Origin of the sequence: Streptomyces sp. NBRC 109706 (assembly GCF_000974485.1) — a bacterium.
Taxonomy (GTDB): Bacteria; Actinomycetota; Actinomycetes; order Streptomycetales; family Streptomycetaceae; genus Streptomyces.
Window position 1 is genome coordinate 1 of sequence record NZ_BBOM01000015.1, and the last position, 57,671, is coordinate 57,671.

The window sequence follows — 57,671 nt, forward strand, 5'->3', positions numbered from 1 at the left end:
ACCCCATCAACTCACCCAACACGAACCCCGCCAACGCCACCGGAGTCGGATAGTCAAACACCAACGTCGCCGGCAACCGCAACCCCACCAACTCACCCAACCGATTACGCAACTCCAACGCCAACAACGAATCAAACCCCAAATCCTTAAACGCCCGCTCCCCACCAATCACCTCACCCGACACATGCCCCAACACACCAGCCACCGCACCACGCACCACCTCCAACACCACACCCAACCGCTCACCCTCCCCCACACCAACCAACCGACCAACCAACCCAGAACCACCCACAGAACCCCCACCCACCACACGCCGCGACCCCACCGACACCAACCCACGCAACACCGAAGACAACCCACCACCACGCGCCACACCCCGCACCACACCCCAATCAAAACGCACCCCAACCACCAACCCACCCAACCCCACACCCACATCAAACGCAGCCAACCCCTCACCCACCGACAACCCCACCACCACACCACCAGCAACACCCACACCACGACCCAACACACCACCCGTCAACCCCGACTCCACACCCCACAAACCCCACGCCAACGAAACACCCGACAACCCCAACCCACGCCGATACGCAACCAACCCATCAACAAACGCATTCCCCGCCGCATAACTCGCCTGACCCGCATTACCAAGAATCCCGGCGAATGACGAGTACACCGCGAAGAGCCGGATATCCATGTCCAGCGTCAGTTCATGCAGGTTGATCGCCGCATCGATCTTGGGGCGAAGAACACGCTCGATCCGGTCGGCGTCGAGATTCCGTACCAGCCCGTCGTCGAGTACGCCGGCCGCGTGCACCACACCGCGCAACGGGAACTCCGCCGGCACCAACGACAACGCCCGCGCCAGATCCTCCCGATCCGCCGCATCACACGCCACCACCTCAACCAACGCCCCCGCACCCCGCAACTCCTCAACCAACTCAACCGCACCCTCTGCCGCCAACCCACGACGACTCGTCAACACCAAAGAACGCACCCCATAACGCGACACCAAATGCCGCGCCAACAACCCACCCAACGTCCCCGTACCACCCGTAACCAACACCGTCCCCAACCCATCAACACCAACCAACCCATCACCCTCATCCACACCGGACACCCCCGCCCGCACCAGACGCGGCACCACCAACCCACCACCACGCACCGCCACCTGCGGCTCATCCAACGCCAACACCGAACCCAACACCGAACCCACACCCTCAGCCTCAACACCCGGATCAAGATCCACCAACACCAACCGACCAGGGTTCTCCGACTGCGCCGACCGCACCAAACCCCACACCCCAGCAGACACCAGATCCGTCACAGCCCCATCCACACCAACCCCCACCGCACCCCGCGTCACCACAACCAACCGACCATCCACAAACCGCTCATCCGCCAACCAGGCGCAGATCCGCTCCCATACCCGCAGCACCGAGGCACGGGCGGCCGAGGCCAGATCGGCGTCCTCGGCTCCGGCCGCGCAGAGCACGACCACGGGCGGGACGGATCCGCCGTCCGTCTCCTCAAGGTCGGTCATGGTCGGCCCGGAGACGCCGAGGGTGTCCTCGCCCCAGACCACCCATTCGGCGGCGGGAACGGTCGCCGGCGCGGGCACGGCTGGCCAGTCCAGCCGGAACAGCGTGTCGAGCCCGGCCTGGCCGGCCCCGGCGAGCTGGTCCTCCGCGACGGGGCGCAGCGTCACCGCGTCGACAGCGGCGACCGGTGCGCCGGTGCCGTCAGCGATGCGAACCGAGACGGAGTCCTCCCCGAGAACGGCGAGGCGTACCCGCACCGAGGCCGCGCCCGCGCCGAGCAGGGAGACGCCGGACCAGGTGAAGGGCAGACGTAGGCCGTCGCCCGAGTCGAGCAGCATCGGGTGCAGGGCCGCGTCCAGGAGCGCGGGGTGGATGCCGAACGAGGCGGCCGAAGCGTGCTCGTCCTCCGGCAACGTGACCTCGGCGAAGATCTCCTCACCACGCCGCCAGGCCGCCCGCAGCCCCTGGAACACCGGCCCATACCCATAGCCCGCCGAGGCGGTCTCCGCGTAGAAGTCGGAAACATCGACCGGCTCGGCACCGGCCGGCGGCCAAATCGCCAAGTCCACCGAATCCGCAGCCGCGTCAGCCTGCTCGGAAACCAGCACGCCCTCCGCATGGCACGTCCAGGGCAGTTCGGCGTCGGCACCTTCCGGCTGGGAGTAGACGCGTACCTCGCGCTGGCCCGCCCCGTCGGCCGTGCCGACGACCACCTGCACCAGCACGGCCGCACGCTCCGGCAGGGAAAGCGGCGCCTGGAGCGTCAGCTCCCGTACCTGGCCGGATCCGACCTCGTCGCCGGCGCGGATGGCCAGTTCGACAAAACCGGTGCCGGGGAAGAGCACCGTGCCGCCAACGGCGTGGTCGGCCAGCCACGGGTGGCTGCGCAGCGAGAGGCGACCCGTCAACATCACGCCGCCATCGCCGGCCAGTCGCACTGCGGCACCCAGCAGCGGGTGCTCGGCGGCCGCCAGTCCGGCGCCGGTCATATCCGCCGGACCGGCCTCCTCGACCAGCCAGTAGTGATCGCGTTGGAAGGCGTAGGTCGGCAGATCGACGCGCTGCACCGCGCGGCCGGCAAAGAACGCGGTCCAGTCGACCGAGGTGCCGTTGACCCACAACTCGCCGGCCGACGCGATCAGTCGAGCCGCCTCATCCTCATTCCGGCGTAGGGTGCCCACGACCACACCGGCGGCGTCGGCCGTCTCCAGGATCTCCTGCACCGGCACCGTGAGAACGGGGTGCGGGGAGATCTCGACGATCCGGCGGAAGCCCTGACCGACCGCGTGGTTCATCGCATCCGCGAAGCGGACGGGCTGGCGAAGGTTGCGATACCAATACGCCGCATCCATCCCCGCCGTGTCCAACGGCTCCCCGGTCACCGCCGAAATCAACGGAATGCTGCCCGTCCGCGGGCTGATCGGGGCAAGATCCGTCAGAATCCGATCCTCGATCGCCGCCACATGAGCGGAATGCGACGCATAGTCCACCGGAACCCGACGCGCCCGCACCCCCGCCGCCTCAGCAGCCACCATCAACGCCTCAAGCCCGGCCACCTCACCCGCCACCACCGTCGCCGAAGGCCCATTGAACGCGGCGACCGACACACCCTCAACAGAACCGAGAAGTTCAGCGACCCGCTCCGGCCCAGCCGCGACCGACACCATCCCACCCGACCCGGCAAGATCACGGATCGCCGCCGACCGCAACGCCACCACCCGCGCACCATCCTCCAACGACAACCCACCCGCCACCACAGCAGCCGCAATCTCACCCTGCGAATGCCCCACCACAGCAGACGGCCGCACACCAATCGACTCCCACACCGCCGCCAGCGACACCATCACCGCCCACAACACCGGCTGCACCACATCAACCTGCTCCAACCACCCCTCGTCCTCCCCCTCCAACACCCCGACCAACGACCACTCCACAAACGACGCCAACGCCACCTCACACTCACCCAACCGCGCCGCAAACACCGGCGACGACACCAACAACCCACGCCCCATACCAACCCACTGCGCACCCTGACCCGGGAACACAAACACCGCGCCGGGGCCACCACTCGCGTTCACCGCGCCACGGACCAGGTCGCCGGACTCGGCACCCCACCGCACCGCACGGTGCTCCAACACCGCCCGCGAAGACAGCAACGCCCAACCCACATCCACCGGATCAGCGTCGTTCACCACTCCCGCCAACCGCTCCAACTGCCCCGTCAACGCCTCCGCACCACCAGCAGAGACAACCCACGGCAGCGTCGACCCCTCCCACACCGGCCCACGATCCCCCGCCACCACCACCGCACCAGGCACCTCATCCACCGGCGCCTGCTCGACAATCACATGCGCGTTCGTCCCACTGATCCCGAACGAAGACACACCCGCCCGACGCGGACGACCCAGATCAGACCAGTCCTGAGGCTCCGACAACACCGACACCGCACCCGACGACCAGTCCACATGCTCCGAGGGCTCATCAACATGCAGACTGCGCGGCAACACCCCCGCCCGCAACGCCATCACCATCTTGATCACACCGGCCACACCCGAAGCCGCCTGCGTATGACCGATGTTGGACTTCAACGACCCCAACCACAACGGCCGCTCATCCGCCCGACCCTGCCCATATGTCGCCAACAGCGCCTCGGCCTCAATCGGGTCACCCAACGCCGTGCCCGTGCCATGCGCCTCCACCGCATCCACATCCGCCGTCGTCAACCCGGCATTCGCCAACGCCGCGCGGATAACCCGCTGTTGAGACGGACCATTGGGCGCGGTCAAACCATTCGACGCACCATCCTGGTTGATCGCCGACCCCCGCACCACCGCCAACACCTGGTGGCCCTTACGCCGAGCATCCGACAGCCGCTCGACGACCAGGACACCAACGCCCTCCGCCCAACCGGTGCCGTCGGCCGCCGAGGCAAACGGCTTGCACCGACCGTTCGGCGCCAACCCACGCTGCCGCGAGAACTCGACAAACATGCCGGGCGTGGGCATCACGGTGACGCCGCCGGCGAGGGCCATCTCGCACTCGCCATTGCGCAGCGACTGCGCCGCCAAATGCAGGGCGACCAGCGACGACGAGCAGGCGGTGTCCACGGTGACCGCCGGGCCCTCAAGCCCAAGGGTGTAGGCGATGCGGCCCGAGACGACGCTGGCCGTGCCGCCGGTCAGGGCGTAGCCCTCCACGTTCTGGGATGCCTCGTGCAGCCGGGAGCCGTACTCCTGGGCGATGGCGCCGGCGAAGACGCCGGTTCCGCTGCCGCGCAGTGAGGTGGGCGGCAGTCCGGCGCGCTCCAGGGCCTCCCAGGAAGCTTCGAGAAGCAGCCGCTGCTGCGGGTCCATGGCCAACGCCTCACGGGGGCTGATCCCGAACAGCTCCGGATCGAACTCGCCCGCGTCGTAAAGGAATCCGCCCTCACGAGCGTAGGTGGTGCCGGAACGCGCGGGGTCCGGGTCATAGAGGCCGTCGAGGTCCCAGCCCCGGTCGGTCGGGAACGGCCCAATCGCATCCGTGCCCTCCTCGACCAGCCGCCACAGCTCCTCCGGCGAGGACACCCCACCCGGGAACCGGCACGCCATCCCCACGATCGCGATCGGCTCATCGACCGCGACCTTCGCACGCGACGCCTTACCCGATGCCGCGTCGATGTCGTCCGCGCCCTGCCACACCTGGCCCAGCACAAACGCACCCAACGCGGCAGGCGTCGGATAGTCGAACACCACACCCGCCGGCAACCGCACACCCGTCGCCGAGATCAACCGGTTACGCAACTCCACACCGGTCAACGAGTCAAAGCCCAGTTCCTTGAAGGAACGTTCGACGGCGACGGCCTGCGCCGAGCCGTGCCCCAGCACGGACGCCACATGACCGCGCACGACGTCGACGACATAGCGTTCGCGTTCCTCGGCGCTGGGCAGCGCGGCGAGTGCCGAGCCGAGCAGTCCGTCCGGGGCGGCGCCGGCGTCGGCGGTGGTCCGCCGGCCAGCGACCCGCACCATGCCCCGGAGGAGGGACGGCACCGCGGTGCCTCGTTCGGCGCGGCTCCGCAGCCCCGGCAGGTCGAGGCGGGCCGCCATGAGGACGCCTTCGTCCGCGCCGCGGGCGGCGTCGAACAGGCGCAGTCCTTCGGCCGGTTCCATGGCGACCAGGCCGGAGCGCCCGAGGCGTGCGACGTCGGCCTCGTCCAGCTCGCCGCCCATGCCACCGACGCCACCCCACAGGCCCCACGCCACGGAGACTGCGGTGAGCCCGAGGGCGCGGCGGTGGGCGGCGAGCGCGTCGAGGAAGGTGTTGGCGGCCGCGTAGTTGGCCTGTCCCGCGTTGCCGAGGAGCCCGGCGCAGGACGAGTAGGTGAGGAAGAGCCGCAGGCCGGCATCGCGGGTCAGCTGGTGCAGGTTCCACGCGGCCTGGACCTTCGGCCGCATGACGCGCCGCACCTGTTCGGCCGTCAGCGAGGTCACCGTTCCGTCGTCCACCACGCCGGCGGCGTGGACGACACCGGTCAGGGGGTGCTCGGCGGGGATGGCGGCGAGGACGGCGGCCAGCTGGTCGCGGTCGGCCGCGTCACAGCCGACGACCTCGACCCGAGCCCCCGACTCGGCGAGTTCTGCGGCGAGTTCGGTGACTCCAGGCGCGTTCAGCCCGGCGCGGCTGGTCAGCACCAGCGAGGTCACGCCGTGTTCGGTGACCAGATGGCGGGCCAGCAGCGAACCGAGGGTGCCGGTGCCGCCGGTGATCAGCACCGTGCCGTTCGGTTCCAGACCGGCCGGGACGGTCAGCACGATCTTCCCGATGTGCCGGGCCTGACTCATGAAGCGGAACGCCTCGGGCGCCCGCCGCACATCCCAGGACCGCACCGGCAGTGGGCGGAGCACGCCCGCTTCGAAGAGCCGGACGATCTCGACGAGGAGTTCCTGCGTGCGTTCCGGCCCGGCCTCGGCCACATCGAACGCCTGGTAGGTGACGCCGGGGTGGTCCTGGGCGACCTGCTGGGGGTCACGGATATCGGTCTTGCCCATCTCGACGAACCGGCCGCCGCGCGGCAACAGTTCGAGGGACGCGTCGACGAACTCCCGGGCCAGGGAGTCAAGAACGACATCAACGCCCGCACCGTCGGTCGCCGCCAGGAACGCGTCCCGGAAGTCCAGATCACGCGAGGACGCGATCCGCTCCCCCGCGACCCCCAACTCCCGTACCACCGGCTGCTTGGTCTCACTGGCGGTGGCGAACACCGTCGCGCCCAGATGGTGCGCCACCTGGACGGCGGCCATGCCCACGCCGCCGGCGGCGGCATGGATCAGCACCGACTCCCCGGACCGCAGACCGGCCAGGTCGACCAGCCCGTAGAAGGCGGTCAGGAAGACCACGGGCACGGACGCGGCCTGCTCGAACGACCAGCCCTCCGGCATCCGCGCGACCAGCCGCGCGTCGACCACGGCCGAGGTGCCGAAGCCGCGCGGGATCAGCCCGAACACCGCATCGCCGACGGCCACATGCTCGACGTCGGAGGCCACCTCGACGACCACGCCGGCGGCCTCGCTGCCGAGCAGCACCTCACCCGGATACATCCCCAGGCCCATCAACACATCACGGAAGTTCAGCCCGGCGGCACGAACCGCCACCCGCACCTCACCAGCGGCCAGGCCATGGGACACCTCGGGAGCGGGCACCAGCGCCAACGACTCCAACGTGCCGCCACCCGTCACATCCAACCGCCACCCGGACTCACCCACCGGCGGCACCAACCCACCACCCACAGCCGACACCCGCACCAACCGAGGCGCCAACAACACCCCACCCCGCACCGCCAATTGCGACTCCGAACCGGAAAGCGCGGCGGCGAGCGCCGAGGCGACGGACGATCCGGGCGCCTCGGGTTCGAGGTCGATCAGGACGATCCGGCCGGGGTGCTCCGTCTGCGCCGAGCGCAGCAGGCCCCAGACGGGGGCGGTCGGCAGGTCGGTCAGCTCGCCGTCGTCGCCGGTGGTGACCGCACCGCGCGTCGCGACGACCAGCCGTGTCTCGGCATAGCGCTCGTCCGCCAGCCAGGCGGTCACGGTGTCCAGCACATCGAGGACGGTGTCCGTCGCGGCCCCGGCGATGTCGTCATCCGGCCCGTCCACCGCGAGGACCGGGAGCAGCACCGTCGGGGGAACGGTTCCGTCGCCGGTGAGCTGGTCGAGGTCGGTGCCGGTCCTGAGGACGTCCAGGCCGAGGGTGTCGGTACCGAGGACGGCCCAACCCTGCGGCGACAGCGGCTCGTTGACGGCGTCGGCCGCCACGGGTGTCCAGTCGAGCCGGAACAGGGAGTCGTGTTCGGCCTGCCGCGAGAGCGAGAGCTGAGCGGCCGAGACGGGGCGCAGCACCAGGGAATCGACCGCCGCGACGGGCTGGCCGGTGGCGTCGGCGACGGTGATCGCATAGCTGTCGCCACCGCCGGGGGTGAAGCGGACGCGTAGCTCCGTCGCGCCGGAGGCGGCGAGGGAGACGCCGGACCAGGCGAACGGGAGCCGGAGCCCGCGTCCCTGGTCGAGCAGCAGCCCGTGGAGGGCGGCGTCCAGCAGGGCGGGGTGCAGGCCGAACCCGGACGCGTCGGCCTGGACCGACTCCGGCAGGGCGACCTCGACAAGGACCTCGTCGCCGCGCCGCCAGGCAGCCCGCAGGCCCTGGAACACCGGGCCGTACTGATAGCCGTCGGCCACGGCGGCGGGGTAGAACGCGGAGACGTCAACGGTTTCGGCGCCCGGTGGGGGCCAGGCCACCAGGTCGGTCCCGGACACCGGGGACGTCGCCTGGCCGAGGACGCCGTCCGCGTGGCAGGTCCATGCCTCCTCGGTCTCGGCGTTCTCCGGGCGGGAGTAGATCCGCACCGCCCGGTGCCCCACCTCGTCGGCGACGCCGACGACCACCTGCACCTGAACGCCGCCGTGCTCGGGCAGCGCGAGGGGGGCCTGGAGGGTCAGCTCCCGCACCTGTCCGCACTCGACCTCGTCGCCGGCGCGGACGGCCAGTTCGACAAAGCCGGTGCCGGGGAAGAGGACCGTGCCCGCGATGGTGTGGTCGGCGAGCCAGGGGTGGGTGCTGAGGGAGAGGCGGCCGGTCAGCATCACTCCGCCGTCGACGGCCAGGTTGACGCTGGCGCCCAACAGCGGGTGCCCGGCGGCGCGTTGACCGAGACCGGTCGGGTCGCCGCCGGTCTCGTGCTCCAGCCAGTAGCGGCGGCGCTGGAAGGCGTAGGTCGGCAGCTCCACTTGCCGGACGGCCCGCCCGGCGAACGCGGCCCGCCAGTCGACGGATGTTCCGCGCGCCCAGACCCGGGAGAGGGCGGCGGTGAACGTCGCCACCTCGTCATGCTCGCGGCGGGTGGTGGGAACGAACGCGGCCGTCGTGTCGTCCTCGGCCAGGCACTCAGCGCCCATCGCGGTGAGCGTGGCGTCCGGGCCCAGTTCGAGGAAGGTGGCTGTTCCGGCGGCGCGCAGCGTGGTGATGCCATCGGCGAACCGGACGGTGGCGCGGACATGAGCCACCCAGTAGTCGGCGGTGGCGATCTCGATGCCGGCCTCCTCGCCGGTGACATTGGAGATCACGGGGACGGCGGGGGCGCGGTAGGTCAGCGATTCGGCGACCCGCTGGAACTCGCCCAGCATCGGCTCCATCAACCGGGAGTGGAACGCATGCGAAACGGTCAACCGCCGGGTCTTGACACCCGCTTCGGCAAACTCGGCGCGCAGCGTCTCAACCTCGGCGTCAGCACCGGCGACCACCACGGAGAGCGGACCATTGACGGCCGCGATATCCAGCTCGGTGAGATCGCGAACCGTCTCCTCCGACGCCTGAACGGACAGCATCGCGCCACCGGACGGCAACGCCTGCATCAACGACCCACGCGCGGCGACCAGTCGGCAGGCATCAGCAAGATCAAAGACCCCCGCGACATGAGCGGCCGCGATCTCACCAATGGAGTGCCCGGCCACAAAATCGGGCCGCACCCCGAACGACTCCACCAACCGCCACAACGCCACCTCAACAGCGAACAACCCCGCCTGAGTGAACACCGTCCGATCCAGATCGCTGCTCGACTCGTCCGCAAGCACCTCGCCCAACGGACGCGGCAACAACCCATCGAACCCCGCACACACTTCACTCAAAGCATCCGCGAACACCGGGAACGCGGCGGCCAGTTCGGCACCCATCCGCGCCCGCTGCGCACCCTGGCCCGTGAACAACACCGCCAACCGGCCGTCCACCGCGCCCTCGACGGCCAACGCCCGCAGCCCGGCGACCAGTTCATCGGCGTCCCGACCCCACACCACCGCACGCGACGACAACTCAGCACGCCCCGAAACCAACGACCAACCCACATCCACCGCATCCAACTCACCCACCACACCCGCAAGTCGCGCCCCCTGCGCCACCACCGCATCCACACCCCGCGCCGAAAGCACCCACGGCACCACCGGCAACGCATCACCCGCCACCACCACGGCGCCCGGTTCGGCGTCCTCCGGCGCCTGCTCGACGATCACATGTGCATTGGTCCCGCTGATGCCGAACGAGGACACCCCCGCCCGACGCGGACGGCCGTCCTCCGCCGTCCACTCCTGCTGGTCGGAGAGCAGCGACACCGCGCCCGCCGACCAGTCCACATGCTCGGAGGGGGCGTCGATGTGCAGGCTGCGGGGCAGCACGCCCGCCCGCATCGCCATGACCATCTTGATCACGCCCGCCACACCGGCGGCGGCCTGGGTGTGGCCGATATTCGACTTCAGCGAGCCCAGCCACAGCGGCCGGTCCTCGGCACGGCCCTGGCCATAGGTGGCGAGCAGCGCCTGCGCCTCGATCGGGTCCCCGAGCCGGGTGCCGGTGCCATGCGCCTCGACGGCGTCCACATCCCCGGTGGCGAGGCCGGCGTTGGCCAACGCGGCCCGGATCACGCGCTGTTGGGAAGGACCGTTGGGCGCGGTCAGTCCGTTGGAGGCACCGTCCTGGTTGATGGCCGAGCCCTTCACCACGGCCAGTACCTGGTGCCCGTTGCGCCGGGCGTCCGACAGCCGTTCCAGGACGAGGACTCCGACGCCCTCGCTCCAGCCGGTGCCGTCGGCCGCCGAGGCGAACGGCTTGCAGCGGCCGTCGGCCGCCAGGCCGCGCTGCCGGCTGAACTCGACAAACATGCCGGGCGTTGGCATCACGGTGACGCCGCCGGCGAGGGCCAGCTCGCATTCGCCGTTACGCAGCGCCTGGGCCGCCAGATGCAGCGCGACCAGCGACGACGAGCAGGCGGTGTCGACCGTCACCGCCGGGCCCTCAAGGCCGAAGGAGTAGGAGACCCGGCCGGAGACGACGCTCGCGGCGCCGCCGGTCAGGGCGTAGCCCTCGACGCGTTCGGACGCCTCGTGGAGTCGGGTGCCGTAGTCCATGGACATGGCGCCGGCGAAGACCCCGGTACGGCTGCCGCGCAGCGAGGTGGGGGCGAGTCCCGCCCGTTCCAACGCCTCCCAGGAGGTTTCCAGGAGCAACCGCTGCTGGGGGTCCATGGCGAGGGCTTCGCGCGGGTTGACGCCGAAGAACTCGGCGTCGAAGTCCGGGGCGTCATGCAGGAAACCGCCCTCGCGGGCATAGGACGTTCCCGATTGTGAAGGGTCGGCGGCGTAGAGGCTGTCGAGGTCCCAGCCTCGGTCGGTCGGGAAGGGGGTGAGGACGTCGCGGCCCTCGGTGACCACGCGCCACAGGTCGTCGGGGGAGGTGATGCCGCCGGGGAGTCGGCAGGCCATGCCGACGATGGCGATCGGTTCGTCGGACACGGCCGGTCCGGTGACCTGGATCGCGGTGTCCTCGTGCAGGTCGAGGAGGGCGGCGCGGAGGTGGGAGGCGAGCGCTTCGGGGGTGGGGTAGTCGAAGAGCAGGCCGGAGGGGAGGGTGAGTTCGGTGGCGGCGGCGAGGCGGTTGCGCAGTTCGACGGCGGTGAGGGAGTCGAAGCCGATGTCCTTGAAGAGCCGGCCGGTGTCGATGGTGTCGCCGGCGCCGTGGCCGAGGACGATGGCGATTTCGGCCGTTACTCGGTTGAGGACGGCGCGGCTCTGTTCGGATGCGGTCAGTCCGGCGAGGCGTTGGCCCCAGGCGGTGACGGGCTCCGGTTGCGCGTCGAGGGTGTCCTCGTCGCTGTCCGGGGCGGTGGCCGCCGCCGCGTCCGCCGTGGCCTGGGCGGCGGCGATGGCGCCGGCGTTCTCGGGCCGCACCCAGTAGCGCTTGCGTTGGAAGGCGTAGGTCGGCAGGTCGACGCGCCGCACGGCGCGGCCCGCGTAGAGCGTGGTCCAGTCGACGGGGGTGCCATGCGCCCACAACTCGGCTGCGGATGCGATGAGTTGAGTGGTCTCGTGTTCGTTGCGGCGCAGGGTGCCGACCACCACACCAGTGGTTTCCGCTGTTTCCAGGATCTCCTGCACCGGCACCGTGAGCACCGGATGCGGGGAGACCTCGACGATCCGGCGGAAGCCCTGACCGACCGCGTGGTTCATCGCATCGGCGAAGCGGACCGGCTGGCGAAGGTTGCGATACCAGTACGCCGCGTCCATCCCGGACGTGTCCAACGGCTCCCCGGTCACCGCCGAGATCAACGGGACATCCGACGAACGCGGGCTGATCGGAGCAAGATCCGCCAGAATCCGATCCTCGATCGCCGCCACATGAGCAGAGTGCGACGCATAGTCCACCGGAACCCGACGCGCCCGCACCCCCGCCGCCTCAGCCACAACCATCAGAACCTCAAGCCCGGCCACCTCACCGGCCACCACCGTCGCCGAAGGCCCATTGAACGCCGCAACCGACACACCCTCGATGGACCCCAGCAGCTCGGCAACCCGCTCCGGCCCAGCCGCGACCGACACCATCCCACCCGACCCCGCAAGATCACGGATCGCCGCCGACCGCAACGCCACCACCCGCGCACCATCCTCCAACGACAACCCACCCGCCACCACAGCAGCCGCGATCTCACCCTGCGAATGCCCCACCACAGCAGACGGAGCAACCCCGATCGACTCCCACACAGCCGCCAGCGACACCATCACCGCCCACAACACCGGCTGCACCACATCAACCCGCTCCAACCAACCCTCATCCTCCCCCTCCAACACCCCGACCAACGACCACTCCACAAACGACGCCAACGCCACCTCACACTCACCCAACCGCGCCGCAAACACCGGCGACGACACCAACAACCCACGCCCCATACCAACCCACTGCGCACCCTGACCCGGGAACACAAACACCGACCCCGAACCAGCATCCGCACCCACCACACCCCGCACCGCGTGGGCCGTGGCGTCGCCGGTGCCCACCGCGCGCATGCCGGCGAGCAGTTCGTCGGCCGTCTCACCCCACACCACCGCGCGGTGTTCCAGCTCCGAACGCGAGGACAGCAGCGACCAGCCGACATCCACGGGATCGCGGTCGGTGACCGCCGGGGCCAGCTGCCTGGCCTGCCGTTCGAGGGCCTGGGAGCCGCGTGCCGAGACCAGCCAGGGGAGGGCCGGGAGGCCGGTGAGGGCGGGTTCGCCGGCGACGACCTGGGGGCGGGCGGCGGCGGCCTCGGGTGGGGCCTCGGCGAGCACGAGATGGCAGTTGGTGCCGCCCATGCCGAAGGCGGAGACGCCGGCGATGAGCGGCTGGTCGGCTCGGGGCCACTCGGTGTGGTCGGTCTGCACCCGCAGGCGCAGCTCGTCGAGGGGAATCTCCGGGTTGGGGCTCTGGTAGTTGAGGCTGGCGGGCAGCTCCCGGTGGTGCAGGGAGAGCGCGACCTTGAGCAGTCCGGCGATGCCGGCGGCGCCTTCCAGGTGACCGATGTTGGTCTTGACGGAGCCGACGGTGAGGGGGTTGTCGGCGTCGCGTTCGGCGCCCAGGGCGGCGCCGAGGGCGGCGGCCTCGACGGGGTCGCCGCGCCGGGTGCCGGTGCCGTGCAGTTCGACGTACTGGACCTGGCGGGGGTCGACGCCGGCCTGGGCGTAGGCGTCGCGGAGCACCTGCTCCTGGCCTTCGGTGGTGGGGACGGTAAGGCCCTCGCCGCCGCCGTCGTTGTTCATGGCGCTGCCGAGGACGACGGCGTAGACGGTGTCGCCGTCGGCGATGGCGTGCTCAAGGGGTTTGAGCACGACAAGCCCCGCGCCCTCGCCCCGCACATAGCCGTTGGCGCGGGAGTCGAAGGTGTAGCAGCGGCCGTCCGGGGAGAGGGCGCCGAACTTGGCGGTGCCGACGGTGCTTTCGGGGATCAGATTGAGGTTCACGCCGCCGGCGACGGCGATGTCGCAGGCGCCGCTGCGAAGGTTCTCGCAGGCCAGGTGGATGGCGACGAGGGAGGACGACTGGCCGGTGTCGACGGTCATGCTGGGGCCGCGCAGCCGCAGGGCGTAGGAGACGCGGTTGGCGATGATGCTGCGGTGCAGGCCGGTGACGGTGTGGGCGTTGATGTCCTGGGCGCCGTGCCGGTAGAGGAGCGTGGCGTAGTCGTCCCAGATGGCGCCGAAGAAGACGCCGGTCCTGGTGGTGCCGAGGGAGGCGGGGACGATGCCGGCGTGTTCCAGGCCCTCCCAGCTCAGTTCGAGCATGAGGCGCTGCTGGGGGTCCATGGCGGCGGCTTCACGCGGTGAGATGCCGAAGAAGGAGGCGTCGAAGCGGTCGACATGGTCGAGGAAGCCGCCCCAGCGGGTGTTCATCTTGCCGCGGCTGGAGAAGTCCTCGTCGAAGTAGGTGTCGGCGTCCCACCGGTCCGCTGGAATGGAGGTGATGGCGCTGGTGCCGGTTTTCAGCAGCTCCCAGAAGGAGTCGGGGTTCGCCGCGCCCGGCAGTCGGGAGGCGAGGCCAACAATGGCGATGCGCCCGTCGTGCCTCTCGTTCTTCCGTCCGGGAATCGCGGTCGTGGCGGGAATGCCCGAATCTGCCACCAGAAGCTCCATAAGATCTCGGAATGCCCGGACGCGGCCTGAGGAAGTAGTGCGTCCTGGAAAGAGGACCGCCACGGCACTGGCCGTTGGGCCGTCTCCTCACGACACGAACAAGATGCTGATTACCGTAGGAGAGCGAGTGAGGGGAGGAGTACCCCTAACCCGGTCGGCGGCGAATGTCGAGGGGTCGTGCCGCTCAAACCTTCCCGGTGGGTGCGGTGGGAGTGATGGCGGCCTGGGACCTGGCGCGTAGGGGCTGTGCGCCTGCTTTAGGGGTTCCCCTCGACGGCCGTCCGCTGTGGGGTGGTTGGAGGGGAAGGCTGGCCGAGGTGTGTCGCCTTCGGCCCCGTTCCGCCGCCGTCGTGTCTTTCCTGGGGGTTCTTCTTGCCTGACGAAGCGACGACCAAGGAAATGGCCCTGGAGCACACTCGCCGGGTCAATGCCGGGAAGTTGGAGGAGCTGCTGAAGTTGTACGCGCCGGCGGTGCGCTTCGAGGATCCCGTGGGGTCGGGGGAGCGTATCGGGCACGGCGCTTTGCGTTCACATGTGAAGAATGCGATTGCCTGTCAGGTGAACGAGGTTCCGTTGGAGCCCGTGGGTTCGCCGAGCGGTAGGTACGCGGCGGTCGAGGTGACCTCGACGATGAATTATCTACCGAATGGTCCGTTGGTTGCCAGGACGGGTGTTTTTGATCCGCCGAGTGATCCGGAGACGGCGCGTATGCGTATTTCGTGCGTCATGGTGATTCGTGTCGGCGTCGACGGGTTGATCGACGATATGCGTTCCTACTGGGGGCCATCGGATGTGGTCCTGTTGGAGGGGCCGGATCAGTGACGACCTGCTGTTCGGGGACGACCCGTGGTTCGGAGGGGTGCCGTCATGGCTGACGACGCGACGCGTAAGGCTCTCGCGCTGGAGTACTGCCGCCTGCTCAACGCGGGTGATCTGGAGGGTGTGCTGGCGCTGTTCGATCCGGCGGTGACGTTCGAGGATCCGGTGGGCACGCCGCCGAGGGTGGGCAAGGAGGCGGTGCGGGAGTATCTGGCCGGGGTGATCGGCGCCGGTATCACCGAGGTGCCGAGCGAGCCTCGGACCTCGATGGAGGGCCAGATGGTGGTGCTGCCGGTAGCCGGGGAGATGGACGCGCCGCCCGAGCTGAACGCGCCGCCCGGCGCGCGGATGCGGTTTCGGATGGTGAGCCTGATCCGGGTGGGCGCGGCCGGTCTGGTCACCGAGGTGCGGGTGCTGGTGGGCAGGACGGACTGCCGGATCGTCGACTCGGCCGGCCAGCCGGTGGGTTGAGCCGCGTGCGGTCGAGCCGCGTGGGTCGAGCCGCGTGGGCTGAGCCGCTGCGGCGGCATGGACGGCGGCCGGCGGTGGCCCGTCGGGGAGGTCTCCTCGTCGGGCCACCACCGGCCGTCGTTGTCAGTCCTGGTCGGTATCAGTCCTGGTCGGCCGAGGCGTTCACCCGGGCCCATTCCTCGTCGGTGAGGGTGGGGGCGTCGGGCGCCGGGGCGGTGCCGCCGCGCAGCGCGCCGAGGACGGCCGGCGACTGGAGGCTGGTGGCGGGGGCGGCGAGGGCGCTGACGCCGGCGACGGCGGCGGCGACGGGCGCGGCGCTGAGCCCGGCGGTGCAGACCAGTTCGGTGAACCGCTCCTGGTTGTTGAGTTCTTCCTCAAGGCGCGGATCGTCGGCCTGGATGCGGCAGTTGGGGTAGAAGATGTCCTGGGCGGTGGCCAGGTTCCAGGGGTCGTCGACGGCGCGGGAGATGCCGCGCAGGGCGGTGGCGGCGAGTTCGGGCTTGCCGAGATTGCGGCGCAGCGCGCGGTCCAGGGCGGCGGCGCTGCGGGCGGCGGCCGACATGCCGTGGCCGTAGACGGGGTTGAAGCCGGCGACGGCGTCGCCGAGCGCGACGAGGTTGTCGGGCCAGACGGTGTTGCGTTCGAAGTAGCGCCGTCGGTTGGCGGTGCTGCGCGAGCCCTGGACGGGGGTGAGCGGGGTGGCCAGGCCGATGAGTTCGCTGATGAGGGGGTGGGCGAGTTCCTTGGCGAAGGTGGTGAACCCGGCGTCGTCGGTGGGGGGTTCGCTGCCCCGGGTGCCGGAGAGGGTGACGATCCACTGGCCGTTCTCGACGGGGAGGATCAGCCCGAACCTGCCGGGCTCCCTGGTGCGGTAGTCGCTGTGGACGCTGACCATGGGGAACGCGTCGGCGGTGCGGCCGGGGGCGCGGTAGACGCGGGTGGCGTAGGTGATGCCGGAGTCGACGACGTCTTCCTGGGGCGCGGGCACGTCGAGGGCGTCGAGCCATTTCCCCAGCCGGGAGCCGCGGCCGGTGGTGTCGACGACGACGTCGGCGGTGAGGTCGGTGGTGGTGTCCTGGTCGAGGTCGCGGATGGTGACGCCGGTGACATGGGTGGCGTCGCCGAGCAGGGCGACGGCCTCGGTCCTGGAGCGGACGGTGATGGTCTGGTCGGCGAGGGCGAGATCGCGGACGGTCCAGTCCAGCAGGGGTCGGCTGGCGGCGAAGAGGAACTGGGTCTCGGGGAACCGCTGTTGCCAGCCGTAGGCGGTGAGGGAGACCATGTCGCGGTAGACGCCGATGCGCCTGGCGCCGGCCGCCTGGAGTCGTTCGGTGGTGCCGGGCAGCAGCGACTCGATGAGCCGGGCGCCGCCGGACCACAGCAGGTGGGCGTGGCGGGCCTGGGGCAGCCCCTTGCGGTGCTGGGGCCCTTCGGGGAGTTCGTCACGTTCGATGACGGTGACCTGGTCGAGATGCCGCCGCAGCACGCGTGCGGTCAGCATCCCGGCCAGTCCCCCTCCGAGCACCAGGCCGTGGGTGGTCCGGGTCACCGACAAGGTCATCACTCCGTTTCTGGCGCGCTTGCGGCGCGGGAACCGCTGGTCGTGGGGCGGATGTCGCGCTCGTCTCGCGCGGGTGCGCGTGGCGGCCGGCCGGGGGCCGATGCCGTCGTGGATCGCGTTCCTTGTCGACATGCTGGCCGGTCGCCGGGGGGTTGGGTAACCCTTGACTTTCCCCCTACACCCCTGTCTTGGGACGGGAGTCGGGACGGCCGGCGGGCTGCGGGGTTGGGGCCGTCGGGCGGGGTTCGTCCCTGGTGGGCCTGGGGAGGCGACCGGTCGGGTACCCCTATGGGTCGCCGGCGGCCCGTCGGCGTTCCCGTTCGGCGCGGTGGCGGCGCCGTTCGGCAGCGATATGGTCCAGCCTGGGCGGCGCGGGGAGGGTGAACTTCGGGCCTGGTGGCGCGCGTTGGCGGCCGGGACGCCGAGGCCGCCGGCCGGCGGGGCGATGTGGGTGCCCAGCCGAGCCCCTGCCTTCACTGTTTTTCCAATTATCGCGAAACTCTGAACGCTGGCATATTGTGGCGCACATGACGACGCAGATCTCAATCTCCTCTCTCGTCAAGACATTTGGGGCGACACGGGCGCTCGACGGCCTTGACCTGAAGGTCGAGGCGGGCGAGGTGCATGGATTCCTGGGGCCCAACGGTGCCGGCAAGACGACCGCCATCAGAGTCCTACTGGGTCTGCTCAGGTCCGACTCGGGCACGGTGAAACTGCTGGGCGGCGACCCCTGGCGGGACGCCGTCGAGCTGCACCGGCGCCTGGCCTATGTTCCCGGCGATGTGACGCTCTGGCCCTCCCTCTCCGGCGGCGAGGTCATCGACCTCCTCGGCCGGCTCAGAGGCAAGGTGAACACCACGCGTCGCGACGAGCTGATCGAACGGTTCGAACTCGACCCGCGGAAGAAGGGCCGCGCCTACTCCAAGGGCAACCGGCAGAAGGTGTCGCTGGTCGCTGCGTTCGCCTCCGACGTGGACCTGCTGATCCTGGACGAGCCGACGTCGGGGCTCGATCCGCTGATGGAGTCGGTCTTCCAGGACTGCGTGGCCGAGGAGCGGGATCGCGGGCGGACCGTGCTGCTCTCCAGCCACATCCTGTCCGAGGTGGAGAAGCTCTGCGACCGGGTGAGCATCATCCGCAGCGGACGCACCGTCGAGACGGGCACCCTCGCCGACCTGCGGCATCTCACCCGTACCTCGATCCAGGCCGAACTCCGGTCGCCGGCCGGCGACCTGTCGGGGCTCGCCGGCCTGCACGATGTGCGGATCGACGGCAACCAGGTGGAGTTCGACGTGGACGCCGACCAGCTCAACGCGGCGATGAGCCACCTCACCTCGCTGGGGCTGCGCGGCCTGGTCAGCCGTCCTCCCACCCTGGAGGACCTGTTCATGCGCCACTACACCACGGCCGGCGACCGGGACGAGGCGGACGCGGAGGGAGTCCGTTGAAGGACTACGCCGGCACGGGCGAACTGCTGAGGCTCGCCCTACGACTCGACCGCATCAGGGCGAGCGTGTGGATCGTCGGCATGGTGATCTTCACCGTGGCGTCCGCGTCCGCCAACAACGACCTGTATGCCACCGCCGACGACCGCGCCACGTTCGCGGAGAGCGTGGAGAGCAACCCGGCGCTGCTGGCCCTCGGCGGCCGGGCGTTCGACCTGACCACCACCGGCGGCATCAACGCCTACCAACTCATCGCGTTCATGGGCACGTTGATCGGCCTGATGAGCATCCTGCTGGTGGTGCGGCACACCCGCCTCGAAGAGGAGAGCGGCCGGGCCGAGTTGGCCGGCTCGGCGGTGCTGGGCCGCAAGGCGTGGCTCGCCAGCGCACTGCTGCTGACCGTCGGCGTCAACATCGTCATCGCGGTGCTGACCGCGCTCGGCCTGATCGGCACGGGGCTGTCGGCGGGCGGTTCGATCGCCTACGCGGTGGGCGTCGCCGGCATCGGCGTCTTCTTCGCGTTTGTCGGCGGACTGACCGCGCAGCTCACCGACTCGTCCCGGAGCGCCACCGGCATCGCGTCCGCCGTGCTCGGCGCCTCGTATCTGCTGCGCGCGGCCGGCGACGCCGCCAGCGGCACCGACGGCGGACCGATGGCCAACCTGACCTGGCTCTCCCCCATCGGCTGGGCCGAGATGGCCCGCCCCTGGGCGGATGAACGCTGGTGGGTGCTGCTGGTGTTCGTCGTCGCCGCCGCCGCGCTGGTCGCCGCGATCGGCACCCTGGTGGACCGCCGCGACATCGGCTCGGGCGTGCTCAAGCCCAAGCTCGGCCCGGTCTCCGCCACCGCCTCGCTGCGCAGCCCGCTCGCCCTGGCCTGGCGGCTGCAACGCGGCTCGCTGCTCGGCTGGGGCCTGGGCTTTCTTGTGGTGGGCGCCGCCTTCGGCGCGCTCGCCGAGGGCACCGTGAGCATCGCCGAGGACAACCCCGACATCGACCAGCTGCTGCGCGACCTCGGCGGCGGCGGCGACATCGTGGACGTCTTCCTGGCCACCATCATCTCGTTGACCGCCGTGATCGTCGGCGCCTTCGCGGTGCAGTCCGCGCTCCGGCTGTCCGCCGAGGAGGCAGGCCACCGCGCCGACCCGGTGCTCACCACCCCCGTGCGGCGCCTCGCCTGGGCCGGCAGCCATCTGACGGTCGCGGCCGTCGGCACCGTGCTGATGCTCGGCCTGGCCGGCGCGGCCGCCGGCCTCACCCACGGGCTGAACAGCGGCGACCTCGGCGAGGTCGGCCGGGTGACGGGCGCCGCGCTGGCGCAGGTCCCCGCCGTGTGGACGCTGATCGGGGTGTGCGCGCTGCTCTTCGGACTGCTCCCCCGCTACACGGCGGTGAGCTGGGCCGTTCTGCTGGTGGCCCTGGTCATCGGCCAGTTCGGCGATCTGCTGAAGCTCGACCAGACGGTGCTGAACCTCTCGCCGTTCTCCCATGTCCCCGACCTCCCCGGGGCCGGCTTCGAGGCGACCCCACTGCTGCTGCTCCTGGCCCTGGCCGCCGCGTTCACCGGCGCCGGCCTGGTCGGACTGCGCCGGCGCGACATGGCGTGACCCCCCGCCCCGCTGCCCGGGGCGACCGCGACGGGCCATGTTCCGGAACCCTGGACCCCTGGACCCCCGGAACATGGCCCCTGTCGCCGACTGTCGCCGCGCCGGCCTGGCGGAAAACAGACGTTTCCTCCTTGACTCTCACACCGATGTCAAGGTGCATAGTGCCTTCATGACCGCCACCCCGTTCAACCCCCGCACGCTGCTCGCCGAGAGCCGCCTGGGCGTCCTCGCCACGATCAAGGCCGACGGCCGCCCCCAGCTCTCCCCCGTCCAGCCGTTCTACGACGAGCAGGCCCAGGTCATCCTCGTCTCGACCAGGGAAGGGCTCGCCAAGACGGCGAACCTGCGCCGCGACGCGCGCGCCACCCTGGAGGTGACCAGCCCGAACGGCCGGGCCTGGGCCACCGCCGAGGGCACCGCGACACTCACCCGTCCCGGCACCGACCCCGAGGGCCCCGAGGTCGAGGCGCTGGTCGACTACTACCGGCGGGCCGCCGGCGAACACCCGGACTGGGCGGAGTACCGGTCGGTGATGGTCGCCGACCGCAGGGTGCTGATCACCATCACCGTCGACCATGTCTACGGTGCCGATCTGGACTGACGCCGGCAACGGGCCACCGCGCGGCCCCGGTTCCGGAACCGTGAGGGCCGGTTTTCGGCCACCCCGACCCGGCAGACTGGGACCACGTTCCTCCCCCGTGGTGGGATGCGTGCACCATGCCGACCGAAGGGGACCGCCGATGCCGGAGCAGCCCGTGACGCAGCCGCGCGAGGCGAGGAAGCCCCCGACCATCTACGAGGTCGCGCGGCTGGCCGGCGTCTCCCACCAGACGGTGTCCCGTTTCCTCCGCAAGGACCCGACGATGCGCCCCGACACCCTCCGCCGGGTGTCCCGGGCCGTCGAGGAGCTGAACTACCGCCCCAACCTCGCGGCCCGCGCCATGCGCACCCGCCGCACCAACCGGATCGCGGTGATCCTGCCCGACTCGACGTCCTTCGTTCCCACCCGGATGCTCAGCGGCGCGGCGGCGGCGGCCCACGAGGCCGGCTATCTGCTGGATGTGGTCGGCCTCGGCGGCGACGCCGAGGCGCGGGCCGCGCGGATCGGCACCCTGCTGCAGCCGGAGAACGTCGACGGCATCCTCGCCTTCACCCCCCTCGCCGACAGCATCGCCGGACCGGCCGGCTCAGCGCCGCGCGTCCCCGTCGTCGTCGACGGCGAGTACGACGACCAGATGCACGCACGTGGCCTCCTCGCCGACGCCACCCCGGCCGCCGAGATCGTCGCCCACCTGGCCGCGCTCGGCCACCGCCGCTTCGTCCACGTCGCCGGGCCCGCCGACTGGTCGTCGGCATGGAACCGCCGCACGATGTACGAGCGGGCGATCACCGAACTCGGCCTGGTCTCCCACGCGGTGGTCGAAGGCGACTGGAGCGTCCGCTCCGGCTGGGACGCCGCCCGCGACATCATCGCCGGCTCCGGCGCCACCGCCGTCGTCGCCGCCAACGACCAGGTCGCGTTCGGCGTGATCCGCGGCCTGCAGAGCGTCGGCCTCGAAGTCCCCCGCGACATCAGCGTGTTCGGCTGGGACGACGACGAGCTGGGCCGGTTCTCCCACCCCACCCTCTCCACCGTCGCCGTCGACCGCGAACGCCAGGGCCGCGCCGCGTGCCAACGTCTGCTCGCCCTCCTCCAGGGCGACCGCCCCGCCGCCCCGCTGGACTCCGCCGTCCTCCACCGACTCGTCCCCCGCGACTCGACCGGCCCGGCACCGGGATCACGCTGATCCGCGCGACCAGACCCGGAGCGACCCCAACGCCCCGAACCCGCCGGCCAGCGCGGGCGCCAGATCGTCCCCCTGTTCATAGCCGACGAGCGCGACCCCGGGGAAGTGGCCCGCCGCCGCGCTGACCGTGGCGGCCCAGACGGCGGCGATGTCCGCGTCATCGACGGCGAAGACATTGGAGACGCCGACCACCCCGGCCGCTTCGTTCAACACGGCACCCCCGACGAGCCCTGCGGCGTCATGGAAGCCGAGCACCCGCACGGACGGATTGTTCAGCAGGGCCGGCCGGAAGACGTCCGGCGGCCCGTTCCCGCCGGCCCACTGCAGGAGTTGGCCGGCCGTGGTCACCAACTCGGTGCGAAACGGTGGCGTTTCGCTCGCGCCCGACGCCCCGGCGGGACGGTGGATCCACTGGGCGTCGAAGAGCACAGCGAACCCCTCCGCCGTGAGATCGAGCGCCGCGAAACTGTCCTTCACCGAACACCCCCGCGACGCCAGATCGACCCCCGCCACCACCTCGGCCACCCCCGCGTCCGCGCGCAGCGTGACCGCGTCCGGATAGTACGGCGGCGTGCGGCGAGGGCTGAACCACACCCTCTCGTCCAAGGTGCTCGGAATGCCATGCGAGGCACAGACCGCCGCACACCACGCGGCGTTGTTCCGCGCCGCAGCAACACGTATCGCCGTCTCATCAGTTGAGGCCACCCCCGAACGTTGCCACCGCCCCGCGCCCGGCCGCACCCCCGTTTCCGCCCCGAGGACGTGCGAGACCACGCCCGCACGCCCATCCGACACCAGGCAACGGCGCACCCCAGCGTGTTACCCCCGCCCCGCCCCCGCCGGCCAGACGACGTCAACGGGAACGCCGGCCGCCCGCGCCTGGTCCACGGTGTCGGCGGTGCCACCCCTGCCGTTCGACGGCCGCCCGTCCCAGACCGCGACCAACCGGTCTGCCCTGCGCAGGAGTTCCTTCCCCGCCGCCTCGTAGGCGTCCCGCCCGGCCCGGTCGAGCGGCACGATATGCACCTCGTCCGCCACGTCGACAAGCCGGTCGAACCGCTCGGCATGGTCCGGCTTGACCTTGCGCTCCCGATAGTCCCGCCCCGGAATCACCACAACCAACCGCCCACCCGCGTCCAGCACCGCCTCCGCGAACAGACTGTCCGCCCCGGCCGCGATACACGAAACCCCCACCAACTCGGCGGCGCCGTACCCCGCCACCAACTCCCGCAACGCGGCACGCACCAACGGCACCGTGCCGCCGCTCAGATCGATATGCCCGGTCACCGCGAGCGTCGTCATGTCGTGCTCTCTTCCACTGAGTTGGTCGGCCCGGCCCTTCGCTGGGGCGGGATCAGCTTCTCAGGTGGTGGAGCAACAGGAGTCCGGCGACCGCGTTGGCCGAACGGACCTGGCCCTCAGCGATCAGGCCGGGAACTTCTTTCAAGGGAACCCAGGCGCGCTTCTCCGATTCGAAGTCGTCCTGCGGGTGTCCCACATACTCCGCTCCCTCAGACCAGTAGACGTGATGGACCGCGTCGCTCAACCCGTTGGACGGCTCCACCGTCACCAGATGCCGCAACGGTCCACTCGGACGCCAACCGGTCTCCTCCTCCATCTCCCTCGCTGCGGCCGCCTCAACACTCTCGCCATCCTCGACCACGCCGGCGGCGATCTCCCATCCCCAGCTGTCCGTGATGAACCGGTGCCGCCACAACAACAGCACCTCGTCGGCATCGTTCACCGCCGTCGCAAGCGCCACCGCCCGCTGCCGCAGAACGTAATGATCCAGATGACGCCCATCCGGCAACTCCACATCGGCCAGATGCACCCGCAACCAGGGATTGCTGTACACCGGCTTCTCACCCAGGTTCTTCCACAACACCATGCACCTCTCAACTGACGGAAACAGGGCCCCATCCCAGCGCACTCGGCCTAGCCGAAGGGGACCAGGAGGGTCTCATCGATCAACTCGACCACATCGCGCGCACCGCTGGCCTCGTAGCGGGACAGCGTGTTGCGCACCGAAACCAATCGCTCTCGCAGGCGTCGAGACTCCATACCTCGCGCCGCATCCAACATTTCCAGAGCAGTGGAGGCCGCACCATCCACCTCGCCAGCGGCTGCCTGGGTTCGGGCAAAGGTTGCCAATCGATGGACTCGCCCTCGGAAGTGGGCCTGTGTCCTAACGGCTTCCAGCGCGTACTCCTGAGCGGGCGCTGTATCCCCGAGGCTCATGAGCGCTTCGGCGAAGTGTGCTTCAACGAGCCCGGGTTGAACGTAACCGGTTTCGGGTGGTTCTTCTGACGGACGGATCTTGCCTACTGCCGCCTCTGACCGCCGCATACAGCGATGCGCCGAAGACTGGTCTCCCATCCTGGCAAAGGCTTTGGCCTGCATGGCATAAAGGTCAGTAGCCAAGGCCGGAGAGATCTGCACCCCCGCAGCGCGTAGGCCGGCCTCCGCGAAAGCGACCGCCAGCCGATAATCACGCCTAAATACGGCCTGGTTCACCATGAGGGCCATGACGTAGGCGCCAAACTGGCGATCACCGGATGCCTTGGCTAGCCGCAGTGCTTGGTGGAAGTACCTCTGCGCGTATCCCTGCGCATCGGAGTCATAGGAGCAGATGCCCGCGACTGCGACAAGTCCCCCAACGGCACGGTACAGCTCCCGTCCTGCACGATCGGAATAGGTGCCACGCAACAGAGGCACGACTTGACCGTAGAGGAACTGGGCGATTCGCCCCCTGGTGGCAATACCACCAGCTTTCCGGTACATCTGCTCATAGTGGGTGCGAGCAGTCCGCAGCAGGGAGATGTCGCGAGGTTCGACGCTCAGTGATCCCTTTCGTGACACATCGAGATCATCCGGCGGATTCTCCCATTCCCAGACAGGAGCGATAGCGTCTGTACCCTCCATGACCCGCAAGGAGATCACTCGGCGCTGATCGTCTGCGCGCCACAGCGCAGCTGCCCGATCAACAAATGCACTCAGCGGCGGCTGAGTCTTCGCCTTGGCCCGCGAATCGGACATTCCGATATCGTCCAGCGAGATTTGGCGTTGAAGCTTGGTTGAAAGGATTTCACAAATCAGGTTCGGCACCTGCCCTCGTGGACGCTGCCCCTTGAGCCAGCGGATCACGGAAGTGTTGTCATATCGGAGCTTCAGACCACGCAGGCTGCCCAGCCGATTGACACGCGTCGCCAGACCGAGGTGCGAGATACCCGCTTCATCTAGCAGGGCATCGAGCAGTGTGTTCGACTCCAAGGGGTCCCCCAAAAGGTTCGAGGCACCCATCCTAGTAAACAACCAATCACACACTGTGTGAAACCAAGGAGGCGCATGAGAGCTTGCACATACTGCCAATAACGGGCATCGCCTACGAGGGTGGTAGCACCGATCCACTTCCCCCTCGGAGACGTCTCATGTCCGATGAAACCGCGTTGCCGCCCGCATCCTGCGTGCACCCTGCGGAGAACCAGCAACCCCATGGAGCCTTCCAGAGGCCTCAGGCAACCACGCCACAAGAGGCCGTCATCTCCCAAACCGACGATCCGGACAGCCTGAAGGACACTCCCGAAGCTGACCCGCACGCGCGGCTGCTTTCGCGACTCCGGGCGCGGAACGCGGCCAGTGAGGTCAACTACCGGGTGAAGAGTGGTGAGTTGCCGTGATGGTTGGGGAGCTCGCCGTGGATGTGGACGCGGGCGCTTCGTTTGTCATGGAGTGTGCCGTGTGTGGGGGGTTCGGGCCGAGGGGGGAGGACGCGGAGGACGGTGCGGAGTGGGCCGTCTCGCACCTCGGTCTGCATCCCGGGCACCGGGTCTATCGGGAGCGTGTCACGCGGGTCTACCGGTTCGAGGCCGGTGAGGCGGCGTGAGCGGCGACGCGATCATCCGGAGTGCCGACTGGGTGCTCACCGACGAGCACGGGGCCGGCGCGCCCGAGGGGATCTTCGGCGTGGAGTGCATGACCTGCGAGGCCCGCTCCCCGCTCTTCGACAACGATCAACAGCCCGTTGCCGTGTGGGCCATCCACCACGTCCAGGAACAGCCCGAGCACGACCTCTTCCTCGCCCGGGCGGAGAAGCACTGGCGGGCGGTGCGACGCCGGCATGAGGACGAGGACCCGCCACACGCGCCCGCCGGGACGGCCGCCGGCTTTCTGGACCGCGCGTTCGGGCCCACCTTCGTCGGGCTGATGTGCCTGATCACGGCACTCTCCGGCTACCTCATGGCCCTCAACTAGACCACGGGGACAGGTCACTTCATGAGCACAACTCTGCCCATTTCCTTCAGCGTGCTGTCCACCACCCTGGACGGGCACCTCCTGATGGTGCAGGGCCGGGACGGCTGGGTCCTACCCTCCGGCACGGTGCCGCCGGGGCGATGCATCGTCCTCACCGCACGCGAGACCTTCCGTGAGGCCACCGGCTACGACCGCCCCGTCAGCGAGGCGTATGCCGTCACCGTCGTCACCGACCACACCGGCACCCCCACCTCCCTCAGCTACGTCCTGGACGGCGGCCAACTGCCCAACCTGCCACGCGACGCCAACAAATACCTCCCACCCGGCGCCGGTTGGCTCCCCCTCGCCGAACTCCACGAACCCACCCCCGTCATCCACCACGCCCTCGTCGCCGCCACCCGACGACACAGACTCCCCATCCTCATCAACGGCTCCCGACCCGACGCCGCCTACATCTGACAAAGAGAGACAACCCCATGACGAACACCCAGGTCCTCGTGCTGGCCACCACCCGCAACGGCTACGTCCTCCTCGCCGACGACCGACTCCCCGGCGCCCCCGTCCCCCACCACGGCGACCTCGCCCTCACCGGACGACTGGCCCTGGCCGGCCAGACCGGACTCCTCGCCGACATCACCCACGCCTGGACCGTCCACCCCACCGGCACCGACAACACCGGCGAACTGTGGATCCTCGACGGCGGAACCCACAACACCGTCCCCGACACCACCGAGGACACCAACCCCAACGCCCGCTGGGCCCCCATCACCACCTTCGCCCAGGACCCGGCCATCCGGGAAGCGCTTGACGCCAGGGACACGGGGACCAGCATCCAGATTCCGACCGTCTGAAAGGTTGGCGCCCTCTCCCCCCTGCGAGAGGGAGAGGACGCCAACTCCAGCAGACCCGGCGGGAATTCATATGCGATGTGGCTTGGGTCCGTCCTGCCAACGGTAGAGGTCACGCAGCAGGGAAATCTCGGCACCGTGATGGATCAACTCCCTGTTGACATGCAGGACGATGCCCTCCATGGGAAACCGCTCGGGACCCACCGCGGGCGGATTCTCCAGGTCGGCGTCCGAAAGCTCACGGACCCCGGTATTCCATTTCCCATACATCTCGTCGAGCTGTTTCAGCGCCTCGTCAGCGGTCCCCGCGTAGGCGAATGTCTGGAAGTCGACTTCCTGGCCGCCGAAGTGCCAGGCGACCCGATAGCCGAGGCAGGAGACGATGATGTGCGCCAGCCGCCAGGCAATCGTGGTCACCGGCGCCGGCACCGGGTCGGGGGACGCGTAGTCCATCGCCCATTCCCCCGTGCCGGCGGACATCGGCGCGGCGGCCGGCGCGCCACGTGGGCGGATGCTCCAACACCCGCGTACCGGCTCCCAGAAGTACTCCTCATCCGCGAGACCGTGCAGCCTCGGCCGCAGGTTCTTGTTCCAGTGCCGGTCCAACTGGTCCGCGATGCGCTCGCCTCGTGTCATCCGCGCAGAGTACAGACAACGGGGCCCCGGCTACGAACCCCCTCAGCGCCCCCCATCGACGGAAGCCCTGTGCCATCCACACCCTCTTGAGCCAGAATTGACAGGCGCGGTCGCCGCGCGGCCTGATCAAGCGACATGGGGGGCGTATGGCGGATGGCGAGGGCGAAGACAAAGGGAAAATCAATGACGACCTGGACGTGATCTGGTGGGTACTGGGAGTGATCGCCGGGATCGTCCTGTTGGCGAGATACATCCAGTCCGCCGAAATCGCCCCCGACGACGAGTTGTCGGTCGCGCAGGGCGTCCTCCTCCTGGTACTGCTTTTCGGTCCGGCGATCTTTTTCGGCTTGATCGCGGATCAGTTCCGTAAGGAAGTGCAACGAGGGAGAATGTCCTGGGAGGTGTACTGGACCCTGCTGTCCGGCGTCGCCGCATCCACCTTCGCCTTTTTGGGCATCACGGGTATTGACGACGTCCTTGAGGCCTGGGAATTCTTCTCCGACATGATAGAGGAGTCGGAAAAAGAACAAGGGTGAGCGTCCTCGTCCGCCGCCGGCAAGTCCCGCAGACCATCAGCCACTTCACAACCGGCCCAGCCCCCACCGAGCCAACCGTTGCCACCCAGCACACCCACGCCAGAGACCAGCCCCCTCCCCCCACATCCCAACCCCCCGCAGCCCCGCGCCAGCGAGAAAAGCAGGTACCCCAACCACCCCCAAACCCGCACACGCCCCCACCACCCCAGCCCCCCACCGGGCGAGGCGCCGCCGCCAAGCGCGCCCGAGCCAGGGACTTGTGTGATCGATCACTCGCCTCCTAGAGTCCCTTCCCGTAAGCGCTTTCTAGACCGAGGAGCCTCCGCATGCCCTCCCCTCCCTCCCGTCTGCGCGCCGCGATCGTCGGCACGGGTGGCATCGTCGTCGGCAGTCATCTGCCGGCGTTGCGTGCGCACAGCGACCGGGTCGAGTTGGTCGCCGCCATGGACGTCGCGCCGGACCGGCTCGACGCCTTTCTCGCGACGACCGGGGAGGCGGGCCTGGCGGTCGCGGGGTACACCGACCTCGACGCGATGCTCGCCGAGGCCCGGCCGGATCTGGTGCTGATCGGCACGCCGCCCTCGTTGCACCGCGAGCAGACCGTGGCGGCGCTGCGGGCCGGGGCCTGGGTGTGGTGCGAGAAGCCGCTGTGTCTCTCCCTCGCGGAGTTCGACGAGATCGCCGAGGCTGAGCGCGCCACCGGCGCACATGCCTCGGTGGTGTTCCAGCACCGCTACGGGTCGGGGTCCGCGCACGCGCGCGAGCTGATCGCCGGCGGTGAACTGGGCGCCCCGCTGGTGGCGCACTGCCAGACCACGTGGCACCGGAACGTCGACTACTACGCCGTGCCGTGGCGCGGCCGGTGGGAGACGGAGGGGGGTGGGCCGACGATGGGGCATGGCATCCACCAGTTCGATCTGCTGTTGCATCTGCTCGGCGACTGGACCGAGGTGCGGGCGATGGCGGCCCGGCTGGTGCACGACGTGGAGAGCGAGGACGTCTCGACCGCGCTGGTGCGGTTCGCCGGCGGGACGTTGGCCACCGTCGTCAACAGTGTGCTGTCCCCGGACGAGGTCAGCCGGATCCGGGTCGACTGCGCCGACGCGACGGTCGAACTCACCCATCTCTACGGGCATTCCAACGACGACTGGGTCTACACCCCGCGTCCGGGTCTGGACGACGAGGCGCGGGTCGCGCGCTGGCGGGCGCCGGCGGCGGATGTGCCCAGCTCGCACAAGGCGCAGCTGGGCGCGTTGCTGGACGCGTACGAGCGGAAGGTCGCGCCGCCCGGGAGTGGTGCGGACGCGCGGCGAACCGTGGAGTTCGCCGCCGCGCTCTACAAGTCGGCGTTCACCGGTCGGCCGGTGTTCGCCGGCGAGATCGGGCCGGGCGATCCCTACTACTCGGCCATGCACGGCGACCACCCGGATTGGAGCCCCGCCCGATGACGATCGAGGTCAGCCACACCCTTGGCGAGCGGATCACGGTCAGCGCCGGGGACGTCGAGCTGTTGGCGTACGTCTACCGTCCGGACGCGGATCCGTTCGAGTCCCGTAAGCCCTATATCCATCCGTTGCGGACCCTCGCCGGTCGGCTGGTCTCCGGTTATCGGCCCAATGACCACCGGTGGCACAAGGGCCTGCAGATGACGGCCAGCCATCTCTCGGAGCAGAACTTCTGGGGTGGCAACTCCTATCTCGGCCCGGACCGGGGCTATCAGCGGGTCGACGAGCGGGTCGGTTCGATGCGGCACGACGGGTTCTCCGAGCTGGCGGCCACCGAGGACACGTTCCGGTTGGCCGAGGATCTGACGTGGGTGGCGAACGACGGTGCCGAGTGGGCGCGGGAGGAGCGCGGCATCACGGTGCACTCGGTGCGTCCCGAGTCCGGTTCCTGGGCGTTGGACTGGTCGATCCGGCTGACCAATGTCCGTGCGGAGCCGTTGCGGTTCGGCTCGCCGACCACGGCGGGGCGGGAGATGGCCGGCTACACCGGGTTGCAGTGGCGTGGGCCGAGGGACTTCACCGGTGGTGAGGTGTTCGGCCCGGAGGAGGGGGTGGATGCCGAGGGGATGATGGGTTCCCGGGGCCCGTGGTTGGCGTTCGGCGCGGCGCATGACGATGTTGACGCGCGTTCCACGCTGGTGTTCGCGCATGCCCCGGAGAATCTGGATCCGGCGCGGGCCGTGCACGAATCGCACTGGTTCGTGCGGTCCACTCCGATTCCGACGGTGGCGTTCTCCTGGGCGTTCTTCGAGGAGTTCGAGCTGCTGCCGGGCGCGACGTTCGCCTACCGCTACCGGGTGGTGGTGGCCGACGGCGACTGGGACCGGGAGCGGGTCGCCGGGCATCTGAGGGGGCTGGGCTGGTGAGTCTGCCGAATCCGCTGCCGGGGGCCGTGGGGCTCTCGCATCTGCGGGCGTACGACTGGGAGGCGGCCGACGGGGTGTGCGGTGGCAGCCCGCATCTGCATCTGGTGTGTACGGAGGCGTATGTGGTCACCGGTGGGCGTGGCGCGGTGCAGACGTTGAGCCCGGACGGTTACCGCGATGTCCCGTTGGAGGCGGGTGCGGTGGCGTGGTTCACGCCGGGCACGGTGCATCGGATGGTGCAGGGGGGTGAGCTGCGGATCACGGTACTGATGCAGAACAGCGGTCTGCCGGAGGCGGGTGACGCGGTGTTCACCTTCCCGGCCGAGGTGTTGGCCGATCCGGAGCGGTATGCCTCGGTGGCGCGGCTGCCCGGGGGGACGGATGGCGAGGTCGCGGCGGCCGCGCGGCGGCGCAGGGATCTGGCGGTGGAGGGCTATCTGCCGCTGCGGGCGGCGCTGCGGGACGGGGACGCGGGGCCGTATCGGGAGTTCCAGCGGGCCGCCGCCGGGCTGGTGCGGGAGCGGGTGTCCGGTTGGCGGGAGCTGTGGCGGGCGGGTGCGCTGGCGACGGCGGAGCGCACCGGGGCGCAGTTGGACGCGTTGGAGGCGGGTGCGCCCGACTATCTGGCGGACGCGACCGCGTCTCATTCGGTGCCCTCGCGGGTCGGGGGCTATGGCATGTGTGGGCGGCGCGACGAGTACGAGGTGCCGGGCACCACGGTGTCGCGGGACGACTGAACGGCCGGCGGACAGGCGGGAACGCCCGGTGCCCCTCGCGGGGTGCCGGGCGTTCTCGTGTGTCGGCCCGTCACCCGTTCGGAGGAGAGTCAACGTCGAGGCGGCGCCCAGGACTTGACAGCGACTCACTTTTGACAGTTACTCTCTAATAACAGTGACTTCCGAATGAGGTGTGTCATGAGTGCCGAACACGACCCGCCCCCCGAGGAGCGGTATGACAACCCACGCCGTTGGTGGGCGCTTGGCGCACTGGTCGCGTCCGCTCTGGTGCTGAGCTTCGACATCACGATCCTGAATGTCGCCCTTCCCACGCTGGCGGCCGATCTTGAGGCGAGCACCACCCAGCAGCAGTGGATCGTCGACGCGTTCCTGGTCGTCTTCGCCGCCGCGATGCTGCCGGCGGGCCTGTTGGGTGACCGGTTCGGGCGCCGCAGAATGCTGATCGTCGGCCTCACCGCGCTGCTGGCCGGCTCGGCCGTCGGCGCGCTGGTGGACAGCGCCGAGCCGCTGATCGCGGCGCGCGCGGTGATGGGTCTCGGCGCGGCGCTGGTCGCCCCGCTGGCCCTGTCCGTGGTGCCCACCCTCTTCGGGCCGGGCGAGCGGGCCAAGGCGGTCGCGGCGCTCGGCGCGGCGCTGGCGGCCGGTATGCCGCTGGGCCCGCTGGTGGGTGGCTGGTTGCTCGACCACTACTGGTGGGGCTCGATCTTCCTGGTCAATGTGCCGATGGCGGCGGCCGGTGTGCTCGCCTGTGTGCTGCTGCTGCCGGAGTCCAAGGACCCGGCGGCGCCCAGGGTGGACGCGATCAGTTCGGTGCTGGCGGTGGCCGGCCTGGCCACGCTGGTCTTCGGCGTCATCGAGGGGCCGAGCCGGGGCTGGGACGATCCGCTGGTCATCGGGACGCTGATCGGATCGGTGCCGATCCTGGCGGGTCTGGTGCTGCGGGAGCGCAAGCGGGACCATCCGATGCTCGATGTGAGCCTGCTGCGGAACCGTGGCTTCGCCTGGAACACCGTCACGGTCGCCCTGGTCACCATGATCATGACGGGGCTGCTCTTTGTCGTCCCGCAGTATCTGCAGGCCGTGCGCGGCGCGGACGCGATGACGACGGGCGTGCAACTGATGCCGATGATGGGCGGGTTGCTGGTCGGCACGCGGATCGTGGTGCCGTTGCAGCGGGCGCTGGGCGCGCGGGCGATGATCGTGGCCGGTCTGGTGGTGCTGGCGGCCGCCGGCATCGTCGGCAGCACCACGGAGGCGGGTTCGGGCTATGGCCTGACGGCGACCTGGCTGACCATCACCGGGGTGGGCGCGGGCCTCGCGCTGGTGCCCGCGATGGACACGGCGCTTGAGCATCTGCCGTCGGACCGGGCCGGCGTCGGCTCGGGCATGTTGATGACCACCCGGCAGCTGGGCAGTGCGATCGGAGTGGCGCTGCTGGGCAGCCTGTTGACGCAGACGTACCAGAACCGGCTGTCGGTCGACGGTCTTCCGGAGGCCGCGGCGGATGTGGTCGGGCACTCGGTGGTGGCGGCGCATCTGGTCGCCGACGAGATCGGCGGCACGGCCGGGGCCGGCCTGGCGGACTCGGCCAACTCGGCCTTTATGGACGGGATGAGCCTGAGCCTGCTGGTGAGCGCCGGTGCCGCGCTGGTCACGGCGCTGCTCGCCGGGCTGCTGCTGCCGTCCCGCCCGCCGGAGCACGCCGATGAGCCGTCGCCGGAGAAGCCGTCGTCGGAGGAGGCGTCATCGGAGGGCGACGGCGCCGGCGCGGACGGTGCGACGGTGAGCGCCCCTCGGGACGGGGAGCCGCGCGCGGCCGAGTCCGTCGGCGGTGCCGGCCTGGCCAGCGGCGACTCCGAGCGCGAAGAATAGCCGCATGAGTGCCACGTCCGTACCGCACACCCCCGCCGCTTCCGCTCCCAGAACGGATCTGCGGGAGCGGAAGAAGCTCCGTACCCGCCAGGCGATCTGGGACGCCGCCTACCGGCTCTTCGCCGAGCGCGGCTATGACGCGACCCGGGTGGATCAGATCGCCCAGGCAGCCGAGGTCTCCGTCAGTACCGTGTTCCGCTACTTCCCGACCAAGGAGGACATCGTGCTCTCCGAGGGTTCGGGGCGGGTGGAGCCCGTGATGGAGGCCGCGATGCTGGCCCGGCCGGCGGAGGAGGCGCCGTTGACGGCGCTGCGGGCGGCGATCCACGAGACGTTGGCGCGGCTTTCGGAGCAGCCGGAGGCGTTCGCCAAGGCGGAGCAGCGGATGCGGCTGATCGCGACGGTGCCGGCGCTCAGGTCCCGGATGCAGGAGAATCTGGCGGCGACCACGGAGTATCTGACCAGGGCTCTGTCGGAACGCACCGGCTATCCCATCGACAGCCTGGAGCTGCGGGTCTTTGTCGGCGCCGTGATCGGCGGGTTCAGGGAGACCTTGATGTACTGGGCCACCCAGGAGCGTCCCGAGGATCTGCGGGTGATCATCGACCGGGCGATCGACGTCCTGGAGACCGATCTCGCCTCCCAGCTCGGGCCCGCCTGACAGGCCCGCACAGACCGGACCCCTGGCCGTGGGCGCCCACGGCCAGGGGTCCACCCCTTTCACCGTTACCTTTCACCGTTACCGTTCGCCGTCCGGCGGGTCAGCAGGTGGCGGCGCCGGCCCGGCGTTCGAACGCGGCGATGCCGGCGGCGACGGTGTCGGCGACCTGGGACCACTGCTCGCTGAGGTAGAAGTGGCCGCCGGGGAAGACCCGCAGATCGAAGGCGGCGGTGGTGTGGCGACCCCAGGGCGCCATCTGTTCCACCGGTGCCCTTTCGTCGTCGACGCCGACCAACGCCGTGATGGGGCAGTCGAGTTCACGCCCCGCTCGGTGGCGGTAGCTCTCCACGGCGCGGTAGTCGGCGCGCAGTGCCGGCAGGATCATCTCCAGCACCTCCTGGTCCTCCAGCAGGCTGGTGGCGGTGCCGCTGAGTTCCCGTAGCGCGTCGATCAGTTCGGCGTCGCCACGCTGGCGCACCGTGTCGGGAACGTGCACGGAGGGCGCGCGGCGGCCGGAGGCGATCAGCCCGAGGAGCGGGATATCGCTCTCGGCCTCCAGGCGGCGCGCCACCTCGTAGGCGATGACGGCCCCCATGCTGTGGCCGAAGAGCACCAGCGGCTGTTCGTCGCCCTGCCGCAGCTCCTCGAAGATCCGGTCGGCCAGCGCCTCGACGCTGGTCAGCGGCGTCTCGTTGAGCCGGTCCTGACGGCCCGGGTACTGCACCGCCCGCACGTCAGCGACGCCGTCGACGCCGCCGAGGCGGGCGGCCAGCGGATAGTAGAACCAGGCGGCGCCGCCGGCGTGCGGGAAACAGAGCAGCCGCAGCCGACCGCTGGAGTACTCCGCTCCGAAGCCGCGTATCCACAGGTCACCGGGGTCGTGGGCGAGTGCCATGGGGTTCTCTTCCTCACTCCTTGGGTCGGCCCCGGACGCCTGACGACGTCCGGGGCCGGTGGGGATGGGGTCAGCCCGCCGCGACGACGGTGTCGGGGAGCCCGGCCAGCGAGGTGTGGAGCCAGTAGCGCTCCCGCTGGAAGGGGTAGGTCGGCAGGTCGACAGCGCCCGCCGGCACGCCGGCGAACACCCGGCGCCACTCCAGCGGAACGCCGGCGGTGTGCAGTCGGGCCAGCGCGGTCAGCAGCGCCCGGTCCGGGTGCGGGCCGGCGACGGGGGCCGCGTGGGCGCCGTCGCCCAGCGGCAGGGGGACGCCGGCGTGCGCCGTGGACGGCGGGGCGATCGGCCCGGTCGCCGACCAGGCCGCGTCCCAGTAGGCGGGTGACCGCAGTTCGGCCGCGTCGACCGGATCGCCGGTGACCGGGTGGGTGACGGGGGCCAGCGGCGCCCGCCAGTCCAGGCCGGCCAGCGTCGACGCGGTGACGCCCCGCCCCTCGGCCAGGGTCAGCAGCAACGTGACCGCGTCCGCCGGGTCGAGCGCCTCGGCGGCCAGCGCGGCGGCGACGGCGCCCGGGCCCCGGCCGCCGACGGAGGCCACCGGCACCTCCCACGCGCGCAGCAGCCGGAAGAGGGCGTACTCAACGGCGAACGAGGCGGCCGGTCCTGCCGGGGAGCCGCTGTCGGGCGCGCCGACGCCAGGGGTGCCGGCGGTGAGCAGCGCGTCGAGCACCGATGACGGCAGCTTCGGGTCGAGTTGGGCGCAGATCGCGTCCAACGCGTCGGCGAACGGCCGGTGTTGGGCGTAGAGGGCGGCGACGGCGGCGGGTTCGGTGCCCGCGCCGGCGCAGAGCACGGCCGCGGCCCGTTCCCCTCGGGGGGCGACGCCGGTCAGCACCGCCGGATGGTCGCCGCCGTCGGCGATGGCGGCGAGCCCGTCGAGGAGTTCCGCCCGGTCGTCGGTGAGCAGCACCGCCCGGTGGGCGAACGGGGTGCGGCCCACCGCCTGGGTCCAGGCGGCGTCGGCCAGCGCGGTGTCCGGCGCGGCCAGCAGCCGGGCCCGCAGCCGGGCGGCCTGCTGCCGCAGCGCCGTCTCGTCCCTGGCCGTCAGCGGCACCGGCAGCAGCCGGCCGTCCTGCTGACGGACCGTCAACTCATCGGTCTCCTCTGGTTGTTCGAGGATGACATGGACCTTGGTGCCGCTGGCGCCGAACGAGGAGACGCCGGCGCGGCGGGGCCGGCCCGTCGCCGGCCAGGGGATGGTCTTGGTGAGCAACCGCACGCCGCCCTCGGACCATTCGACGCGGCTGGAGGGCTCGTCGGAGTGGAGCAGTCGCGGCAGCACCCCATGGTGCATGGAGAGCACCGTCTTGATGACGCCGATGACGCCCGAGGCCGCCTGCGGATGCGCGATATTGGACTTCACGGTGCCCAGCCACAGCGGCCGGTCGGTGTCCCGGCCCGCGCCATAGACCGACATCAGGGCCTGCGCCTCGATGGCGTCGCCCAGTTCGGTGCCGGTGCCATGGCCCTCGACGACGTCGATCTCGTCGGGGCGCAACCCCGCGTTGGCCAGCGCCTGGCGCAACACCCGTTGCTGGGAAGGGCCGTTGGGGGCGCCGAGGCCGTTGCTCGCGCCGTTGTGGTTGATGGCGGTGCCCCGGATCACGGCGAGCACCCGGTGGCCGCGTTCCCGCGCGGTGGAGAGGCGTTCCACCACCAGCACGCCGGCGCCCTCGCCCCAGCCGGTGCCGTCGGCGTCCTCCGCATAGGACTTGCAGCGGCCGTCCTCGGCGGCGCCGACGCCCATGCCGGGGGAGACCGCCGGGTTGGCCAGCACGGACGCGCCGCCGACCAACGCCATCCCGCAGTCGCCCTGCCGCACCGCCTGGCAGGCGAGATGCAGCGCGACCGAGGACGAGGAGCAGCCGGTGTCCAGGGTCAGCACGGGGCCTTCGAGTCCGAGGGTGTAGGCGATGCGGCCGGCGGCCAGCGCCGGGGAGACGCCGCCGTTGAGGTGCGGACGGCTCTCGTCCGGCACCTCCTGGAGGCCGGTCCAGTAGCCCTGCGAGAAGGAGCCGACAAAGACGCCGACGGGCTCGCCGCGCAGCGATCCGGGGGCGACGCCGGCGCGTTCGACGGCCTCCCAGGACATTTCGAGGAGCAGCCGGTGCTGGGGGTCCATGGCCAGCGCCTCGTGGTCGGGGATACCGAAGAACGAGGCGTCGAACGAGGCGGCGTCACGCAGGAATCCGCCCTGCTGCACATAGCGCATGCCGGGCACGTCGACGCCGGCTTCGATCAGCGCGTCGACGTTCCAGCCACGGTCGGTGGGCAGCGCGCCGACGGCGTCGCGTTCGTCGGCGACCAGCTGCCACAGCGCGTCCGGGTCGTCGACGCCGCCGGGCAGCCGGCAGGCCATGCCGACGATGACGACGGGGTCGTCGTCGGGGGCGGCGGCCTGGGCGGGGGCGGCGAGAGCGGGCCGACCGTCGGTGTCGTCGGCGCCTTCGATGCCGTCGAGGACCAGTCCGCGCAGATGGGCGGCGAGGGCCTGGGGCGTGGGGTGGTCGAAGACCAGGGTGGCCGGCAGCTTGAGGCCGGTGTCCACGCCGAGGCGGTTGCGGAGTTCGACGGACGTCAGGGAGTCGAAGCCCAGCTCGCGGAACGGGCGGCCGGCGTCGACGGCCTCCGGGGAGCCATGGCCGAGGACGGCCGCGATCTGCCCGGTGACCAGGTCGAGCACGGCGCGTTCCCGTTCCCCCCTGGGGAGTTGGGCGAGCCGGTCGGCCAGCGCGCCACTTTCGCCGGGGGCGCCGGTGGCGGTGGCGGGCCGCTGTTCGGCGGCGGCCAGCAGCTGGCGGACCTCGGCCAGCTCCCCCAGGTAGGGGCGCGGGCGGCTGTCGACGGTGGGCGCGCCGGCGGCCTGGCCGCCCCATTCGATATGGGCGAGGGCGACGGCGGTCTCGTCGTGGTCGAGGACCTTGCGGAAGGCGCGCAGCGCGGTCTCCGGGTCCATCTCGGCGCCGCCTCGGCGGCGCAGGTGCTCCTCGGCGTCGCCCGAGGCGATGCCGCCACCGGCCCAGTGGCCCCAGGCCACGGAGGTGGCGGGCAGGCCACGGGCGCGCCGGGCGCGGGCCAGCGCGTCGAGATAGGCGTTGCCGGGGGCGTAGTTGCCCTGCCCGGCTACGCCGAAGACGCCGGCGAAGGAGGAGAACAACACAAAGGTGGAGACGTCGAGTTCGGCCGTCAGTTCGTCCAGATGGGCGGCGCCGCGGACCTTGACCCGTTCCACCCGCTCCAGTTGGGCGGGGGTCAGGGAGTCGATGACGCCGTCGTCCAGCACCGCGGCGGTGTGCACCACGGTGCGCAGCGGGAGTTCCGCCGGGATGGCGTCGATGACGGCGGCCAGCGCGTCGCGGTCGGCGATATCGCAGGCGACCAGGGTGACGCGGGAGCCCAACGTGGTCAGTTCGGCGGCCAGTTGGGCGGCGCCGGGCGCGTCGGGGCCTCGGCTGCCGAGCAGCAGCAGATGGGGGGCGCCCTCGCGGGCGAGCCAGCGGGCGACATGGCCGCCGAGCGCTCCGGTGCCGCCGGTGACCAGCGCGGTGCCCTCGGGCCGCCAGGGGCGGGGCGCGCGTCCCTCGCCCCAGGCGCCGCGCACCAGGCGGTGGGCGTAGACGCCGGAGCGGCGGACGGCCAGCTGGTCCTCGTGGTCGAGGCCGGCGAGGACGGCGGCGAGCCGGGCGCGGGAGCGGGGTTCGGGGGTGGCCGGCAGATCGACGAGGCCGCCCCAGCGGTCCTGGCTCTCCTCGGCGGCGACCCGGCCAAGTCCCCAGGTCTGCGCCTGGGTTGGGCTGGTCAGCGGGTCGGAGACGCCGGTGGAGACGGCGCCGCTGGTGGCGCACCACAGGGGTGCTTCGACGCCGGCGTCGGCGAGCGCCTGCAGCAGGGTGAGGGTGGCGGCGAACCCGCGTGCGGTGGACGGGTAGTCGGGGTGCGGGGTCTCGTCCAGCGGCAGCAGCGACAGCACGCCGGTCAGATCGGGGACGGCGGCCGACTCGGCGGCCAGGGTGGTGGCGAGGCTGCCCCGGTCGGCCGTGGGGTCGATGCTGAGACGGGCGACCCGGGCGCCGTGTTCGATCAGCGCGGTCTCGGCCTCGGCCAGCCAGGGCTGCTCGCCGCCGGTGGCGGAGACGGCCAGCAGCCAGGTGCCGGCCAGCGCCGGACGGCCGGGTTCGGTGACGGGTCGCCAGGCGGTCTGGTAGCGCCAGGAGTCGATGACGGAGTCCTCGTCGGCGCGGCGACGCCAGGCGGCCAACGCGGGCAGTACCTCGCGGAGTTGGTCGGGCGCCAGGTCCAGGGTGCCGGCGAGCGCCGTCAGGTCCTCGTTCTCGACGGCGGCCCAGAACCGGGCCTTGGTCTCGTCGGTCTCGCCGCCCGTGGTCCTGGGGGCGGCGGACTCCAGCCAGTAGCGGGTGGCCTGGAACGGGTAGGTGGGCAGTTGGCCGCGCAGCTCGCCGGTGGCCGGGGTGCCGAGCAGCGGCGTCCAGTCGATGCGGACGCCGCCGACGAACGCCTCGGCGAGCGAGGTGACAAAGCGGGCCGCGCCGCCCTCGCCCCGGCGCAGCGAGCCGACGACGGCCTCGGCGCCGGCGTCGGAGACGCCGACGGCGAGCACCGGGTGGGCGCTGCACTCGACAAAGGAGTTGAAGCCCTCCTCGATCAACTCGGTGACGACGGGCGCGAACTGGACGGTCCCGCGGAGGTTGCGCACCCAGTAGTCGGCGTCCAGCCCGGCGGCGTCGATCAGTCCGCCGTCGACGGTGGAGTAGAACGGGATCCGGGCGGAGCGGGGGGCGACCGGGGCCAGGACGCGGAGCAGTTCGTCGCGGACGGACTCCACATGCGGGGAGTGCGAGGCGTAGTCGACGGCGATGCGGCGGACCCGCACCTCCTCGGCCTCATAGGCGGCGATCAGCGCGTCCAGGGCGGCGGGTTCGCCGGAGACCACGGTGGCGGACGGGCCGTTGACGGCGGCGACGGCGAGGAGTTCGGCATGCCCGTCGGCGTCCAGGCGCTGCTGGACGGTGGCGGCCGGCAGCGCGACGGACGCCATGCCGCCGCGCCCGGCGAGCCCTTCGGCGATGACCTTGCTGCGCAGCGCGACGACGCGGGCGCCGTCCTCGATGCCGAGCGCGCCGGCGACCACGGCGGCGGCGATCTCGCCCTGGGAGTGGCCGACGACGGCGGCCGGGGTGACGCCGAAGGACTCCCAGAGCCGGGCCAGCGACACCATCACGGCCCAGGAGGCGGGCTGGACGACATCGACCCGGGCGAGGTCGCCGGCGAGCGCCTGCCGCAGGTCCCAGTCGACAAACGGGGCGAGCGCGGTGCCGCACTCGGTGAGCGCGGCGTCGAACGTCGGGAAGGCGTCGGCCAGTTCGAGGGCCATGCCGGACCACTGGGCGCCCTGTCCCGGGAAGACGAACACCGGTTGGGCGGCGGCCGAGCCCTCGCCGACGACCAGCTGCGGCGCCGGCTCCTCGGCGGCCAACGCGCGCAGCCCGGCGAGGAGTTCGGTGCGGGAGGCGCCGACGACCACGGCCCGCTGGTCCAGCACGGCGCGGTGGCGGTCGAGCGCGGCGGCGATCTCGCGCGGCCCGGGGGTGTCGGCGCTGTCGTCGGCGTTCTCGACGGCGCTGTCGACGAAGGCGGCGAGCTGTTCGGCGACCCGGGCGAGGCCGCCGGGGCCGCGTCCGGAGACGATCCACGGCACCACGTCGGTGGTGGCGGTCGGCGGCACCGGCGCCGGCTCGGCTGCGTCGTGCGCCTCGCCCTGTTCCAGGATGATGTGCGCGTTGGTGCCGCTGACGCCGAAGGACGACACGGCGGCGCGCCTGGCCTCGCCGGTCTCCGGCCAGGGCTCGGCCTCGGTGAGCAGCCGCACCGCGCCGGACTCCCAGTCGACATGCGGCGTCGGCTCGTCCACATGGAGGGTCCTGGGCAGCAGCCCGTGCTGGAGCGCCATCACCATCTTGATGACGCCGACGACTCCCGACGCGGCCTGGGCATGGCCCAGGTTGGACTTGATGGAGCCGAGCCGCAGCGGCCGGTCGGCGGCGGTGCGCCGGCCGTAGGTGGCGAGCAGCGCCTGGGCCTCGATGGGGTCGCCCAGGCGGGTGCCGGTGCCATGGGCCTCGACGGCGTCGACCTGGTCGACGGTCAGCCGCGCGTTGGCCAACGCCTGCCGGATCACGCGCTGTTGGGACGGTCCGTTGGGCGCGGTGAGTCCGTTGGACGCGCCGTCCTGGTTGACGGCGGAGCCGCGCACCACGGCCAGCACCCGGTGCCCGTTGCGCCGCGCGTCGGAGAGGCGTTCGACGAGCAGCACGCCGACGCCCTCGGACCAGCCGGTGCCGTCAGCGGCCGAGGCGAACGCCTTGCAGCGGCCGTCGGGCGAGAGTCCGCGCTGCCGGCTGAACTCCTGGAACACGCCGGGGCTGGACATGATGGTGACGCCGCCGGCCAGGGCCAGCGAGCACTCGCCCTGCCGCAGCGCCTGCACCGCCTGGTGGAGCGCGACCAGCGACGAGGAGCAGGCGGTGTCGACGGTGACGGCCGGGCCCTCAAGGCCGAGGCTGTAGGAGACACGGCCCGAGATGACGCTGGACGCGATGCCGGTGAGGGTGTAGCCCTGCGCCTCCTCGGGGATCTCGGCGAGGTCGGTGCCGTAGCCGGGCGCGCCGGCGCCGATGAAGACGCCGGTCCTGGTGCCCCTGAGGGTGGCGGCGTCGATCCCGGCGCGTTCGATGGCCTCCCAGGCGGCTTCGAGCAGCACCCGCTGCTGCGGTTCCATCGCCAGGGCCTCGCGGGGCGAGATGCGGAAGAACTCGGCGTCGAAGTTGACGGCGCCCTGGACGAAGCCGCCCTCCTGGGTGTAGCTGGTGCCGACGTTCTCCGGGTCGGGGTCGAAGAGCCCTTCGAGGTCCCAGCCCCGGTCGCCGGGGAACGCGGAGATGGCGTCGACCTCGTCCACGACCAGTCGCCACAGGTCCTCGGGGGATCGCACGCCGCCGGGGTAGCGGCAGGCCATGCCGACGATGGCGACGGGTTCGCTGAGCGCGGCGGACAGTTCGTCGTTCTGCTGCCGCAGGTTCTCCACTTCCATCAGCGACGCCCGGAGGGCCTCGACGAGTTGCTCGGGCGATGTGGTCATTGCTGTCTCCGCTCTCGGAACCGCTTCGGGGACTCGTGCTGGTGGAGCGCCGTGGGTACGGCGTGCCGAGCGGGCCCGCGCTCCCCTGCGCGGGCTTCGGCGGGTCGGCGCACCCCGGGCGGGGCCCGGCCGTCGTCGGAACGCGGGCCGGCCGGGCCGGGGCCAGGGCCGTGGCGAGCCGTGGGCTCGTGGGCGGACGAGGCACGCGGGGCAGACATGGCAGCTACTCCGTGGGGTGCGTGAGCGGCACGGAACGAGCGGTGGGGAGCGCGGGAGCGACGGGGGCGGCCCCGGGAGGTGGGCTCAGCTCAGGTCAGCTCAGGGGCGTGATGTCCGTCATGCCCCAGTAGGCGTTCATCTCCTCGATCAGGCCGTCGTCGCCGATCCGGAACGTACAGATGACATTGACGTCGAGCCGGCCGCCCTTGGGGTCGAGCGGGTTGTTGATGGTGGCCTTCAGCGGGATCGCGACGCTGGCGCCGTCCTGCGCGCCGATCGGCTCGCCCGGCACGTCCTTGGTGCCGAACTCGTTGATGACGCGCCGGAAGTAGGCGCGCAGCTCCTCGGTGCCGGTGACGGTGGGCGAGCCCACCGGGTCGGCGACCTTGGCGGACGGGGAGAACATCTTGACCACCTGGTCAACGTCGCCTGCGTTGACCCGCTCGAAGTAGTCGAGCACCACTGCCTTGCGCTGGGCGTCATCGGGCATGTCTTCTCCTGGCCTTCCTGGCGGGTTTCGGATGTCCGTGCGGGCACGGCCCGCGCGGCCACCGGACCCCTGGGCGATCCTGGGTGGCCACAGCAGCGATTCTGGGCGCCGACGGGAGCGCGGCGGCCCGGGGTCCGCCCCAGCCGGGCCCCAGACCTTCCGACCCCGGGGTCGCCCGCGCGTTGCCCGGCGCGGGCGACCCGAACCACCGTCGGCTCAGCCCTTGTTGAGGGCGCGGCTGACGAGGTCGGCCACGTCCATGGTGGCCAGCGAGGCCGCCGCGTCCCGCTTCTCCTCCGCCGGCTTCTCCCCCGCCGCGTCCTCCAGGCCGACGAGGCGGCTGAGGATGCCCAGCACGCCGGCGTCGCGGAACGCGGTCACCGGGGTGGCGGCCAGGGCGGCGCGGAACCGCTCCTCGAACGGGTCGATCGCCTCCCGCTGTTCGGCGGCGTCCTCGGGCGCCATCTCGGTGAGCAGATACTCCGCCAGCTCCACGGGCTTGGGGTAGTCGAAGACGGTGGTGGCGGCGAGCCGCACCCCAGTGGCGGCGGTCAGCCGGTTGCGGAGTTCCACGGCCGTCAGCGAGTCGAAGCCGGCGTCGCGGAACGGCTGGTCGGCACCGATCCCCGCCAGATCGGTGTGGCCCAGCACCAGCGCGGCCTGCTCCCGCACCAGCTTGGTGAGGATGGTGCGCCGCTCGGGTCCTGAGGCGCCGGCCAGCCGGCCGCGCAGCTTCTCCGCGTCGGCGGCCGTGGTGGCCTCGCCGGCGGCCCGGCGGGCGGGGGCCCGCACCAGGTTGCGCAGCATATGCGGCACCCCGCCGGCGGCGGCCAGCGACTTGACGGCGCCGAGGTCCAGTTGGACGGGTGCCACCACCGGCTCGTCGCTGGCGATCGCCGCGTCGAAGAGCGCCAGCGCCTCCTGGGAGGCCATCGGCCGCAGCCCTGCGCGGGCCACCCTGGCCCGGTCGCTCTCGCCCAGATCGGCCGTCATGCCGCTGGCGGCCTCCCACAGGCCCCAGGCCATCGACACGGCGGGCAGGCCGCGCTCGCGGCGGCGCACCGCGATGGAGTCCAGTGTGGTGTTGGCCGCCGCGTAGTTGGCCTGGCCGGCGCCGCCGAGCAGCCCGGAGACGGACGAGTAGAGCACGAACTGCGACAGGTCCATGCCCGATGTCAGCTCGTCGAGATGGGTGGCCGAGTCGACCTTGGCGCGGATGACCCGTTCGACCTGTTCGGTGGTGAGCGAGCCGACGACGCCGTCGTCGACCACGCCGGCGGTGTGCACCACCCCGTTCAGCGGATGCTCGGACGGCACCGAGGCCAGCAGCGCGGCCAGCTCGTCCCGGTCGGAGACATCGCAGGCCACGATGCGCGGCTCGGCGCCCAACTCGGTGAGTTCCGCGATGAGTTCGGCCGCGCCCTCGGCGCGTGGGCCCCGGCGGCTGACGATCAGCGGATGACGCACCCCGTGCCGGACCACCAGATGGCGGGCCACCAGGCGGCCGAGGGTGCCGGTGCCGCCGGTGATCAGCACGGTGCCCTCGGGCTCCCAGCCGCGCGGCACCCGCAGCACCACCTTGCCGATGTGCTTGGCCTGGCTGACGAAGCGGAACGCCTCGGGCGCGTGCCGCACGTCCCAGGAGCGGACGGGCAGCCGTTCCAGCGCGCCGCTCTCCAGCAGCTCCAGCACCTTCCGCAGCCAGCCGCCCATGGCGTCGACCGGCGACTCCATCAGGTCGAACGCCCGGTAGTCGACGCCGGGATGGCCCGCCGTGATGCTGTCGGCGGAGCGGATATCGGTCTTGCCCATCTCCAGGAAACGCCCGCCGCGCGGCATCAGTTCGAGCGAGGCGTCCACGAACTCCCTGGCCAGGGAGTTGAGTACGACATCGACGCCGCGCCCGTCGGTGGCCGCGAGGAAGGCGTCCCTGAACTCCAGCGAGCGGGACGAGGCGATATGGGCGTCGTCCAGGCCGAGTTGGCGCAGCACGTCCCACTTGCCCGGGCTGGCGGTGGCGAATACCTCGGCGCCCAGATGGCGGGCCAGCTGGATGGCGGCCATGCCGACGCCGCCGGCGCCGGCATGCACCAGCACCCGCTCGCCGGGGCGGACGTCGGCGAGTTCGACCAGGCCCATCCAGGCGGTGAGGAACACCACCGGCACGGAGGCGGCCTCCTCGAAGGACCAGTCCTTGGGCACCGGCACCAGCACCCGGTGGTCGGTGGTGGCGACCGTGGCGTTGGCCTGCGGCACGATGCCGAAGACCCGGTCGCCGGGGGCGAGCCCGGTGACCCCGGGGCCGACGTCGAGGACGACGCCGGCACCCTCGCCGCCCAGCGCGGTGACATCGTGCGCCGGGACCATGCCCAACGCGGTCAGCACATCACGGAAGTTGAGCCCGGCGGCGCGCACCGCGACCCTGACCTCGCCCGCGCCGAGCGGACGCGGCGCGGGCAGCGGCGCCAGCTCCAGGTCCTCCAGCGATCCGGAGCCGCCGCGCACCGACAGGCCCCAGGCCCGTTCGGTCGGCGGCTCCAGCGTGTCGGAGGTGGCGACCCGGGCCAGCCGGGGCACCAGGGTGCCGTCGCCGCGCAGCCGCAGCTGGGTCTCGCCGGTGGCCAGGGCCTCGGCGATCCGCCGTTCGGCGGGCGCCTCCGCGTCGGAGTCCACCAGCAGGAACCGGCCCGGGTTCTCGCTCTGCGCGGAGCGGACCAGCCCCCACACCGAGGCGTGCGCCGGCACGTCGTGTCGGGTGACAAACGCCAACTGGGCGTCGTCCCAGTGGGTTTCGGCAAGCCAGGACCTGACCAGCGGCAGCGTGTGGTCGATGGCGCCGCGCACATCGACATCGGCCGGCACCGGGCAGATCACCAGCTCGGGTGTCGTCCCGTCGGCGAGCGCCGCCAGCTCGGCCGCGTTCCGCACGGTCGCGACCCGTGCGGCGGCCCGGCCCGCCGGCTCGCCGGCCGGCACCCAGTCGACACGGAACAGGGCGTAGGAGCCGACGACCGCGTCCCTCGGGGCGTCCTTGGACATGGGGCGCAGCACCAACGAGTCGACGGTGGCGACGAGTTGGCCCGAGCCGTCGGCGACGGTCAGTGCCATGGTGTCGACGCCGCCGCCCTTGGGCGTCATCCGGACCCGCAGCATGGCGGCGCCGGAGGCATGCAGTTCGACGCCGTTGAAGGCGAACGGCAGCCAGGCCCGGTCGTCGGCCTGTGTCGGGTCGGCGACCCGCAGCGCCACCGGGTGGATCGCCGCGTCCAGCAGCGCCGGGTGCAGGCCGAAGCCGCCGGTCGCGGTGCCGTCGGGCAGGGCGACCTCGGCGAAGATCTCCTCGCCGCGTCGCCAGGCGGACCGCAGCCCCTGGAAGAGCGGGCCGTAGACCGTGCCGAACTCGGCCAACCTCAGGTAGAAGTTGACGAGTTCGATCTCCTCGGCGCCGGCCGGCGGCCAGACCGTCAGCTCCTCGACATCCGGCCGGCCGGAGGCGGTGAGGCTGCCGGTGGCGTGGCAGGTCCAGATCTCGTCGTCGCCGAAGTCGGCGGCGTCGTCCTCCCGGCTGTAGACGGAGAAGGTGCGGAAGCCCTGCTCGTCCGGCTCGCCGACGACGACCTGGAGCCGGGCGCCGCCGCGCTCGGGGATGACCAGCGGAGTCTGGAGGGTCAGCTCCTCAAGGCGGCCGCAGCCCACCTCGTCCCCGGCCCGGATCGCCATATCGACAAAGGCCGTCCCGGGCAGCAACACCGCGCCGCCCACCTGGTGTTCGGTGAGCCAGGGCTGCACGGCGGGCGACAGCCGCCCGGTGAGCACCACGCCCCGGCCGTCCGCCATGGTGACGGCGGCGCCCAGGAGTTCATGCCCGGCGGGCCGCAGCCCGACATCGCCCACGGCGCCGGCCCCGGCGGAGCTGCGCCGTACCCAGTAGCGGTCGCGTTGGAAGGGGTAGGTCGGCAGCTCGACGGGACGCCCACCCACACACACAGCGGACCAGTCGACCTCGACACCCGCCACCCAGGCCCGCGCCAACCCCTCCAAAGCGCCCGCGAGTTCAGGACGCTTACGCCGCCCCAGAGCCGAAACGGAAACGGAGGGCGCGCCCTCGTCGCGAACGGTCAGGCATTCGCCGACCATTCCGGACAGCGTGCCGTCCGGACCGATCTCCACCACATGCCGCACGCCCTCCGCGCCCACCAACACGCCGACGGCGTCGGCGAATCGGACGCCCTCCCGGACATGCCGCACCCAGTACTCCGGGGTACCCCACTCCCGGGCACCGATCCGCTCCCCCGTCAACGTGGAAACCACCGTGAAACGTGAGCTGTCACCAAAACTCAGCCCCGCCACCACCTGACCGAACTCCGCCAACATCGGCTCCATCAACGGCGAATGGAACGCATGCGACACATTCAGCCCGCGGGTCCGCACCCCCCGCTCCTCAAACACCCTCCCAATCTCCAAAACAGCGGCCTCCGCACCGGAAACCACCACCGAGGAAGGCCCGTTGACCGCCGCGATCCCGACCACACCCTCGTCAAAGCCCGCCAACACCTCCCGCACCACACCCTCCGACGCACCCACCGCCACCATCGCCCCACCCGAAGGCAACGCCCCCATCAACCGACCACGCGCCACCACCAACCGACACCCATCAGCCACCGACAACACCCCCGACACACACGCCGCAGCAATCTCACCCACCGAATGACCCACCACCACATCCGGCACCACACCCCACGACTCCACCAACCGAAACAACGCCACCTCAAAAGCAAACAACGCCGGCTGCGCCCAATCCGTCCGCCCCAACAACCCCTCATCCCCACCCCACACCACACCACTCACATCACCATCCAACAAACCACCCAACACCCCAACCACCTCATCCCACGCCTCCGCAAACACCGGAAACGCCCCATACAACTCCCCACCCATCCCCAAACGCTGCGCACCCTGACCCGCGAACACCACACCCACCCGACCACCCACACCACGCGCCACACCCGACACCACACCAACACCCTCACCACCACCAGCCACCACACCCACACCCTCAACCAACTCACCCACACCAGCACCCACCACCACAGCCCGATGCTCAAACACCGCACGCGAAACCCCCAACGACCACCCCACATCAACCGCCCCCACACCCGACAACCCACCCAACCGACCCGCCAACGCCCGCAACCCCACACCCGAACGCCCCGAAAACGCCCACGGGACAACCGTCGGAGGCGTGACCTCGGTCATCGGCTCCGGCTTCTCCTCCGCCGGGGCCTGTTCGAGGATCACATGCACATTGGTGCCGCTGAAGCCGAAGGAGGAGACGCCGGCCCGGCGGGGTTCGCCGGTCTCCGGCCAGGGCCTGGCCTCGGTCAGCAGCTCGACGGCGCCGGCGGTCCAGTCGATATGGGTGGACGGCTCATCGACATGCAGCGTCCTGGGCAGCACCCCGTGCTCGATGGCCAGCACCGTCTTGATGACGCCGGCGAGCCCGGCGGCGGCCTGGGAGTGGCCGATATTGGACTTCACCGAGCCCAGCCACAGCGGCCGGTCCGCGTCGCGACCCTGGCCATAGGTCGCCATCAACGCCTGCGCCTCGATCGGATCGCCCAGCGAGGTGCCGGTGCCGTGCGCCTCGACGGCGTCCACCTGTTGGGGCGTCAGCCCGGCGTTGGCCAACGCCTGCCGGATGACCCGCTGTTGGGAGGGGCCGTTGGGCGCGGTCAGCCCGTTGGACGCGCCGTCCTGGTTCATCGCCGAGCCCTTGACGACGGCCAGCACCCGGTGCCCGTTGCGGCGCGCGTCCGACAGCCGCTCGACGAGGACCACGCCGACGCCCTCGGCCCAGGCGGTGCCGTCGGCGTTGTCGGAGAACGCCTTGCAGCGGCCGTCGGGGGCTAGGCCGCGCTGGCGGCTGAACTCCACGAACACATCGACGTCCGGCATGATCACCACGCCGCCGACCAGTGCCATATCGCATTCGCCGTGGCGGAGCGCCTGGGCCGCCTGGTGGAGCACCACCAGCGAGGAGGAGCAGGCGGTGTCGACGGTGACGGCCGGGCCTTCGAGGCCGAGGGTGTAGGCGATCCGGCCGGAGATGACGCTGGAGGCGTTGCCGGTCATCAGGAAGCCCTCGGAGCCCTCGGGCAGATCGCCGTCGGCGTCGACATAGCCTCGGTGTCCGCCGCCGACGAAGACGCCGACGCTCTGGCCCTTGAGGGAGGTCGGGTCGATGCCGGCGCGCTCCAGGGTCTCCCAGGAGGTTTCGAGGAGCAGCCGCTGCTGGGGGTCCATGGTCAGGGCCTCGCGGGGGGAGATCCCGAAGAACCCGGCGTCGAAGAGCGCCGCGTCGTGCAGGAAGCCGCCCTGGCGGACATAGGTCTTGCCGGGGGCCTCGGGGTCGGGGTCGTAGAGTCCGTCGACGTCCCAGCCCCGGTCGGTGGGGAAGTCCGCGACGGCGTCGCCGCCCTCGGCGAGCAGCCGCCACAGGTCCTCGGGGCTCTGCACATCGCCGGGGAAGCGGCAGCCCATGGAGACGATGACGACCGGGTCGTCGTCCACCGGCGCGAGCGCGGCACGCGGCGCTGCCGGGGCCGGGTCGGCCGCGTCGCCGAACAGCTTCCCGCCGAGGAACTTCGCCAGTTCGGCCGGCGTTGGGTGGTCGAAGACGAGCGTCGCCGGCAGCGGGAGGCCGGTGACGCGGCTGATGTTGTTGCGCAGGTTGACGGCGATCAGCGAGTCGACGCCCAGGTCCTTGAAGGGGCGGTTGCCGGAGACGGCCTCGTTGTCGGTGTGGCCGAGCGCCACGGCGGCCTGGGCGCGGACCAGGGAGACCAGTTCGCGGTCCCGGTCGGCGGGGCTGAGCGGGGCGAGCCTGCGGGTCAGCTCGGAGTCGGCGCCGGTGTCCTCGCCGGTCTTGTCGCGGGCGGCGATGGCGCGCCTGGCCTCGGGCACGGTGGAGAGCAGCTGCGAGGGCCGGACGCTGACGGCCGCCGGGGCGGCGCGTTCCCAGTTGACGTCGGCGACGACCAGCAGGCCCTCGTCGTCGGCGAGGGCGCGGGCGAGTCCGGCGACGGCGAGTCGGGGGTCCATCGGGGGGACGCCGTCGTTCCGCAGCCGGTCGCCGAGTTCGCCGTCGGTGAGGCCGCCGCCGCCCCAGGAGCCCCAGAGCACGGAGGTGGCGGGCATGCCTCGGTGGCGGCGGTGCAGGGCCAGGGCGTCCAGGAAGTTGTTGGCGGCCGAGTAGTTGGCCTGGCCGACGTTGGGCAGCAGGCTGGCGAAGGAGGAGAAGAGGACGAAGGCGGCCAGGTCGTGGCCCTCGGTCAGCTCGTGCAGATGGCGTGCGGCCAGGGACTTGCCCTCGGCGACGCCCTGGGCCCGTTCGGGGGTGAGGGTGTCGATGATGGTGTCGTCCAGGGTGCCGGCGGTGTGGAAGACGCCGGTCAGCGGCTGGGCGGCCGGGATGGCCTTCAGCAGGTCGGCGACGGCGGTGCGGTCCGACACATCGCAGGCCCAGATGGTCACCTTGGTGCCCAACTCGTTCAGCTCGCGGGCGAGTTCGGTGGCGCCCGGGGTTTCGGCGCCGCGCCGTCCGGTGAGCAGCAGATGGTCGGCGCCCTCGCGGGCCAGCCAGCGGGCGACATGGGTGCCGATGCCGCCGAGGCCGCCGGTGATCAGCAGGGTGCCCCTGGGCGGTCGCCAGCCGGCGGTCGGCGCGTCGTCGATCCTGGGGACGCGGGTGAGGCGGGCGGCCAGCAGCCCTTCGGCGCGCACCGCGACCTGGTCCTCGTCGAGCGCGCCGCTCAGCGCGGTGGCCAGCCGGTCCCTGGCCGTCTCGTCGGCGGTCTCCGGCAGGTCGACCAGGCCGCCCCAGCGCCCCGGGTACTCGACGGCCGCGGCCCGGCCGAGGCCCCAACTGTCGGCCTGCGCAGGGTGGTTGAGGTCTTCGATGGCGGTGACGGAGACCGCGCCGCTGGTGGCACACCAGAGCGGGGCCGTCAGCTCGCGGTCGCCGAGCGCCTGGAGCAGAGCGAGGTTGCCGAGGGTGCCGGCGGTGAGGGCGGGCGCGCCCGGGGCGGTGCGCTCGTCGAGGGCGAGCAGCGACAGCACGCCGCCGAACTCGGCGTCGGCCAGGGCGGGTCGGAGGAGTTCGGCGAGTTGGGCGCGGTCGGCGGCTTCGGGGACGGTGAGCCGTCGGACGTCGGCGCCGGCCGCGCGCAGCGCCGGCTCGGCCGCCTCGATCCAGGGGTGGTCGACGTCGGCGGGCACGGCGAGCAGCCAACTGCCGTCGAGCCTGGTGCCGGCCTTCCCGGGGGCCTGCTTGGTGACGCGCTGCCAGGTCAGGTGGTAGCGCCAGCCGTCGAGGGCGGCGTGCTCCTGGTTGCGGCGCCGCCAGGATGCCAACGCCGGGAGCAGGGTGGCGAGTTGGTCGGCGTCGTAGTCCAGAGTCTCGGCCAGCGCGGACAGGTCCTCGTTCTCGACGGCCGCCCAGAAGCGGGACTCGACGATATCGGGGGCGCCGACGGCCTGCCGGATATCGTCGTCGACGGCCTCGACCCAGTACCGCTCGTGCTGGAACGGGTAGGTGGGCAGTCCGGTCAGCGTGGGGACGGCCGGGCCGGCGGGCGTCGGCCAGTCGACGTCGACGCCGTGCGCCCACGCCTCGCCGAGGGAGAGCAGGAAACGGTCGGGGCCGCCCTCGCCCCGGCGCAGCGAGCCGACGGTGACGGCCTCGGTGCCGGCGGTCTCGGCCACGGCCAGGGCCAGCACCGGGTGCGGGCTCGACTCGATGAAGATCCGGAAGCCCTCGTCGACCAGCAGCCGGGTGATGTCGGCGAACTCGACGGGCTGGCGGAGGTTGCGCACCCAGTAGGCGGGGTCCAGCGTCGCGGTGTCCAGCGGGGCGCCGTCGACCGTCGAGTAGAACGGCACCTCGCAGGAGGTGGGTTCGATGCCGGCGAGGGTGGCGAGCAGTTCCTCGGCGACCTCGTCGACCTGGGGCGAGTGGGAGGCGTAGTCGACGGGGATGCGGCGGATTCGCACGCCCTGGCTCTCGCAGGCGGCGGTGAGCCCGTCGAGTGCCGCCACCTCGCCGGCGACCACGGTGGAGCCGCTGCCGTTGACGGCGGCGACGGAGAGCCGTCCTGCCCAGTCGGCGAGCAGCCGCGCCACCTCGGCGCGGCCCAGGGCCAGGGACGCCATGCCGCCGCGCCCGGCGAGCCGTTCGCCGATGACGCGGCTGCGTTCGACGACGATCCGGGCGCCGTCGGCCAGGGTGAGGCCGCCGGCGACGACGGCGGCGGCTATCTCGCCCTGGGAGTGGCCGACGACGGCGGCCGGCCGCACGCCGTGCGCGCGCCACAGCCCGGCGAGCGCGACCATCACGACAAAGAGCACGGGCTGCACGACATCGACCCGCTGCAGCGCGGCCTCGTCGTCCGAGCCGCGCAGCACCTCCTCGGCCTTCCAGTCGACCAGGGCTTCGACGGCGGCGGCGGTGCGCCGGAACTCGTCGGCGAACTCCGGTGAGGCGTCGATGAGTTCGACGGCCATGCCGAGCCACTGGGAGCCCTGCCCGGGGAAGACGAAGACGGGCCGGGCGGCGCCATCGTGGACGCTGCCCAGGGCGGTGCCGGCGGCCAGCTCGGGGGCGTCGTCGGCGATCCGGCGCAGCGCCTCGCCGAGCGTGGCGTGGTCGTCGCCGATGACGACGGCGCGGTGGTCGAGGGCGGCCCTGGTGGTGGCCAGGGCGCGGCCGACCCTGGCCGGGTCGAGCTCGGGGTGTTCGTCGGCGAAGTCGGCGAGCCGGCGGGCCTGGTCGCGGAGCGCGCCAGGGGTGCGTCCGGAGACGACCCAGGCGGCCGGTCCGCCGGCGGCGGGTGCCTCGTCCTGTGTCGGCTCGTCGGTGACCTGTTCCAGGATGATGTGCGCGTTGGTGCCGCTCATGCCGAACGAGGAGACGCCGGCGCGGCGCGGCCGGCCCCGGTCGGGCCAGGGGGTGCCCTCGGTGAGCAGCTGGACGGCGCCCGAGTCCCAGTCGACGCGGGGTGTGGGGGTGTCGGCGTGCAGGGTCCTGGGCAGCAGGCCGTGGCGCATGGCCAGCACGGTCTTGATGATGCCGCCGACGCCGGCGGCGGCCTGGGCGTGGCCGATGTTGGACTTGAGGGAGCCAAGCCACAGCGGCTGGTCGGCCGGGCGGCTCCGGCCGTAGGCGGCGAGCAGCGCCTGGGCCTCGATGGGGTCGCCGAGGTTGGTTCCGGTGCCGTGCGCCTCCACCATGTCGACCTGTTCGGGGGCGAGCCTGGCGTTGGCCAACGCGGCCTCGATGACTCGCTGTTGGGCCGGGCCGTTGGGGGCGGTGAGTCCGTTGGACGCGCCGTCCTGGTTGATGGCCGAACCGCGGATCACGGCCAGCACGGGGTGCCCGTTCCTCCTGGCCTCGGAGAGGCGTTCGACGAGCAGCAGCCCGACGCCCTCGCCCAGGCCCATGCCGTCGGCCTCGGCGGAGAACGCGCGGCAGCGCCCGTCCCCGGAGAGGGCGCGCTGCCGGCTGAAGCCGACAAAGGCGGCGGGGTTGGGCATCACGGCGACGCCGCCGGCGATGGCCAGCGAACAGTCGCCCATGCGCAGCGCGTTGACCGCCAGATGGAGGGCGACCAGCGAGGAGGAGCAGGCGGTGTCGATGGTGACGGCGGGCCCGGTGAGGCCGAAGGAGTAGGCGATCCGGCCGGAGACGACGGCGGCCGACGAGCCGGTGACGAGATGGCCCTCGGCGCCCATCGCGGTGTCGGCGACGGCGCTGTGGTAGTCGAGCGGGTTGGCGCCGACAAAGGTGCCGATGTCCCGGCCGTGGGCGGACTGCGGGTCGATCCCGGCGCGTTCGAAGATCTCCCAGGTCAGCTCCAGGGTGAGCCGCTGCTGGGGGTCCATCATCAGGGCCTCGCGCGGCGAGATCCCGAAGAGCGTCGGGTCGAACTCGGCGACGCCGTTCAGGAATCCGCCGGCCTCCACATAGGTCTTGCCCTCGGCGTCCGGGTCGGGGTCATGGAGCGCCCCCAGATCCCAGCCCCGGTCGTCGGGGAAGGAGGAGACCAGGTCGGCGCCTTCGGTGAGCGCCCGCCACAGGTCCTCGGGCGAGTGCACATCGCCCGGGTAGCGGCAGGCCATGCCGACGATGGCGATGGGCTCGCGCTCCCGCTCCTGGAGCGTCTGGAGCTCGGCCTGGGTCCGCTTGAGATCGACGGTGACCCGCCTGAGGTAGTCGAGCAGCTTCTGCTCGTTCTGCTGCGGAACGTTCGACATGGTGTCTTCTCCAGTGGAAGCCGGGATCGTTCTTCTGGGGGCGAGACGACTCAGGGCTGTCCCAGCTCGTCGATCAGGTTGAACAACTCGTCGGCGCTCGCCGAGGCCACGTCCACCTCCGTGGTGGCGTCGCCCTCCTCGGTGGGCGCGTTCGCGGGCGCCCGCTCACCCCAGCTCCACAGCAGGTTCTGGAGGTGTTTGGTGATCTGTTCGTGGGTGTCGCCGTCCGGGGTGAGGCCCGTCAGCGCGCCCTCCAGCTCGGTGAGCCGGCTGAGCACGGGCTGTGCGGCGGAGTCGTTCGGCAGCAGCAGCGTCGCCAGCTGTGCGCCGAGGTGTTTCGGCGTCGGATAGTCGAACACCAGGGTGGCGGGCAGTTTGAGGCCGGTGGCCGCGTTGAGCCGGTTGCGTAGTTCGACGGCGGTGAGGGAGTCGAACCCGACGTGCCGGAACGGCTGTTGGGCGTCGACCGAGCCGGCGGACTCGTGCCCCAGAACGAGGGCGGCGTTGGTGCGGACCAGCTCCGTCAGCTCCCGTTCGCGTTCGGCGACGGTCAGCGACGCCAGCCGGTTGACCAGCGAGGAGCCGCCGCTCCCATCCGACCGCTCGGTGTGGGACGCGGCCTCGGCGGCGTCCAGCGCGCGGCGCGCCTCGGGCACCTCGTCCATCCGGCGGGTGGGGCGTTCGGCGGTGTAGATCAGCGCGTACCGCTCCCAGTCGAGGTCGGCGACGATGGTGCTGGTCTCGTCGTGGTCCAGGATCTGCTGGAGCGCGGCCAGCGCCAGCGCGGGCGGCAGGGTGAACACGCCGTGCCGGCGGCCTCGTTCGGCGACGGCGCCCTGCGCCATGCCGGCGCCGTCCCAGGTGCCCCAGGAGACGGCGGTGGCCGGCAGCCCGGCGGCGCGGCGTTGGGCGGCGAGGGCTTCCAAGAAGGAGTTGCCCGGGGTGTAGGTGGCCAGCCCTGGGGCGCTGAAGGCGGTGGAGAAGCTGGAGAACAGGACGAACGCCGTCAGCTCCCGGTCCTTGGTGAGTTCGTGCAGGTTGAGCGCGCCCTGGGCCTTGGCGTGCAGGGCGCCGGCGACCGCGTCCAGGGTGACGGCGTCGACCGAGCCGTCGTAGAGCGCGGCGGCGGTGTGGATGACGGCGGTCAGGGGACGGTCGGCCGGGATCGCGTCGAGCACGCCGGCCAGCGCCTCCCGGTCGGCGATATCGGCGGCGGCCAGGGTGACCTCGCTGCCCAACTCGCGCAGTTCCTCGGCCAGTTCGGCGGCTCCTGGTGCCTCGGCGCCGGCCCGGCTGAGCAGCAGCAGATGGGGGGCGCCGTTGGCGGCGAGCCAGCGGGCGGTGTGGGCGCCGAGCGCGCCGGTGCCGCCGGTGATCAGCACGGTGCCCAGCGGCCGCCACTCGCGGGCCGGCCTGGTCGCGCCGAGCGTCGCGCGGACGATCCGTCGGCCCGACAACCCGCCCGCGCGCAGGGCGAGTTGGTCCTCGTCGCGGAGGCCGGCGAGGGCGGCTACCAGTCGGCGTCCGGTCCGCTCGTCCGGCTCGGCCGGCAGATCGACCACGCCGCCCCAGCGTTCGGGGGTCTCGATGCCGACGACGGGGCCAAGCCCCCAGAGCAGGCTCTGGTTGGCGCTGGCCACGCCCTCGCCCGCGCCGGCGGCGACGGCGCCCCGGGTGGCGCACCACAGCGGGACGTCGAGCTTGGTGTCGCCCAGCGCCTGGATCAGCGCGAGCGAGGCGGCATAGCCGACGGGAACGCCGGGGTGCTCGGGGTGTGGGCGCTCGTCGAGCGCGAGAAGGGAGAACGCGCCGGCGACGGAGTCGCGGTCGTCGCCGACGGCGGCGGCGATCCGTTCGTTCAGGTCATCGCGGCCGGTGCCGCCGGCCGGCACGGTCACGGTGACGAGGGAGGCGCCGGCCTCGTCCAGGGCGCCGGCGGCGACGTCGGCCCAGGGGCCCGGGGTCTCCTCGGGGACGAACAGCAGCCAGATGCCGGTGAGTTGGGCGCGCTCGGGCTCGGGCAGGGTCCGCCAGGAGACGCGGTAGCGCCAGCCGTCGGTGGTGGCGCGCTCGCGGTGTCGGCGACGCCAGGAGGCCAGCGCCGGCAGCACCCGGCCCAGCTGCGGCTCCTCGGCCTCAAGCGCCAGATCGCCGGTGAGCGCGGCCAGGTCCTCCCGTTCCACGGCGTCCCAGAACCGGGCCTCGACCTCGTCGCGCGGGGCCTGTCCGGCGGGGGCGGCCGCGCCGACCGCCGGGGCCTCAAGCCAGTAGCGGCGGCCCTGGAACGGGTAGGTCGGCAGGTCGACCGTGGTCAGCCCCTCGGGGAACAGGGGACGCCAGTCGACGGGGGCGCCGACGGTCCCGGCCTCGGCGAGCGACTGGAGGAACCGCCGCCGGCCCCCGTCGTCGCGCCGCAGCGAACCGATGGCGGCGACCTCGACGCCGGCGGCCTCGGCGGTCTCCTGGACGCCGACGGTCAGCACGGGATGGGCGCTCATCTCCACGAAGGCGCCGGCTCCTTGGCCCAGCCAACCCCGGATCGCCTCATCGAACCGGACCCGTTCCCGCAGGTTGCGCACCCAGTACTCGGCACCCAGCTCGGTGCCATCCACCATCTCGCCGGTCACGGAGGAGAGCAGCGGGAAACGCGTGGTCTGTGGGGTGATCCCGGCGAGAACCTTCGTCAACTCCTCGCGGACGGACTCCACATGGGCCGAATGCGAGGCATAGTCCACCGCAATCCGCCGCACCCACACGCCTTCGGCCTCAAGCCGCGCCACCAGGCCCGCGACCCCGTCCACATCACCCGAAACCACCGTGGACTCGGGTCCGTTGACGGCGGCCACCGACACACCCTCGGGAAGCTCCAAGGCATCCGCCGGCAGACCGACGGAGGCCATCGCGCCGCCGCCGGCCAGCCGCTCCCCGATCACCCTCGACCGCAACGCCACCACCCGCGCGCCGTCTTCGAGAGACAGCCCACCGGCCACCACAGCAGCCGCGATCTCACCCTGCGAATGCCCCACCACACCCAAAGGCACCACACCAAACGACTCCCACAACCGCGCCAACGACACCATCACCGCCCACGACGCCGGCTGCACCACATCAACCCGCGACAACAACCCCTCATCCCCCAGAGCCACCTCAAGATCCCAGTCGACGAACTCCCCCAACGCCCGACCACACTCGGCCAACGCCTCCCCGAACACCGGGAACGCCGCAGCCAGTTCAAGGCCCATCCCCACCCACTGCGAACCCTGCCCTGGGAAGACCAGGACCACCCGTTCGGTGCCCTCGCCGACCTCGCCGCGCACCACCCGGGGGTCGTCCTCGCCGCGCCCCAGCGCCCGGAGTCCGCCGAGCAGCGCCTCGCGGCCCTCCCCCACCACCACCGCACGGTGGTCGAGAGGGGCGCGCGCGGTGACCAGCG

General features: G+C 71.5%; 27 protein-coding genes and 2 pseudogenes (1 of these 29 running past the window's edge). 17 read left to right on the plus strand and 12 right to left on the minus strand.

Features of this window, described 5'->3' with window-relative positions; translation table 11 throughout:
* On the minus strand, window positions 1-14,494 hold a 14,494-nt coding region (locus AOM46_RS35725), incomplete at its 3' end, for a type I polyketide synthase (protein WP_234314143.1).
* Between the two features lie 384 nt (window positions 14,495-14,878).
* Here AOM46_RS35725 and AOM46_RS30620 point away from each other — a divergent pair.
* The gene (locus AOM46_RS30620; protein WP_158920809.1) at window positions 14,879-15,328 is read left to right on the plus strand and encodes a nuclear transport factor 2 family protein; all 450 of its coding nucleotides are present in this window, start codon (window positions 14,879-14,881) and stop codon (window positions 15,326-15,328) included.
* Between the two features lie 45 nt (window positions 15,329-15,373).
* Window positions 15,374-15,796 (plus strand): nuclear transport factor 2 family protein, encoded by a 423-nt coding sequence (locus tag AOM46_RS30625; RefSeq protein WP_062218013.1) that lies wholly within the window; start codon window positions 15,374-15,376, stop codon window positions 15,794-15,796.
* 139 nt (window positions 15,797-15,935) lie between these two features.
* Here AOM46_RS30625 and AOM46_RS30630 read toward each other — a convergent pair whose 3' ends face one another.
* Window positions 15,936-17,357, minus strand: coding sequence for an NAD(P)/FAD-dependent oxidoreductase (locus AOM46_RS30630; RefSeq protein WP_078857359.1), 1,422 nt, complete (start codon window positions 17,355-17,357; stop codon window positions 15,936-15,938).
* 527 nt (window positions 17,358-17,884) lie between these two features.
* Between AOM46_RS30630 and AOM46_RS30635 the strand changes: the two genes are divergently transcribed.
* The 4 genes from AOM46_RS30635 (at window position 17,885) to AOM46_RS30650 (ending at window position 22,196) form a co-directional block, all read left to right on the plus strand.
* Window positions 17,885-18,805 carry an ABC transporter ATP-binding protein gene (locus AOM46_RS30635; protein WP_062218016.1) on the plus strand — a complete coding sequence of 307 codons (921 nt, stop codon included), beginning with the start codon at window positions 17,885-17,887 and terminating at the stop codon, window positions 18,803-18,805.
* The gene (locus AOM46_RS30640; RefSeq protein WP_062218018.1) at window positions 18,802-20,409 is read left to right on the plus strand and encodes an ABC transporter permease; all 1,608 of its coding nucleotides are present in this window, start codon (window positions 18,802-18,804) and stop codon (window positions 20,407-20,409) included. The genes AOM46_RS30635 and AOM46_RS30640 overlap by 4 nt, the downstream gene beginning before the upstream one ends.
* A gap of 169 nt (window positions 20,410-20,578) precedes the next feature.
* Window positions 20,579-21,010 carry a PPOX class F420-dependent oxidoreductase gene (locus tag AOM46_RS30645; RefSeq protein ID WP_062218020.1) on the plus strand — a complete coding sequence of 144 codons (432 nt, stop codon included), beginning with the start codon at window positions 20,579-20,581 and terminating at the stop codon, window positions 21,008-21,010.
* 139 nt (window positions 21,011-21,149) lie between these two features.
* Window positions 21,150-22,196 (plus strand): LacI family DNA-binding transcriptional regulator, encoded by a 1,047-nt coding sequence (locus tag AOM46_RS30650; protein ID WP_062218023.1) that lies wholly within the window; start codon window positions 21,150-21,152, stop codon window positions 22,194-22,196.
* Here AOM46_RS30650 and AOM46_RS30655 read toward each other — a convergent pair.
* The 4 genes from AOM46_RS30655 to AOM46_RS32680 all read right to left on the minus strand — a co-directional run bounded on the left by AOM46_RS30655 (window position 22,188) and on the right by AOM46_RS32680 (window position 25,466).
* Window positions 22,188-22,802: a hypothetical protein gene (locus AOM46_RS30655; protein WP_234314144.1), complete on the minus strand. Its 615-nt coding sequence runs from the start codon at window positions 22,800-22,802 to the stop codon at window positions 22,188-22,190. The two genes, AOM46_RS30650 and AOM46_RS30655, sit on opposite strands and share 9 nt — an antisense overlap.
* A gap of 213 nt (window positions 22,803-23,015) precedes the next feature.
* A complete protein-coding gene (locus AOM46_RS30660; RefSeq protein WP_062218026.1) occupies window positions 23,016-23,498 on the minus strand; it encodes a hypothetical protein in 483 nt (160 codons plus the stop codon).
* A gap of 52 nt (window positions 23,499-23,550) precedes the next feature.
* Entirely contained in the window at window positions 23,551-24,081 is a 531-nt protein-coding gene (locus AOM46_RS30665) for an NUDIX domain-containing protein (protein ID WP_062218118.1), read from the minus strand.
* A 50-nt stretch (window positions 24,082-24,131) separates the two neighbouring features.
* Complete coding sequence (locus AOM46_RS32680) at window positions 24,132-25,466, minus strand: transcriptional regulator (RefSeq protein ID WP_078857364.1); 1,335 nt, start codon at window positions 25,464-25,466, stop codon at window positions 24,132-24,134.
* 158 nt (window positions 25,467-25,624) lie between these two features.
* On the opposite strand from AOM46_RS32680, the gene AOM46_RS34340 reads away from it, so the two are divergent.
* The 5 genes from AOM46_RS34340 to AOM46_RS30685 are packed head-to-tail and all read left to right on the plus strand — an operon-like array spanning window position 25,625 to window position 27,298.
* A complete protein-coding gene (locus AOM46_RS34340) occupies window positions 25,625-25,873 on the plus strand; it encodes a hypothetical protein (protein ID WP_158920812.1) in 249 nt (82 codons plus the stop codon).
* Entirely contained in the window at window positions 25,870-26,079 is a 210-nt protein-coding gene (locus AOM46_RS30670) for a hypothetical protein (RefSeq protein ID WP_062218029.1), read from the plus strand. Before AOM46_RS34340 ends, AOM46_RS30670 begins: the two co-directional genes overlap by 4 nt.
* Window positions 26,076-26,447: a hypothetical protein gene (locus tag AOM46_RS30675; protein WP_062218031.1), complete on the plus strand. Its 372-nt coding sequence runs from the start codon at window positions 26,076-26,078 to the stop codon at window positions 26,445-26,447. Before AOM46_RS30670 ends, AOM46_RS30675 begins: the two co-directional genes overlap by 4 nt.
* Window positions 26,448-26,468: 21 nt before the next feature.
* Window positions 26,469-26,906, plus strand: coding sequence for a hypothetical protein (locus AOM46_RS30680; RefSeq protein WP_158920815.1), 438 nt, complete (start codon window positions 26,469-26,471; stop codon window positions 26,904-26,906).
* Between the two features lie 17 nt (window positions 26,907-26,923).
* The gene (locus tag AOM46_RS30685; RefSeq protein ID WP_062218037.1) at window positions 26,924-27,298 is read left to right on the plus strand and encodes a hypothetical protein; all 375 of its coding nucleotides are present in this window, start codon (window positions 26,924-26,926) and stop codon (window positions 27,296-27,298) included.
* Window positions 27,299-27,364: 66 nt separating this feature from the next.
* On the opposite strand, the gene AOM46_RS30690 is transcribed toward AOM46_RS30685, so the two are convergent.
* On the minus strand, window positions 27,365-27,931 hold the full coding sequence (locus AOM46_RS30690; RefSeq protein WP_062218040.1) for a DinB family protein: 567 nt from the start codon (window positions 27,929-27,931) through the stop codon (window positions 27,365-27,367).
* A 146-nt stretch (window positions 27,932-28,077) separates the two neighbouring features.
* Here AOM46_RS30690 and AOM46_RS30695 point away from each other — a divergent pair, with 146 nt between their 5' ends.
* The 6 genes and pseudogenes from AOM46_RS30695 to AOM46_RS30720 all read left to right on the plus strand — a co-directional run bounded on the left by AOM46_RS30695 (window position 28,078) and on the right by AOM46_RS30720 (window position 34,108).
* Window positions 28,078-28,467, plus strand: a complete 390-nt coding sequence (locus AOM46_RS30695; RefSeq protein WP_062218043.1) for a hypothetical protein — start codon at window positions 28,078-28,080, stop codon at window positions 28,465-28,467.
* 326 nt (window positions 28,468-28,793) lie between these two features.
* Complete coding sequence (locus AOM46_RS30700; protein WP_062218045.1) at window positions 28,794-29,915, plus strand: Gfo/Idh/MocA family protein; 1,122 nt, start codon at window positions 28,794-28,796, stop codon at window positions 29,913-29,915.
* On the plus strand, window positions 29,912-30,838 hold the full coding sequence (locus AOM46_RS30705) for a PmoA family protein (protein ID WP_062218048.1): 927 nt from the start codon (window positions 29,912-29,914) through the stop codon (window positions 30,836-30,838). The genes AOM46_RS30700 and AOM46_RS30705 overlap by 4 nt, the downstream gene beginning before the upstream one ends.
* Entirely contained in the window at window positions 30,832-31,575 is a 744-nt protein-coding gene (locus AOM46_RS30710) for a cupin (protein ID WP_062218051.1), read from the plus strand. Before AOM46_RS30705 ends, AOM46_RS30710 begins: the two co-directional genes overlap by 7 nt.
* A 162-nt stretch (window positions 31,576-31,737) precedes the next feature.
* Window positions 31,738-33,447 (plus strand): annotated as a pseudogene (locus tag AOM46_RS30715) (DHA2 family efflux MFS transporter permease subunit); the annotation flags it as partial.
* 4 nt (window positions 33,448-33,451) lie between these two features.
* Window positions 33,452-34,108, plus strand: a complete 657-nt coding sequence (locus tag AOM46_RS30720; RefSeq protein ID WP_062218054.1) for a TetR/AcrR family transcriptional regulator — start codon at window positions 33,452-33,454, stop codon at window positions 34,106-34,108.
* 100 nt (window positions 34,109-34,208) lie between these two features.
* On the opposite strand, the gene AOM46_RS30725 is transcribed toward AOM46_RS30720, so the two are convergent.
* The 5 genes and pseudogenes from AOM46_RS30725 to AOM46_RS30745 all read right to left on the minus strand — a co-directional run.
* Window positions 34,209-35,003, minus strand: coding sequence for a thioesterase II family protein (locus AOM46_RS30725; RefSeq protein WP_062218057.1), 795 nt, complete (start codon window positions 35,001-35,003; stop codon window positions 34,209-34,211).
* A 70-nt stretch (window positions 35,004-35,073) separates the two neighbouring features.
* Entirely contained in the window at window positions 35,074-42,219 is a 7,146-nt protein-coding gene (locus tag AOM46_RS30730) for a type I polyketide synthase (protein WP_062218059.1), read from the minus strand.
* Window positions 42,220-42,532: 313 nt separating this feature from the next.
* Window positions 42,533-42,928, minus strand: coding sequence for a nuclear transport factor 2 family protein (locus AOM46_RS30735; RefSeq protein ID WP_062218062.1), 396 nt, complete (start codon window positions 42,926-42,928; stop codon window positions 42,533-42,535).
* A gap of 216 nt (window positions 42,929-43,144) precedes the next feature.
* Entirely contained in the window at window positions 43,145-54,238 is an 11,094-nt protein-coding gene (locus tag AOM46_RS30740; protein ID WP_062218065.1) for a type I polyketide synthase, read from the minus strand.
* A gap of 50 nt (window positions 54,239-54,288) precedes the next feature.
* A pseudogene (locus AOM46_RS30745) lies at window positions 54,289-57,671 on the minus strand (type I polyketide synthase) (its annotated part continues 1,507 nt past the right edge of the window); the annotation flags it as partial.

Coding starts and splice junctions, on each gene's coding strand:
- AOM46_RS30625 (WP_062218013.1), top strand. CDS start 15,374: ATGGCTGACGACGCGACGCGTAAGGCTCTCGCGCTGGAGTACTGCCGC.
- AOM46_RS30630 (WP_078857359.1), bottom strand. CDS start 17,357: ATGACCTTGTCGGTGACCCGGACCACCCACGGCCTGGTGCTCGGAGGG.
- AOM46_RS30635 (WP_062218016.1), top strand. CDS start 17,885: ATGACGACGCAGATCTCAATCTCCTCTCTCGTCAAGACATTTGGGGCG.
- AOM46_RS30645 (WP_062218020.1), top strand. CDS start 20,579: ATGACCGCCACCCCGTTCAACCCCCGCACGCTGCTCGCCGAGAGCCGC.
- AOM46_RS30650 (WP_062218023.1), top strand. CDS start 21,150: ATGCCGGAGCAGCCCGTGACGCAGCCGCGCGAGGCGAGGAAGCCCCCG.
- AOM46_RS30660 (WP_062218026.1), bottom strand. CDS start 23,498: ATGACGACGCTCGCGGTGACCGGGCATATCGATCTGAGCGGCGGCACG.
- AOM46_RS34340 (WP_158920812.1), top strand. CDS start 25,625: ATGTCCGATGAAACCGCGTTGCCGCCCGCATCCTGCGTGCACCCTGCG.
- AOM46_RS30680 (WP_158920815.1), top strand. CDS start 26,469: ATGAGCACAACTCTGCCCATTTCCTTCAGCGTGCTGTCCACCACCCTG.
- AOM46_RS30685 (WP_062218037.1), top strand. CDS start 26,924: ATGACGAACACCCAGGTCCTCGTGCTGGCCACCACCCGCAACGGCTAC.
- AOM46_RS30690 (WP_062218040.1), bottom strand. CDS start 27,931: ATGACACGAGGCGAGCGCATCGCGGACCAGTTGGACCGGCACTGGAAC.
- AOM46_RS30695 (WP_062218043.1), top strand. CDS start 28,078: ATGGCGGATGGCGAGGGCGAAGACAAAGGGAAAATCAATGACGACCTG.
- AOM46_RS30700 (WP_062218045.1), top strand. CDS start 28,794: ATGCCCTCCCCTCCCTCCCGTCTGCGCGCCGCGATCGTCGGCACGGGT.
- AOM46_RS30705 (WP_062218048.1), top strand. CDS start 29,912: ATGACGATCGAGGTCAGCCACACCCTTGGCGAGCGGATCACGGTCAGC.
- AOM46_RS30720 (WP_062218054.1), top strand. CDS start 33,452: ATGAGTGCCACGTCCGTACCGCACACCCCCGCCGCTTCCGCTCCCAGA.
- AOM46_RS30725 (WP_062218057.1), bottom strand. CDS start 35,003: ATGGCACTCGCCCACGACCCCGGTGACCTGTGGATACGCGGCTTCGGA.
- AOM46_RS30730 (WP_062218059.1), bottom strand. CDS start 42,219: ATGACCACATCGCCCGAGCAACTCGTCGAGGCCCTCCGGGCGTCGCTG.
- AOM46_RS30735 (WP_062218062.1), bottom strand. CDS start 42,928: ATGCCCGATGACGCCCAGCGCAAGGCAGTGGTGCTCGACTACTTCGAG.
- AOM46_RS30740 (WP_062218065.1), bottom strand. CDS start 54,238: ATGTCGAACGTTCCGCAGCAGAACGAGCAGAAGCTGCTCGACTACCTC.